Below are 57,671 nucleotides of genomic sequence, written 5' to 3' on the forward strand. Positions count from 1 at the left end.
GAAGGATATCCGCGACCGCGAAGCCCAGTGGAAGAAACGCGGCGCGCCGGTCGAGGTTCTCTCGGCCGAGCGGGCGGCCGCGCTCTCGGGCGCCGAAGGTTTCTCCGGCGCGCTTCTCGATCGCCGTGCCGGCACGATCCAGCCGCTTGCCTATGCGCGCGGCCTTGCTCGTGCGGCCCTTGCCGCCGGTGCCGAGATCTATACGGACACTGCGCTCGTCGGCGCCGAACGCAAGGGCGAGACCTGGGTGCTCAGGGCTGGTGAGAATACCGTCAGAGCCAAGCAGGTGATCCTCGCCACCAATGCCTATGGCGGCATGTTCGCGCAGACGCCATGGCAGGAGCATACGCGGGAACTGACGATCCTTCCCTACTTCCAGTTCGCCACCAATCCGCTGCCGGAGACGGTCGCGAGCCGCATCCTGCCGGAGCGCCAGGGCACGTGGGATACCGGCCTCGTCATGACCTCCTTCCGCATGGACCAGCAGAACCGCCTGATCTTCGGCTCGATCGGCCGGCTGGACGCGGTGGCCGAGGGCACCCACCGTGCCTTTGCCGCCCGCTCCGTGCGCAAGCTCTTCCCCTATATCGGCGATTTCCGCTTCGAATACTGGTGGGACGGCCGCATCGGCATGACCACCAACAACCTGCCGGCCATGCATACGCTGGCGCCGAACGTCGTCTCGGTCAGCGGCTACAACGGCCGCGGCATCGCCCCCGGCACCGTCTTCGGCAAGGCGCTCGCCAACCACGTCACCGGCCAGGCCTCGGCGATCCCGCTCACCGAAACGCCCGTTACCCCCGACACCTGGCGCAACGTCAAATCGGCCTTCTACCATGTCGGAGCGCAGGCCAAGCACCTGGTCGACCGCCGCTTCTGAGCGGTTTCGTCGCCGTGCGGCGCGGCCGGAACGTTGACGGTCTTGAACGCCATCGCTCAATGCAGACGCGCGTTGAGCCGCAGATTGCGCCCCACTCTCACCGTCATCCTCGGGCTTGACCCGAGGATCCAGGGTCCGCAACGCGAAATGATCATCTGTCATCGTACAGGTGAAGCGCTGGATCCTCGGGTCAAGCCCGAGGATGACGAGTGGAGTGGTCATGCTCGAGGGGACGAGCCGAGCGGTGCCCCCCTACGGCGGGCAGAGAGGTCAAGCCTGATGGTGGCGACCGCGGACGTCGAGGCGCACCACGAATTTCACCGCCGATCCAGATGCGCTCGTGAGACCTGGCAACAAAAAAGCAACGCCCCGGACCGTGATGATCCGGGGCGCTGTCGGTCATGCTGCGATACGTGGGCTCAGGCCGCGCGGCGGTAGCCCGACGCCGTACCAACGTGAACCTGGGTGGACGTCTGGAACGCCTTCAGCTTCAGCGCGATCTGCTCCGATTCAACCGTCAGCGCCTGGCTGGCGGCATTGGCCTCTTCGACCATGGCGGCGTTCTGCTGGGTGATCTGGTCCATCTGGCCGATCGCCGTGTTGACCGCCTGGAGGCCGGTTGCCTGCTCGGCTGTGCTGGCGCGGATGGAACCGAAGACCGAGCTGACTTCGACCACCTGCGAGACGATCTGCTGCAGCGACTGGGCAACCTGGTTGACCGAGTTGACACCGTCATCCACCTGGCCGCGCGACTTGGCGATCAGCCCCTGGATGTCCTTGGCCGCATCGGCGCAGCGCTGGGCGAGCGCCCGCACTTCCGAGGCGACGACGGCAAAGCCCCTGCCCGCCTCGCCGGCACGCGCCGCCTCGATGCCGGCGTTGAGCGCCAGCAGATTGGTCTGGAAGGCGATCTCGTCGATAACGTCGACGATGCGGGCGATGCTGGCCGACGACGTCTGGATTTCCTGCATCACCTCGATTGCGTGGGTGACGATCTCGCCGCTCTGCTCGGCATTGGCACGGGCGGCAATCACCGTCGAATTCGCCTGGTCGGCGCCTTCAGCGGTCTGCTTGACCGTGCGCGTCACCTGTTCGACGGCTGCCGCCGTCTCTTCGAGGTTTGCCGCCTGGCGCTCGGTGCGCTTGGCGAGATCGTCGGCTGCTGCCGCAATCTCCTTGGCGCTCATGTGGATCTGGCTGGCACCGGCCTCGATGCCACCGATCGCGCGGGCAAGCTCGCTGATCGCATGGTTGAAGTTTTCGCCGAGTTCCTCGTAAGCCACAGGCAGATCGGCGGCGATACGCGCCGTCAGGTCGCCATCGGAGATCTTCTTGAGCGCGACGCCGAAGGTCTGGCTGACGAGCTTGCGCTCGGTTGCCAACACCTCTTCCTGAACGGCGCGCTGCTTCGTCACGTCGGAGGCGTCCATATAGACCGAGATCGACAGGTCCATGTCGAGGAACATGCCTTTGACGAGGCTCGAAAGCATCGCGCTCATCTCTTCCGCCGAGGTCGTCTGGCGCGAGAACAGGCCGCCCTTCGGCCAATGCGCCCTGACGATTTCGGTGATGAGGTGCTCGGCGATCAGCGCGTAGCCGCCGATATACCAGCGCGGCTCGAGGCCGATGCGGGCGTGCACCTGGCCGATGGTGCGCACCTTCGCGCCATATTCGTCGTTGAAATTGGCGTCGGCGATATTCGCCCAATGACCGACCTGCGCACCCTTGGCGCGGTTGATGTGCGCATCCGACGAGAAGAAGCGGTTCGTCTCCGGCGTCTTCTTGACCCTGGCGTAGAACGTGTCGAGCGCCGGCGCCAGTTCCTTCTCCAGGATCGGCTTCAGGGCCTTCAGGCTCGTCTTGGCTGCATCATCAAGCGCCATGAAATTGAGACGACCGGCAATGTCTTCCTTGCCGGCTGCGACGTGTTCCGTTTTCATGCGCGACTTCCCTGCATGCTCTTGCTGGATCATGGAAACTGGACGGGAGACCAAGCGAAAAAGGTCGAATCCACAATCATTGCCGCAATCATGGCGGCTACCCACACCTCGGCAAACCGCCATGAGGTGCAATCACTTTCCACCAGCACTGGTATAAGCCCATGGTAAAGGAAGCCTTACGGGCGACAGCCTTTTCGGGAAGCGCGCAACGCGATTCAACCGGAACTGACGAACGTCAATTCCGGTTGCGAGAGGTTTTCAAACAGTGACGTCGGGCACAGACCTTTGATCAGGCCGCGCGCCGCGTCGCCCAGGACGGCGCACGCGAGGCCCAGGAGCGGCGTGCCCTTACCGGCGTCAGGGCCTGCACTTCCTTGGCAAGCGCAGCTGCATTTTCGCGGGCCTTGTCGAGGTTGCTGACGCGGGTCGCATCCATCGACTGCAGCGTTCCGCCGCAGTCGAAGATCTCGCGATAGGCAACGCGTTCGACGATCGGCGTGTTGAGCACGGAGACGCCACGCGAGGCAAGCAGGGTCTTGATGGTCTGCAGCGCCCGCGTCGTCACCAGCGAATTGACGCGGGTGAGGACGACGGAATGGTTGATGCGCACACGCGCCCTGTCCTCGATCTGGCGGATGAGCTCGAGGATCTGCACGGCACCGCGCGCATCCATGGCGCAGCCCTGCACCGGGATCAGCACCTGGTCGGAAAGGGCGAGCGCCAAGGCGACGATCTGATCCTTGGCGCCGGCGAGATCGATGATGATGTAATCGGCCTCGTCCTTCATTTCCCGGATATGACATTCCAGCGATGCCGGCGTGATATGCGAAATGACGGAGAGATTGGCGATCTGGCCGGAGTTTTCCGCCCAACTGGTGATCCAACGCTGCGGATCGGCATCGAGGACCACGACGCGGTGTCCCTGTCTCGCCAGTTCCGTCGACAGGATCAGCGCCGCCGTCGTCTTGCCCGCGCCGCCCTTTGCATTGGCGAATGTGATGACCGCCATCTTATTCCTCATTTTCTGCTCTGTTCCCGCGCCCTGCCCGACCGACGCGTCGAGCGAGCAGTGCCGCTTAATAGAACCTTTCAGAACATGGTTAACGAATCGGAAATTTTCGCTGGCGAAGATTAACACCGCCCTGCCCAATCTCTAGGCGGCAACACGAAAACGCCCGGAAAACCAGAGGTTTCCGGGCTCAAAGAAAATTAACGCTCAGAGGCTTTCGGGCGATGCACCGATGCTTAGATGCACTCCTTGAACAACTTCTTGGCCGCATCGAGCGTCAGCTCGACCGGGTTGCCGCCGGCCGTCGGGTCGACGATCGCCATTTCCGACATCTCGTCGATGCGGTCGGTGCCGACGCCGAGTGCGGAGAGTTTGTCGGGAACGCCGAGTTCTTCGCGCAGCTTCAGCACGTAGTCGTAAAAACCGTCGAACCCGCCGGAGATCCCGAGATAGGCGGCAGCCCGTACGATCTTGTCCTCGATCGCGGACCGGTTGAAGCGCAGCACCGGCGGCATGACCACGGCATTGGTCATGCCATGATGGGTGTTGTAGATCGCGCCGACCGGATGGGAGAGCGAGTGGATGGCGCCGAGCCCCTTCTGGAAGGCGACAGCGCCCATGGCGGCAGCACTCATCATGTTGGCGCGAGCCTCGATATCGGTCCCGTCCTTGTAGGCGCGCGGCAGGTATTCCTTGACCAGGCGCATGCCTTCAAGCGCGATGCCGGCCGACATTGGATGATAGAACGGCGAGGAATAGGCTTCCAGGCAATGGGCAAACGCATCCATGCCGGTGCCGGCGGTGATGACCTTCGGCATGCCGACCGTCAGTTCCGGGTCACAGATGGTAACGGCAGGCAGGAACCTCGGATGAAAGATCACCTTCTTGACGTGGCTCGCCGAGTTGGTGATGACGCTGGCGCGGCCGACTTCGGAGCCGGTGCCGGCGGTCGTTGGCACGGCGACGATCGGCGCGATGCCCTCGACGCTCGCACGGGTCCACCAGTCGCCGACATCCTCGAAGTCCCAGACCGGGCGGCTCTGGCCGGCCATGAAGGCCACGCACTTGCCGAGGTCGAGGCCCGAGCCGCCGCCGAAGGCGACGACGCCGTCATGGTCGCCGTCCTTGAACGCCTTCACGCCCGCGGCCAGATTGACATCGTTCGGGTTCGGGTCGACGTCGGCGAAGATCGCCCGGCCAAGGCCGTTGGCCTCGAGGATATCGAGCGCGTTCTGCGTGATCGCCATCGGCGCCAGGCCACGGTCGGTGATCAAGAGCGGCTTCTTCATGCCGGCGGCCTTGCAATGGTCGGCGAGCTCCTTGATCCGGCCGGCGCCGAACTTGATGGCGGTCGGATAGCTCCAGTTCGCGGTGATCGTCATGCGGTGACTTTCTTCAGATGGTAGGATTTCGGACGGGTAAGGTTCTGGAAGCCGATGACCGAAAGCGAGCCGCCGCGGCCGGTTTCCTTGACGCCGGTCCAGCACAATGCCGGATCGAGATAGTCGGCGCGGTTCATGAACACGGTGCCGGTTTCGAGATCGCGGCCGATGCGCGAGGCGCGGTCCGCATCCTGGGTCCACAGCGACACGGTGAGCCCGTATTGGCAATCGTTCATCAGCTCGATCGCCTGGCTGTCGCTCTTCACCTTCATGATGCCGACGGCCGGGCCGAAGGTTTCCTCGCGCATGAAGGCCATGGAGTGATCGACATCGACCAGCACCTGCGGCGCGAGATAGGCGCCGCCGTCGTCCTGCGGAAACAGTTTTGGGTCGACCAGCGCCTTGGCGCCCTTCGAGATCGCATCGCTGATCTGCTCGCGAACGGTTGCGGCGAAGCGCTTGTGCGCCATCGGTCCAAGCGTCGTTTCTGGATCGAGCGGATCGCCGAGCTTGTAGTTCGACACCCAGGCGACCGACTTCTCGACGAAGGCGTCATAGAGCGATTCATGCACATAGATGCGCTCGATGCCGCAGCAGCACTGGCCCGAATTGAAGGTAGCGCCATCCATCAGCGTGTCAACGGCCGCATCGAGATCGGCGTCTTCCATGACGTAGCCAGGATCCTTGCCGCCGAGTTCGAGGCCGAGACCGGTAAAGGTTCCGGCAGCCGCGCGTTCGATCGACCGGCCGCCCTCGACCGAACCGGTGAAGTTGATGAAGTCGAAGCTCTTGGCCGCGATCAAGGCTGCCGTCGTCTCATGGTCGAGGAAGACGTTCTGGAACACGTCGGCCGGAACGCCGGCTTCGACGAAGGCGCGCACCATGCGTTCACCCACCAGGATGGTCTGGCTGGCGTGCTTGATGATGACGGTGTTGCCGGCCATCAGCGCCGGCGCGACCGTGTTGATCGCGGTCATATAGGGGTAATTCCACGGCGCGATGACGAAGACCACGCCATGCGGCTCGCGCTCGATACGACGACCGAAGCGGTCGCTTTCCTCGACAAGGATCGGTTTCAGCGCATCGGCGGCAATCGAAGCGACATAGTTCGAGCGCTCGTTGAATCCCCTGAACTCGCCGCCGTAGCGCACCGGCCGGCCCATCTGCCAGGCCAGTTCCGGCACGACCTCGTCGACCATCTCATTGAGACGGGCGACACCGGCCAGCACCAGATTGACGCGCTCGTCCAGCGGGCGGCGCGCCCAGCTTTTCTGCGCCTGACGGGCGTGGGCGACCGCCCCTTTCGCCAGCTCCAGCGGCAAGGCCGGGCGCTCGGCATAAACCTCTCCGTTCACCGGAGAAATGCACTTGATCATGCTCATGATCGTCTTCCTGCTTCCATTTCGAATGACGGCGTGGCCGGCCTTGGCTATGGACCGGCCACTGAAACTTTGACTATCCGGCCTCGTCAGGCCCGCTCGAAACCGCGCGCCACTTCCCAGTCGGTGACGCGCCGGTCGTATTCTTCCTGTTCCCACTCGGCCGCGCGGACATAGTGGTCGATAACCTCGTCGCCAAAGGCGGCGCGCAACATCTCGGAGCCGGTCAGCGCCTCGGTGGCCGCACGCAGGGTGCGCGGGATTTCGCGCACGTTCTTGCCGCCATAGGCGTCGCCGACGAAGGGCGCCTCGAGTTCCATCTTGCCTTCGATACCGGAAATGCCGGCTGCGAGCAAAGCTGCGAAAGCGAGATAGGGGTTTAGGTCGGAGCCGCCGACGCGGCACTCGATGCGGATCGCCTTGGTGTCTTCGCCGCACAGGCGATAGCCGGCCGTGCGGTTGTCCTTGCTCCACACCGCCTTGGTCGGCGCGAAGGTGCCGGCCATGAAACGCTTGTAGGAATTGATGTAGGGCGCGAGGAAATAGGTGATCTCGCTGGCGTGGCTGAGCAGGCCGGCGACATACTGGCGCATCTGCTCCGACATGCCGTATTTACCGTCCATGTCGAAGAATTTGGGCGTCTTGCCGTCGGCGCTCCACAGCGACTGGTGGATATGCGAGGACGAGCCGGCCGCCGAATAGTTCCACTTGGCAAGGAAGGTGATCGCCTTGCCGCGCGACCAGGCGATTTCCTTGCAGCCATTCTTGATGATCGCGTGCCGGTCGGCCATCGTCAGCGCGTCGGCATAGCGCACATTGATCTCTTCCTGGCCGGCGGAGGCTTCACCCTTGGAGTTCTCGACCGGGATGTCGGCGCCCTGCAGGCCGTTGCGGATCGCCCGCATCACATCCTCTTCCTTGGTGGTCTGGAAGATGTGGTAGTCCTCGTTGTAGCCGCTGACGAGCTGCAGATTGCGATAGCCGGACCGGCGCGCATCGTCATAGGTCTGATCGAAGAGGAAGAACTCGAGCTCGCTTGCCATGAAGGCCTTGAGGCCCATCGCCTCCAGCCGCGCGATCTGCTTCTTCAATATGGCGCGCGGCGAATGCGGCACTTCGGCGTGGGTGTGATGGTCGAGCATGTCGCACAGCACCAGCGCGGTGCCTTCGAGCCACGGGATGCGCCGCAGCGTCGAGAGGTCCGGCTTCATCGTATAGTCGCCGTAGCCCTTCTCCCAGCTCGTCGCCTTGTAGCCGGAGACGGTCTCCATCTCCAGGTCGGTTGCCAGCAGGTAGTTGCAGCTATGCGATTCCTGCCAGGCGCCGTCGACGAAATATTGTGCGTGGAAGCGCTTGCCCATCAGCCGGCCCTGCATGTCGACCTGGCAGGCGAGAACCGTATCGATGCGGCCGGCGGCGACATCCTCTTTCAATTGCTCGAACGAATAGCTCATCAAATTTCATCCCATGTTTCGGCAAGCGGCCGTTCCCGTGGCCGCAAAAAGAAAGCGGGAGCAGCCCATGCGCTCCCGCCCATTTTATTATTGGTTAGACTTGGCCGACCGCCTTTTCGGCAGCGGCGATTTCCGCCTGGCGGCGTGCCACTTCATCACCGATCGGCGGGCCGCGGAAGCGGCGGTTTTCCAGACCGAACCAGATGATCGCGGTCAACACCAGGAAGCCGACGGTGATGTAGAGCGCCCAGTCGTTCGGCGGCTGGATGCCGAGAACGAAGATCAGCACCATGGCGATGATCGACAGCACGGCGAAAAGCTTGAACATGCCTTCGCCCAGGCTCCATGGACCCATCTTGTCCCATTTCGACGTACCCCAGGCGAACAGACCGAGTGTGATCGGGATCGCGAAGGAGAAGAACAGGAAGATGACAGTGCACGACACGACGATCGTGTAGACCGGCGTTGCACCGATCGAGACGAGCGACGAACCCCAGACGAAAAGCACGGAGAGGATCGAGCCGGTCCAGATCGCGGAAACCGGCGTACGGTAAGTCGGGCTGACCTTCGACAGCGCTTTCGACGCGGGCAGGCCGCCGTCGCGCGAGAAGGCGAAGATCATGCGGGAAGCCGACGTCACGGTCGCCAGCCCGCACAGCCACTGGCTGACGAGGATGGCGAGATAGAGGATGTCCTTGATGACCGGGTTGACTTGGCTGTCCATCGCCCAGAAGAACACGTTCCAGCCCTGCTTGGCGGCTTCGTCCATGTTCGGGATCATCAGCACGAAGGCGCACAGCATGATGTAGCCGAACAGCGCCGACCAGAGCACCGAGGAGATCATGCCGCGCGGCACGGAATGGGCGGCCTTGACCGTTTCCTCCGACGTGTGCGCCGAGGCGTCATAGCCGGTGATCGTGTAGATCGGCAGCAGCAGGCCGAGCAGGAAGACCCAGGTGCCGGATGTTTGCGGCCAGACGTTTCCGCCAGCTTCGCCCGAGTAGTTCGAGAAGGTGAAGAGCCGGGCAATGTCGTAGCTGTCGGCGGCCGCAAGGCAAACGAGGGCAAGCAGGATCGCGGTCGCGAAGATCAGGTAGCCGGAGAAATCGGTGAGTTTCGCCGTCAGCCCGATACCCATATGGTTCACCAGCGCCTGCGCGCCCGTGATGATCGCCAGGAAGACGATGCGGGTGGTCGTCGAGTCTTCGAGACCGAGATACGGCGTCCCGAACGAGCCCATGAAGAAATAGTAGGTGCCGACGTTGATCGCGCCGAGAACCGTGACGAGGCCGAGCAGGTTGAACCAGGCCGTCACCCAGCCGGTGAAGCGGTTGCCGAGGATCGAACCCCAGTGGTAGAGGCCGCCGGCGGTCGGATAGGCGGAGCTGATCTGCGCCATCGCAACGGCGAAGACGAGCGAGATAAAGCATCCGAGCGGCCAGCCGATGCCGATCGCCGCCCCGCCCGCACCGGCCGTCGCCTGCGCCAGCGAGTTGATGCCGCCTGACAGAATGCAGATGATGGAGAATGAGACCGCGAAGTTCGAGAACTGGCTCATCCGCCGCTCGAGCTCCTGGGCATAGCCCATCGAGTGCAGGACCTGCATGTCCTGCTTTTTGTCGAGATCAGTGTAGTCTGACATTTTTCTTCCCCTGATTACTTCAGATCCGACCGCCCCATTGCGGCAGGGTCCCATCACCACCTGCCCCGGCAAGCCGGAACAGGACCGCGGCCAGGCCGCTCCCCAGGGTCTTTTATTGTTTTGAAAGTGCTGCCACGCCTTGGGCGAGCAGCCCTTCCAGATAATCGGCCATGACCCTCTGGCCGATCTCGTTTCGAATGAGATCATTGCGGATCTCGATCATCACATTCGGCAGTCCATTTTGGACGCCGTATTCGATCAGGCTGTGCGTAACGCCATCGGCCGGCCCATAGGGCTCGTTGCGGCGGATGTCGTAGGCAACCTTGCCCCTGGTTGCGAAGATCAGCATCTGGTCGGCGAGCCGGCTGTCGCTATCGTGCAGGATGCCGACTTCGACTGCGCGCGGCTTGCCGAAATAGACCGGCGTGAACGAGTGCATGGTAACAACCACCGGCGGCCGGCCTCTGGCCTTGCGCTCGGAGACGAACCGGGTGACGGCGTCGCGAAACGGCAGGTAGATCTCGTCTACCCGTGCCTGCCGTTCCTCGCCCGGCATGTTGCGATTGCCCGGAACCTCGTAGACTTCGCTGACGGCCGGCATTGCGCCCGCGGCTTCCGGTGGACGGTTGCAATCATAGGCGAGGCGCGAGAAGCGCTGATAGATCAGGGCTGCGTCGAGCTTGCGCGACAGAAGCTCGGCGACAGCGAGCGCACCCGGGTCCCACGCAATGTGACTTTCGAGTGCCTGCTGGGAAAGGCCGAGCGAACCGAGACGCTCCGGCACCCGGCGTGACGCATGTTCGCAAACGAGGACGAGATCGCCTCTCCCGGCCGCGTTCTCGATCGCAACCGGATCACCGTCTGTTTCGGTCAAAAGTCGCGTCAACACCGGCATCCCCTCTTGCCCCGTTAGACGTTCGTTAATGAAAAGATTTGTTCAGAGATAAGCGAGTGTCAATCGAAATCTGAAACGATCTCTTCAAAATTGCGATTGACTTCAATTGTGACAGCGATGTTTAATCTGTCACAAACTGGCGTTAGACCAGTTCAGGGGAACGAATTTGACCAGCAAGGCGACATCCACGACGGTGTCGGATGTGATCAATGCCCACTTCGCCGCGCTGACCCGCGCGGAAAGACAGTTGGCCGAGACACTTCTCGACAATTATCCGGTATCGGGGCTCGGTTCGATCACCACGGTCGCCGAGAATGCCGGCGTATCGACGCCGACCGTCGCCCGCATGGTGCAAAAGCTTGGTTTCAAAGGCTTTCCTGATTTCCAGTCACGGCTGCATCAGGAGCTGGAAGCCACCATTTCCAACCCGATCAGCAAGCATGACCGCTGGGCCGCGAGCGCGCCCGGCACCCACACGCTCAATCGCTTTGCCGATGCCGCCATGAACAACATGCGCGAGACGCTGGCGCAGATCGAGCCACAGGAATTCGACGAGGCGGTCGCGCTTGTCGCCGACCGCAGGCGCAACGTCTATCTGCTCGGCGGCCGCATCACCCGCGCCGTTGCCGATTATCTCTTCACGCATCTGCAGGTGATCCGCCCGGGCGTGACCGAGATCGCGTCGAATGCCAGCGCCTGGCCGCATTACGTGCTCGACATGCGCCACGGCGACGTGCTGATTCTCTTCGACATCCGCCGCTACGAGCAGGAAATGGAGACGCTGGCGAAATCGGCGCGCGAACGCGGCGTCGAGATCGTGCTCTTCACCGATCGCTGGAGTTCGCCGGTGGCAAAATCCGCCGCCAAGGTCTTCCGCTCGCAGATCGAGGTGCCCTCGGCCTGGGACAGTTCGGTGGTGATCCTGTTTCTGGTCGAGGCCCTGATCGAAGCCGTTCAGAGCACCAACTGGGACGCCACCCGCGACCGGATGAAGACGCTTGAGGGGCTGTTCGATTCGACCCGCATCTTTCGCAAGCCGGTTTAGGAGGGGCAGCCGGCACGTTCACGGAATTTTATGCACGTGTGTTTCAGTGAAGGCGTCGTGTCGGAAAAAGAATTGCTCTTCCAACGACATGCGCGGCGCGAACACACACATCGCTGTCACACAAGTTTCATCGCATCTCATTAACAGCATCGCCGAAATTGACTGAAAACCCATAAGGAGAACGCCAGTGATTTCAAAGACTCAACGCCTGCTCTCGCTTTCCACCGCCATTCTTCTGGCAACGACGGCGATTGCCGCTGCCGAGCCGAGCGCAGAGCTCATCGAAGCCGCCAAGAAGGAAGGCATGCTGACCACCGTCGCTCTGCCCCATGACTGGTGCGGCTACGGCGACGTCATCGCCTCCTTCAAGGCCAAGTACCCGGAAATTCAGGTCAACGAACTGAACCCCGACGCCGGCTCTGCCGACGAAGTCGAGGCGGTCAAGGCCAACAAGGACAACAAGGGCCCGCAGGCGCCTGACGTTGTCGACGTCGGCCTCGCCTTCGGTCCGCAGATGAAGGCCGAAGGCCTGCTGCAGCCTTACAAAGTGTCCACCTGGGACGAAATTCCCGATAGCGTCAAGGATGCCGAAGGCTACTGGTACGGCGACTATTACGGCGTGATGTCGTTCCTCGTGAACAAGGACCTCGTCGCCAATTCGCCGAAGGACTGGACCGATCTGCTGAAGCCGGAATATGCCGGTCAGGTAGCACTCGCCGGCGACCCGCGCGCCTCGAACCAGGCGATCCTCGGCGTTCTCGCCGCCGGCCTCGCCAAGGGCGCTAAGTCGGGCAAGGAAGCCGGCGAAGCCGGTCTCGGCTATTTCGCCGAGTTGAACAAGGCCGGCAACTTCGTTCCGGTCATCGGCAAATCGGGCACGCTGGCCCAGGGCTCGACCCCGATCATCGTCGCCTGGGACTACAACGCGCTTGGCTGGGGCAAGACACTGGCCGGCAATCCGCCGACCGAAGTCGTCGTTCCGGCCAGCGGCGTTCTCGCCGGCGTCTACGTTCAGGGTATCTCGGCCTATGCGCCGCACCCGAACGCAGCGAAGCTGTGGATGGAGCACCTCTACTCGGACGAAGGTCAGCTCGGCTGGCTCAAGGGCTTCTGCCACCCGGCCCGCTTCAACGCCATGGTCAAGGCCGGCAAGGTTCCGCAGGAACTGATCGACGCCCTGCCGCCGGCAGCGGCTTACGAAAAGGCCTACTTCCCGACGCTCGAAGAAGTCGACGCCAACAAGGCTGCCGTCACCGGCGGTTGGGATTCCGTCGTCGGCGCGAACGTCCAGTAAGCCTTTCCACAACCATGCCGTCCCGGCCGGTCTTCCGGCCGGGACGGCTACGTTATTCCTGCATGTTTCCTTAAATCCCAGCCGATTTAAGGAAACATGCAGCAATTCAAAGTGCTACAGCGACCTTCGCACGTCTGATAAGACGCGCGGCGCTGTAGAAAATTCAATGAACGACCGCGTCCGCAACGCGGCTTTTCGGGGCGAACGGAATGTCACCTGCTAAACCCGACGCCAGTCCGCCTGCGCGTCGCCTACCGCTTCACTGGCTGGGCATCCTGCCCTTTGCCGCGTTCGTGACGCTGTTTCTCATTCTGCCGACGATGAAGATCGTGGTCGGCGCGTTTCAGACACCGGACGGCAGCTTCACCTTCGACAATATCCGGGGCCTGTTCACGCCCTCGATCCTTGCGGCCTATTGGATCTCCATCAAGATCAGCATCGCCTCGGCGCTCCTCGGCTGCCTGATCGGCTTTGCCATGTCCGCGGCAATCGTCTTCGGCGGATTGCCGAAGGGGATCCGCGGGCCGCTTCTGACCTTTTCCGGCGTTGCCTCCAACTTTGCCGGCGTGCCGCTCGCCTTCGCCTTTCTCGCGACGCTGGGGCCGGTCGGCATTCTCACCGCCTTCCTGCGCTCGAATTTCGGTTTCGACCTCAGAATGCTCGGCTTCAACCTCCTGTCCTTCTGGGGACTGACGATTACCTATCTCTTCTTCCAGATCCCGCTGATGATCCTCATCATCACGCCGGCGCTCGACGGGCTGAAGCGCGAGTGGCGCGAGGCGGCCGAGATCCTCGGCGCCACCGGCCTGCAATACTGGCGCATGGTCGCCTTCCCGATCCTGCTACCTTCGCTTCTCGGCACCTTGGCGCTGCTCTTCGCCAACGCCTTCGGCGCCGTTGCGACAGCGATTGCACTCACCGGTTCGTCACTGTCGATCGTGCCCATCCTGCTCTTTGCCCAGATCCGTGGCGACGTGCTCGGCAATCCGCACCTCGGCTACGCGCTCGCCTTCGGCATGATCGTCGTCACCGGCATCGCCAACGCGATCTACATCTGGCTTCGCGCCCGCAGCGAGAGGTGGCTGAAATGAAGAAGATCTGGGCCTGGGGCGCCCTCCTTTTCGGCCTCCTCTATTTCACTCTGCCGCTCATCGGCATGACCAATTTCTCGCTCAAGATGCGTCGCGGCGAATATTCCTTCGATGCTTACGGGAAGGTTTTCAGCGATCCGCGGTTCCAGGAGACCTTCACCTATTCGGTGATGCAGGCGCTGTTCACCATCGTCTTCGGCGTGCTGCTCGTCGTGCCGACGGCCTACTGGGTTCGGCTCAAGCTGCCGCGGCTGCGCCCCTATATCGAGTTCATCACGCTGCTGCCGCTCGTCATCCCGGCGATCGTCATAGTCTTCGGCTATATCCGGCTCTACAACACCTCGAGCTGGCTGCCGCTGACCGGCTCACTCACCGGCACCAACATGCTGCTGATGTTCGGCTATGCCACGCTTGCACTCCCCTATATGTACCGGGCGGTGGACACGGGGCTGAGGACAATCGACATCGCCACACTGACCGAAGCCGCACAAAGCCTCGGGGCGGGATGGGCCACCATTCTCGGACGGATCATCCTGCCGAATGTTCTTGTCGCGGTGCTCTCGGGCGCCTTCCTGACCTTCGCCATCGTTATTGGCGAGTTCACCATGGCGGCGCTTTTGAACCGGCCGGCATTCGGTCCGTATATGCAGCTTCTCGGCGCCAACCGCGCCTATGAGCCCGCCGCGCTCGCCGTGATCGCGTTCGGCATCACCTGGGGCTGCCTCGGCCTCATCCAGCTCGTCTCGCGCTTCCAAAAAAGCGCGCCTCCCAAGGCCTGAGGATCGTTCCGCATGAGTTTCCTGACACTGACCAACATCCAGAAATCCTTCGGCCCCGTGCAGGTCGTGCATGGCTTCGACATGTCGATCGAAAAGGGCGAGTTCGTGTCCTTCCTCGGCCCGTCGGGCTGCGGCAAGACGACCGTCCTGCGCATGATCGCCGGCTTCGAGACACCCTCCAGCGGATCCATCGTCATTAATGGCAAGGACCAGGGAACGCTGAAGCCAAACCAGCGCAATATCGGCATGGTGTTCCAGGCCTATGCGCTGTTTCCCAACATGAACGTGCAGGACAACGTCGCCTTCGGCCTCAAGGTCGCCGGCGCGCAGAAGGCGGAGATCGACACACGCGTCAAGCAGATGCTGAGCCTGATCAAGCTCGAGCACCTGGCCGATCGCTTCCCCTACCAGCTTTCCGGCGGCCAGCAACAGCGCGTCGCGCTCGCCCGCGCGCTCGCCGTCAAGCCGCAGGTGCTGCTGCTCGACGAGCCGCTGTCGGCACTCGACGCCAAGATCCGCGTGTCGCTGCGCGAAGAAATCCGCCAGATCCAGCAGCAGCTCGGCATCACCACCGTGTTCGTTACCCATGACCAGGAAGAGGCCCTGTCGATCTCCGATCGCATCGTCGTCATGAATGCCGGCCGCGCCGACCAGATCGGCACGCCGTTCGAGATCTACAACACGCCTTCCACCCGCTTCGTCGCCTCCTTCGTCGGCACGCTCAACATCATCGAAGCCAAGGTCGCCGACCCGGCCGCAGGCGCCGTCACTATCGGCAACCAGCAGGTTTCCCTGAGGGATGCGATCGCCGGCATGAAGGGCGGCGACAACATTTCGCTGGCGCTGCGCCCGGAGGCAGGCTCGATTGCCGACAGCGCCAAGGGCGACACCGCGCTTGCCGGCCAGGTGGTATCGACCAGCTTCCTCGGCTCAGTCATCCGCACCAGGTTGCGCGTCGGCGGCGACGTCATCTCCTTCGACATGTTCAACGATCCGGGCGTGACGCCGCCGGTCTCTGGCGACAACGTGACGCTGCGTTTCGCCGCCAAGGACCTGCTGGTCATCCGCGAATAGGTTTGGGTCGAAAGCTACCGCGCTGCCGGAATTATTTCACCCCGGCGACGGCAGACCTTGGAAAAATCTGTCGTGATTTCTAGGATTTTCGTCGCGACACGCGTTTGACCGCGCGTGGCCGATCTATATAGTCGCTCCTGTTCTCAGGGCGGGGTGAAACTCCCCACCGGCGGTAGCGATCGAAAGATCGAAGCCCGCGAGCGCCTTGGAGCTCAAGCTCCGGGGGTCAGCAGATCCGGTCAGATTCCGGAGCCGACGGTCACAGTCCGGATGGAAGAGAGCAAGCAGCAACGTGGACCCCGCGCCGGGGTTTCGCGCGCATGCATGTTCGCCCGACGGGAAAATTGGAAACGCCAAACCCTGGAAGGCTTGAGACCATGACTATTCTTTCCCACCCCACCGCCAAGATTGCGATCGTCCGTGCCCGCTGGCACGCCGACATCGTCGACCGCTGCGTCGATGCCTTCGTCGCCCAATGGACGAAGCTTGGCGGCACGGCGGCCGACGTCGAGATCTTCGACGTACCGGGCGCGCTGGAAATTCCGCTGCACGCGCAGAAGCTTGCCAGGACCGGCCGTTATGCCGCGATCCTCGGCACCGCCTTCGTCGTCGACGGCGGCATCTACCGCCATGACTTCGTCGCCGGCACCGTGCTCGACGGCATGATGCGCGTCCAGCTCGATACCGACGTGCCGGTGCTTTCGGCCGTGCTGACGCCGCACAATTTCCAGGAAAGCGCGCCGCTGATCGCCTTCTTCCGCGAGCACTTCGTCGCCAAGGGCGAAGAAGCCGCCAATGCCTGCGTCCAGATCCTCGACGCCCGCGCCAAGCTGGCGCTGATCAACGCCTGATCTGCCAGCAGGCCATAGCATCGGACCTGAAACCGGCTGCCCCCTCATCCGGCCTGCCGGCCACCTTCTCCCCGCACGCGGGGAGAAGGAAACGCGGGGCGCGCGCTGCGAACCATGATCTCGGCAGACCTACCGGAAAGCGTGCGACCGCCGTCACACTGCATCATGCCTCTGCAGCGCCTGCGCGGGAGGATACGCCCACGGCACGCTCGGCCGTCCCATCTCACCGCCCGCGGGGAGAGGGCTATTTTCCACACATCTTCGCCGTCCACAGCCTTTGAATCAATCTCTGAGACGCGTGATTCAAATCCGCAACGGACGGTCACAAGCCGCTGTTTCGACTCGCGAAATCAATGCGCCGCTTCGCTCTTGCGCAAACTGCGCTCCAGCGCGGCCATCCGGTGACGGTGGCCGGCCGCCTCGTAGCCGACGATGGTCACGACCGGCGCAAACATCAGGATGATCAGGCACTTCGCCATGCCGACCCCGGCCAGGGCCGCGACCACAGAGGCAGCCAGCACGAGCGCCGTGCCCATGAGCAGCCAGAGATGCAGGCGGTCCGCCTGCTGCATCAGATAGGTGTACATCGCATAGAGGAGCCCGATGTAGAACGCGACGGGCACCGCGACCGTCAGCACCGTCGCGACCGAGCCGATATGGGCCTTGTGCTCGATATAGTAAGCGGCCACGTGCAGGCCCGCGCCGGTCGCAACGATCGAGGCGAAGATCGGCATGTGGCCGTAGCCCCAGACGAAGGCCCGCTTGAGCCGGTAGTGATGCAGCACCTCGGCGCTCGGCAGCAGGAAGTAGATCCACCACATGCCGAAGGTGAGCCCGGTGCCCGCGAGGCAGACGAGCGCGACATCGAGATTCCAGCCCTGCCCCTCGACCACGGCCGAGATCGACGCAACTGTGCCGACAACCCCTTCCCCGAGTGCGATAATGGCGAGAAGCCCGTAGCGCTCGGCGATGTGGTGGGCGTGCCAGGGCGTACCTCCATGCCGCGTCTCGGCCAGATAGGGTCCGAGCATTTCGATCGCCGTCAGCGCGACGACCATGGCGAAGGTCACGACAAGCGAAAAGTCGATGAAGATCAGCACGACCCAACCGAACTGGGCGACGCTGATCGCCTTCACATAGGTGAGGCACGCGCCGCGCCGTGCCGGGTCCTGCCGGCTCGCGCGCAGCCATTGGAAAAGCATCGCCACGCGCATGACGACATAGCCGAGAACCATCACGCCGTTGTCGAGGTGCTCGCCCTTGTCGATCGACTCGAACATTGGCGGCAGACCGATCGCCAGGATCAGAACGCCGACCATCTGCACCATGGTCACGCTGCGAAAAATCCAGTCATCCGTGTCATAGGCGGACGCGAACCAGCTGAAATTGATCCAGGCCCAGCAGATCGAGAAGGTCGCGAGCGCAAAGCCGAACAGCCCGGCAAAATAGTGCCCTTCCGCGAGAAAATGGGCGAGTTGCGAAGCCGCCAGGCTGAACGCGATGACGAAGGTCAAGTCGAACAGAAGTTCGAGCGTCGTCGCCGTCCTATGATGTTCGTGCGTGTCGCGGCCGCTCATCCGCGCCACATGGTGATGGGCGCTCGGATGCGGCTCTGTCGAGGTTCCTTCACTCATGAGATGACGCCCCTGCATTTGACAATCCGCAAGCATATTCAAATATTTGCAGAAGCTTCGTCAAGGCGCGGCGCGAGCCCGAAAAAGAAAACGCCCGGCATCTCTGCCGGGCGTCTCGCCGCAATGCGCGAGGGAGGATCAACGTGCATCGCGGTAATGGTGGTCGGATGCTTACTTCGCCGTATCGAGGCGATCGATCGCCTCGACATTGCCGGCCGACGGGCCGTTAGGGTCAAACTCGGAGGCAAGCCAGGCATCGACAATCGACTTTGCAAGTTCCGGCCCGATGACGCGCGCGCCCATGGTGATGATCTGGGCGTTGTTCGACTTGGCCGCCCGCTCGGCGGAATAAGTGTCGTGGGTCAGCGCGGCGCGGATGCCCGGCACCTTGTTGGCCGAGATGCAGACACCGATGCCGGTGCCGCAGAACAGGATGCCGCGCTCGTTCTCGCCATCGACGATGGTCTGTGCCAGCTTCTGCGACAGGTCGGCATAGAAGCCGGACTGGCTGAGGTCGTTGACTTCGAGATCGGCCTTACCCTTGAGGTGGGCGGCGATGACGTCGAGCAAGGGCTTGCCGGCGCTGTCTGCTCCGATTGCGATCTTCATGATTTTCCTTTCCGTCCGTGTTGATCTGCGGCGTGCGGGGGGCTCAGATCGCCTTCGAGACGCGCTGCAGAATGTCGAGATAGCCGTTGACGTCCCAGGCGGAGCGGCCGATGAACAGGCCGTCGATATGCCCCTGGGTGATCAGTTCTTCGCAATTGCCCGGGTTGACGCTGCCGCCATAGAGAACGGGAACGCGAACACCGAGGGCGCCTTGCGCGACATCGGCGATCCGCTTGTGACGGGCATCGGCATAGTCGGCCGTCGCCGGAATGCCGTTGACGCCGATTGCCCAGACGGGCTCATAGGCAAGCAGGACCGTGGCCTTGCGGGCGTCGCCTTCCAGCAGTTCCAGCGCGCCTTCCACCTGCCGCTTCAGGACGGTATCCGCCTCGCCCGCCTCGCGCTCCGCGAGCGTCTCGCCGATGCAGATCAGCGGCACCAGGCCATGGCGCACGGCCGCTGCCGTCTTCAGGCCCACAGTCCGGTCAGTCTCGCCGAAGTGCTCGCGCCGTTCGCTGTGGCCGAGCTCGACGACGTCGAGGTTGCAATCCCGAAGCATCACCGGCGAAACCTCGCCGGTCCAGGCGCCGGCGTCGTCCCAGTGCATGTTCTGCGCGCCGACCTTGACGCTCGTTGCCGCGAGCCGATCCTTGACCTGCCGCACAGCGGTGAAGGGCGGAATGACAAAACGCTGGATGCGCTCGTCGCGGGCGCCATCCGCTGCCGCCAGTCCGTCGGCAAAGACCATGGCTTCCGCCAGCGTCTTGTTCATCTTCCAGCTTGTGCCCACCCAGAGCTGAGGCTTGTTCATGCTTTCTCCGATGCTTTTCGATTGTCGACCTTGACCAGGCGGATGCCGGCCTCGCCGAGCGCCGCGGCGTGCTCGTCCGCCACCTCGGCGCCGGTCAGCACCGCATCGAAGGCATCGAGCCCGGTCAGGAAATGCAGGGCAGACCGCCCGAACTTGTCGTGATCCACCATGAGATATTTGCGCGCCGCCGACTTCGCCATCAGCCGCTTGGCCTGCACGACCTCCTGGTCCTGGTGGAAGGCTGCCGTTCCCTCGACCGCGGAACTGGAGAGAAAGGCGATATCGACGCGCAGCGAGCGCAGCGCCTCTTCCGTGATGATGCCGAAGAAACCGTTGAACTTCTTGCTGTACTGGCCACCAAGCGCGATGACGTTGATGCCAGGCGCTCCGGACAGGCTGGCAATCACACCGAGATTGTTGGTGATGACGGTCAGCGGCCTGATATCCCTGACGTAGGCGGCGATCGCACCGGCCGTCGAACTGTCGTCGATGAGAATGCTCTGCCCCGGCTCGATCAGACTCGCCGCATATTCGGCAATGCGGTTCTTTTCGGCGGCGGCAATTTTCTCGCGGTAGCGGAAATCGCTTTCGAACTGCGGGCTCGACTGGATCGAGGCGCCGCCATGCACCTTGCGCAGCAGGCCGGCCTGTTCGAGGTCGTCGAGATCGCGATGCACCGTCATCTTGCTGACGCCAAAACGAAGCGACAGGTCTTCGACGGAAGCCGTGCCGGCCTCCATCAAAACATCCATGATCGCCTGTCGCCTGTCTTCGGGCTTCATCGTCATCCGCCTTGATCCGATGCCGCGAGAGCGCGGCATCACTCCTGGGAAGATAACACCTGAATGTTATATTTCAATGTTCAATGTGAGATTTTGTGATATTTTAGTGTGATTTTGATGGCCTGTTGAAGCCGGTATCGATGTAGGGCTCCCAGAATTCCACCGACTCTCGGATCATCTCGACGACGTTATGGTCGGTCGGCTCCCGCTCGCGGAAGGAAAGCTCCAGGCAGATCTCGTTGTCGGTGCCGCCGCCGGCCTTGACCGCACCGATCAGCTTCTCCGGCGTGATGCGGCCGTCCCGGTTGTAGGTGGCGGTAAACGGCCAGTGCCCACCCTTGTTCATTGATGACTGCTTGATGTGGATGATCGGCGAGCGCTCAGGAAACGCCCCTGCCCAGGCATAGGGGTCGATGTCGGCGGGATTATCGGACGTGACGTCCCCATGATCGATATCGACCATCATCTTCATCGGGATCGGCAGCTCCGCTTCGGCGAGCCGCCGGTCGAGCGAGCGGCACTCGGCGATCGTGTGGCCGAATTCGCGCCCGACCGACATCGGCTCCCAGAACACATAGGAAAGACCGGCAGCCTTGCCGTGTTCCGCCACTTCGCGCCAGCAGTCGATGGCGATCTTCATCAAGTCCTCGCGCCGGGCCGGATCGTCATAATCCCTCAGCGTGAAGATCGCGAACTGCGTGCCCATGCCGGATGCGCCGAGCTCGGCCGAGATATCGGCGAAGGTCTTGAACCAGTCGACATAGTAGCGCCGCACATCCGGGTCCGGATGGCCGAAATGATTGAGCCTGCCATAGGGGCCTGTCATCCCCGAGGTGATCTTGACGCCGGTGCGGCCGAGCGCTGCCCTGAATTGACGGATGGTCTTGGAGATCGTTGCCGCCGGCCAGCCCGGATTGACGAACTCGTGCGTCAGTTGCACGTAGCCGATGCGGATCTCTTCGCCGATCGTCTCGATCAGATCGTCAGGCTCGGCAAAACGATTGACCAGCGGATTGGTGTTGAGCGACAGCGTGAAAGCCAAGGCGGTACTCCTGACTACCAGAGAAATTTCGGGAGGATGAAATCGGGTGTGGCGCCATGCTCGGCAAAGAGCTTTCGGCGCTCCTCGTCGGAGGCGTGCTCCAGAATGCCCGTGGTCACCAGCACCGAAGCGAGGCCGGCGCTCGCCGCCCCGGCGATATCGTGCTCGACGCTGTCGCCGATCGCGCAGACGCGAGAGGGGTCGGGATGACCGAGGAAGTCGAGGGCAAAATCGTAGATGTCGGCAAAGGGCTTGCCGATCCAGCGCACCGTCCCGCCGAGTTCCTCGTAAAGTTCAGCGATCCGTGCGGCTCCAAACGCCGTTCCGGTCTTCGTCAGCATCACCTTGTCAGGATTGGTGCAAAGGCACGGCACGCCGCGCCGCGCCGCCGGTGCCAGCAACGCCTCGTAGTGCGACAGCGGCAGCACATCGCCTTCGCTCGCCGCCAGGAGCACGAAGTCCGCATCCGCACCGTTTTCGGTGCGCTCGAGGCCGAGCCCGGTGAGCGGCGATAGATCGCCGTCGCGGCTGATCAGCAGGCATTTGCTCAGGCGTCCGCTTGCCTGCGCGCCTTCCGTCTTCAGGATCTGCCAGGCAACTTCGCCCGAGGTCAGGAACCAGTCCCAGCTGCCGGCGACGAAGCCGAGATCGACGAGGCGGCGGTCGTTTTCCGCCGAGCGCTTGCCGGAATTCGAAAGAATGATGACGCGCTTGCCCTGATCCTTCAGCCGCACCAGCGTTTCGGCGGCACCGGGATAGGGTCCGCGACCGTCGCGCAGCACGCCGAACTGGTCGATCAGGAAGGCATCATAGCGATCGGCGATATCGGCAAGGCCGGAGATGACGGTACTCATAGCACACCTGCCTGTCTTGCGCCGGCAAGCGCCAGTCGCGCCGTTCCGGCTGCTGCCTCTTCGGAACGTACCGTCAGGAACGGCACGCCGAGCTTGCGCGCGCGGATTGCCGACCACGCCGCATTTCTGGCGCCGCCACCGACGGTGCGGATGGAGCCGAGCTTGGGGCCGCCCAGCGACGTCAGCCTGTGATAGGCGAGGCTTTCGACGCCGGCGATGCCTTCGAATATCGCCTTGAGAAACACCGCATCATCCTGTGGTCGCGGCGTCAGGCGCGGCTGGAAATTCGGATCGGCGATGGGAAAACGCTCGCCCTGCTTCGTTAGCGGGTAATAGTCGAGCCCGGTAGCAACAGCCGGATCGATGCCGGCGGAAAGCGCGTCGATGCGCTCGGCGGAAAAATACTCGGCCAGAACCACGCCGCCCGTATTCGACGCGCCGCCGGCCAGCCACATGTCGCCGATGCGATGGCTGTAAAGGCCGTATTCCGGCGCAAACAGCGGCCGGTCGGAAAGCAATTTTACAGTGAGCGTGGTGCCGAGTGCGCTGACGCCGTCACCCGGGCGGGCGGCACCTGTCGCCAGAAATGAGGCGCAGCCATCGGTCGTGCCGGCAACGACGACCACGTCGCGCGCAAGGCCGAAGGCTTCGGCAGCCACCGGCGAGATCGTCGCGACCGGCACGCCGGCCGGCAGCACGTCCGGCAACAGGTCGACGCGCGCGCCGGTCTTTTCGATCCACTCCGGCCAGCACCGCGCCACCGGGTCGTAGCCGGTCTTCAGAGCATTGTTCTCGTCGGAAACGTCGTAGAGGCCGGTAAAGTGCCCGGCGAGCCAATCGGCCTGATGGATGACACGGAAGATACCCGGCACGGATTGGAACGCCAGCACCTTGGCAAGGCCGGAGGTCGCGCCATGGGCGGCACTTTCCGTCGGCGCATGGGCGGCAATCGCCTCCAGGATCGCGCCATCGGAAACCGGATCGTTGTACATCATCGGCGTGGCAAGCGGCGCGCCGTCGACTGCCACGGGCAACATCGTGCCGGAGGTGCCGTCGATGCTGATGGCTCGTATCCGCCGGCGATCAATCGCCTTGAGCACGCCGCCAAGCGCCACCTGCACCGCCTTCCACCAACCGACAGGATCACGGTGATCATCGGAAAAAGCTGCGAGTTTGGTCGCTTCCGACGCGATGATCGCGCCATCGGGCGCCATGGCGACGGCACGCGCACCCGAGGTGCCGATGTCGATGCCGATGACCAGGGCGTGCTGATTTCCGCTCATTGCAGCGCCTGCCCTGCCCGGTTGAGCTGCTGGCGATATTTCTCCGCGTCCCAGCCGAGCAGTTCCGCGTTCTCGGCGTCGCTCAGATAGCGGAGCCTGGCCGTCTCCGGGATGCGGGCCGTGACGTCGGCAAGGCAGCGCGCCATGGCGAGCGCGCCTGCGGAAATTGTCTTCTCGATGAGCACACCCTTGCCGGGAAAGAGCAGCAGCGGCGGCAGGCTCTCGCCGCGTTCCGTCCTGCCCGTCTCGATCGAAAGGGCGGTCTCGCCCGGTGCGGCGATGACGGAACCCTTGCCGAGGAAGATGACATGGTCGGGATAGAGGCTGCCGCCGGCGGCAATCCGGCAGCTTTCAAGATCGGTTGCAACGGCATGCAGCCGCACATCGTCGGGCAGGCAATAGGCACTGTCGACCGCAAGGCGCGACAGTGCCGCCAGATCGGTGGCGGGTGCCTGGCGCCGCGGCGCCGTCAACCGGCGCGAGACATCGGTCAGGAGCATCGCCGCATCGGCGACGGTCTCGGCCGCCACCGCAAGACCGTGATTGCCGAGGATCAGCACCGAGGTATTCTCCTGCAACCGCTCGGCAATCGCCTTGGCAAGCGGCAGGCCCGGCCGCGCATACGGCACGAACACGTGCGGGATGCCGGCCAGGCGTTCGGCGGCGATGGCAGCGCCGTTCGTCTGCACCACGGTCGCGATGGTTTCGACGCAATGGACATGGATCACCACCTTCTGCGGCATCAACGCATGCACCGTCGTCTCGATCGACGGGCGCAGGCCGGAAGGGTTCATCTCGGAAATGACGAAATGCTGGGCTTTCTCGGTCGCGGGATCATTGCGCTCCAGCGCTTCGAGCAACGGGTCGAGCGCCACCGGCACCATGACATCGCGTTGCCGGGCGTGGGCGAGCCAGAGGCCGGAGGCCTTGATCCAGAGCGTGCCGACCTCCTTGATCGACGTGTTTCCGCCCGCCCCTTGCACCAGTAAGGGATCGGCGCCGACACGCGCCGAGATATCGAGCAAGGCCTCGAATTCCAGACTGCGCATTCCTGCTCTCCTTCAGGCCGCCACTTGCTGGCGTTCGAGCCAGCCGGTGAAAGCCAGCCTTTCGGCCGGCGTCATGTGCAGGCCGTGTTTCGTCCGCCGCTCCAAGAGGTCGTCTGCCGTCGCAGCCCACTCGTTGTCGATCAGGAAACGCGCCTCGCGCTCGCGAAACAGCGGACTGAATGCAGTGCCAAGATCATCCAGCGACTTGGCATTGCCGATCAGGTCATGCGTGCGCGTGCCGTAGAGCCGCGCGTAATGCTTGGCGAGATCTGCCGTCAGCCAGCGATAGCGTGCCCTGAGATCGCCGAGAAACTGCTCGAAATCGCCATTGGCCATGTCGCCTCCCGGCAGATGCGCCGTGGCGGTCCAGGCCGCACCCATCGCCGGGAAGAACGGCTTCAGCCGTTCCAGCGCATGCTCCGACAGCTTGCGGAAGGTGGTGATCTTGCCGCCGAAGACGGAGAGCAGCGGCGCCTGGCCGTTGGCAGCGGCGACCTCGAAGATATAGTCGCGCGTCACCGCCGACGGGTTCTCGGCATTGTCGTCGTAGAGTGGGCGCACGCCGGAAAAGGAATGGACGATATCGTCTTCGGTGAGTTGCTGCTTGAAGTAGCGGTTCACCGATTTCAGCAGATAGGCGACCTCGTTGCCATCGGCCGATACGTCCTCGGGACGTCCCTCGTAGGGGATATCCGTCGTGCCGATCAGCGCCAGATCGTTCTGATAGGGGTTGATGAAGATCACCCGCTTGTCCGGGTTCTGCACGAGATAGGCCTGCCGCCCCTCCCAGAATTTCGGCACGACGATATGGCTGCCCTTGACCAGCCGCACGCTGCGGCTGGAATTGAGCCCGGCGACCCGGCCGATGACGTCGTTGACCCATGGCCCGGCGGTATTGACCACCGCGCGCGCCTTGACCTCCGACTTCACGCCGCTGCGCAGATCGGTCATCTCCACCTGCCAGAGGCCGTCGATGCGGCGCATCGCGCTGCAGGCGGTGCGCGTCAACACCCGCGCGCCCTTCTTCCGGGCATCGAGTGCATTGAGCACGACAAGCCGGGCGTCATCCACCCAACAGTCGGAATATTCGAAGGCCTTGCGATAGTCCCGCTTGATCGGCGCGCCCTCGGGCGCGGTTCTCAGATCGAGACTGCGCGTGCCCGGCAGACGCTTGCGGCCGCCGAGGTGGTCGTAAAGGAAGAGCCCGAGCCGGACGAGCCAGGCGGGTCTGTCGGCCGGATTGTGCGGCAAAACGAAGCGCATCGGCCAGATGATGTGCGGGGCGGATGAGAGCAGCACCTCGCGCTCGATCAGCGCCTCGCGCACCAGCCGGAACTCGTAATATTCGAGATAGCGCAACCCGCCATGCACCAGCTTGCCCGAGCGCGAGCTCGTGCCCTGCGCCAGATCGTCCTTCTCGCACAAGAGGACCGAGAGCCCGCGCCCGGCGGCATCGCGCGCGATGCCCGCGCCGTTGACGCCGCCGCCGACGACGAAAAGATCATATACTCCGGTCTCGGAACCCACGTTCTTGCCTCCTGTCATCAGCACGGATTGACCGGCGGCAGGCCGGCGATGTAGCGGCGCACCTCTTCGGCGGCCATCTCGGCGGCGTAGGTGACGGTGCGCACCGAAGCGCCGGCGATATGCGGCGTCAGCGTGACGTTCGCAAGCTGCAGCAGCGGCCATTCCTCCGGCACTGGTTCTACAGAGAAGGTCTCGAGCATGGCCGCCGAGAGGTGGCCGCTCACCAGGTTTTCGTAGAGCGCGTCGTAGTCGCAGAGCGGCCCGCGCGCTGTGTTGACGAAGATAGCGCCGGGCTTCATCTTCGCGAAGGTCTCGGCATTCATCATGTTCCTGGTTTCCTCGGTGACGCGCGGATGCAGCGTCACGAGGTCGGAGCGCGACAGGAGATCGTCGAGCGACACATGCTCGACGCCGGCATTCAGATCATCGGCGGAGAGCTGCACATAGGGGTCGTGCACCAGAACCTTGGTGCCGAAGGCCCTAAGCAGCCGGACCACCTTGGTGCCGATATTGCCGTAGCCGATGACGCCGACGGTCATTTCCGACAGCTCGCGGCCGGTGCGGTCGGCGCGGTAAAGGTCGCCGCGCCACTCGCCCTTGCGCAACGCCTCATGGCCGGTGCGGATCAGCCGCGTTTCGGCGAGGATCGCGCCCAGCGTGAATTCGGCAACGGCGCTGGCATTGCGACCGGGCGTATTGACGACGCTGATGCCGGCGTCGCGCGCTGCCGTCATGTCGATATTGACCGGCCCGCCGCGCGATACGGCCACGAGCTTCAGCCCGGGCAGCGACGTCAGCATGCCGCGCGACAGGGGCGCAAGCTGCGTCACCAGGATTTCCGCGTCGCCGATGAAGTCGACGATATCGTCCGCCTTGCCCAGATATTCCTTCAGGCCATCCATGCCTTCGACCGCGTAACCGTGCTCCATCGGCACGTCGGGCCACGGCAGTTCGAGCGTGCGAATCTCATGGCTGTCGCCGCTTGCTTCGACGATCTTGTCGCGAAACACGTCCGGCAGCATGAACCGGTCGCCGATGATGGCTATCTTCTTCATTTCAGTCTTTCCTGTTGTGGTCCCGAAGCCGCATCTTGGGAGAGTGCGTGCCACACGGGTCGAAGCGCGATGCGCGACTGCTGGTAGGAGGGGAAGAGGCCGTCGTAGCGGCGCGCAAGCGCCTCGTCGGCAGGTTCGGCGGCGCGCTGATATGGCAACACCCAGTCGCTGACGCATGCGGCCATCGACGGGTAGATGCCGAGCGACACGGCGGCGATCATGGCAGTGCCCGCCGCGCCCGCCTCCTCCCGCTCGCTGGTCTGGACGCTGGCGCCGAGCGCGCCCCCGAGAATGCGCCGAAGCGAGGCGCTGCGCGCCGCACCGCCGGTCAGCCGGATGCGGCCCGGAAGCGGCCCCATCTCGGCGTAGCAATCGCGTGCCGCCATGGCGAGCCCGTCGAAGACCGCCTTCACCATGTCGCCGAAGCCGTGGGTAATCGACAGCCCGACGAAGGAGGCGCGCGCCGAAGCGTCGACGAAAGGCCCGCGCTCGCCCGCATCCGAGATATAGGGCTGGAACAGCAACGAAGTATCCTTGGCCTCGGCCAGCCAGCCGTCGATATGGGACAGAAGTTCGCTTTTGGTCTTTGCGACGCCCATGCCCTTCAGGAGACCGCCGGCGACCGACAGTATCCAGTCGATGTTCAGCGTTGCCGCCATGTTCGACTGCATCTGCGCATAGGTGCCGGCGATCGGCATGCACATGGTGTAGCCGGTGAGATCGCGGTTGAGCCGCACGTCGTCGGCGCTCTCCGCAAGCCGCATGTGCATGCCGGTCGAGCCGATGATCGAGCAGCCGGTGTCGGTGCCCGGATCGTAGAGCCCGGCGCCAAGTGCGGTGCAGACGACGTCGACATAACCGAGCACCACCGGCGTCCCCTGGGGAAGGCCGGTGACGGCCGCCGCATCCGCTGAAAGCAGGTGGTGCGATGTCGCTCCGTCGACGATCTCCGGCAGGAAATGCTTGAGCTTCTCAAGGCCGAGAAAGCGGATGACGTCGTCGTTGTAGCTGCGGGTGCGGAAGTTGCCGAAGGTGAAGTTGGCTTCGGACGGATCGGTCGCGCGCATCTGCGTCAGCTTGAAATAGAGCCAATCCTTGCAGTGAAACGTGGTTGCGACGCCGGACAGCATTTCCGGCGCGTTGTCGCTCATCCAGCGCAATTGCGCGCCCTGCTGGCAGGCGGCAAGCCCGGAGCCGGTGCTGGCGAACCGTTCGACATCACCGCTGTCGCCCCGCAGGCGCTCGACCGTATCGCCGGCGCGCGCGTCGAGCCAGAGCCAGCCTTTACCGATAGGTTCGCCCGCCTTGTCGATCATCCAGGTGCCATCGCCCTGACCGGTCACCGCGATCGCGGCCACGCGCTGAGCGAGATTCTCGATCCTGCCCGAAAGCTCGGTCAGGGTGGTGACGGTATCGGCCCAGGTGCGGTTGAGGTCCTGCACGCTGCCGGTCCTGCCGACAGCCTCATAGGCGTTCGGCACCGCGGCGATCGCGATCTGCCGCCCGCCAAGGTCGAAGGCCACCGACTTGATGACCGACGTTCCCGCATCGATACCGATGAGGATATCCCGCATCAGGCAAGCTCCTCGCCGTGGCTGATCGCCTTGCCGCTGTCGCCGTCGAACACATGCAGGCTCGACGGATCGAGGTGAATGCCGATCGGCTGGCCGACGGCAAGCTCTGTGCGGTCATGCTCGACCAGCACCATGGTGCCGCCGGCGAAATCCGCGGCGATATGCGTCTGGTCGCCGAGCCACTGATTGACCGCCACCCGGCCGGCAACGCCGTCGGCGCTGCGGCGGACCGAGTAGGGTCGGATGCCGAGCACCACCTTCTGCCGCTTCATCAGCGCATGGCGCACCGCGTGGGAAAAGTCCGATGCCGGATATTCGAGCCGCACGCCGTCGTTGAGGCCGAAGGCGACCTTGGTCTCCGAACCGGTGACGCTCGCCTCGAACACGTTCATCGGCGGCTCGCCGACGAAGGTGCCGGTGAAGAGGTTTGCCGGACGCTCCTTGATCTTCTGCGGCGTATCGAACTGCTGCAGCACCCCGCCTTCCATGACGGCGATGCGGTCGGCGAGCGCATTCGCCTCGGTCTGGTCGTGGGTGACGAGGATCGCCGTCAGCCCGCGTTCCTTGATGTAGTGCTTGATGCGGCCGCGCAGCACGGCGCGCAACTGCGGCTCGAGCTGGCCCATCGGCTCGTCGAGCAGGTGCAGGTTGGCGTCGCGGATCAGCGCCCGCCCGAGCGAGGCGCGCTGCTGCTGGCCGCCGGAGATCGAGCTCGGATAACGGCCGAGAATGTCCTCGATCTCGAGCAGCTTGGCAATACCAGCTACCTTCTCGTCGACGACGCCTTGCGACAGCTTGGAAGCCTTGAGCGCAAAGGCGATGTTTTCGCGCACCGTCAGCGGCGGATAGAGCGAATAGCCCTCGAACGCCATGGCGACGTTGCGGCGCACCGGAGCGAAGGTCTGGACCTCGCGCCCACTGAGCGAGATCGTGCCGCGCGACACCGCCTCGAAGCCGGCGACCATGCGCAGCGTCGAGGTCTTGCCGCAGCCGGACGAGCCCAGAAGCGCGATGATCTCGCCCTTCCTGACATCCATGTTGAGCTTCTTGACGGCGTGCACGCCGTGGTCGATTGGACCGTAGAACTTGTCGACGTCCTTGATCAAAAGAGCGGTGTCGTTCATGCCGCTTCTCCATTGCGCTTGGATGCGATGTCGGCGCGGGGCAGAAGCCGGCCGCTCGCCTTGTCGAAGAGGAAGGCTAGCGCGCCGTTGACGGCGATATGGGCGGGCCCTGCCGCAGGCCCTGGCGTTCCGGCCGGCCGCGACACCAGGATTTCGCGACCGCGCGCCGTCATCGCCAGCGTCACGGTCTTCTCGTTGAGCGGCGTCTCCGCCTCGACCGTCACCGGGATGGCGCCCGGCGCCGACGCATCGACAAAGACGATGGTTTCCGGGCGAAGACCGAGAACGCAGGATTTGCCCGAAGCGTCGCCGTCATAATCGGCAAGCCGCACCCTGACGTTGGAGAGCTCGACGAAGACGCCGTCGCCGCTCCTCTGCGGCACCACATCCAGGAGGTTGATGGTCGGATCGCCAAAGAGCCGGGCGATCTCGATATCGGCAGGCGCGTTGTAGATCTCCTGCGGCGTGCCGATCTGGCGGATGCGGCCCTGCGACATCACGGCGATCCGGTCGCCGAGCGCCATCGCTTCCTTGTAGTCCTGGGTGACGTAGACGACGGTCGCACCCTCAGCTGCCAAAAGCCGCGGCAGCTCCAGCCGCATCTCAAAGCGCAGCTTGGCGTCGACATTACGCAAGGGATCGTCGAGCAAGAGCAGCGGCGGCGAGCCGACCAGCGCGCGGGCCAATGCCGTGCGCTGCTTCTGGCCGTTGGAAAGCGCCTTCGGGTGGTGGCTCAGCACATGGTCGATCTTCAGCAGCTTCGCCACCTTCTGCACGCCTGCCGTAATCGCATCCTTCGACGACCTCGTTGCCGTCAGCGGGCTGGCGATGTTGTCGAAGGCGCTCATGTGCGGAAAGAGCGCAAAATTCTGGAAGGCCATGCCGACGCCGCGGTGTTCGGCATCGACATCGGTCATGTCCTCGCCGCCGATCAGCACCCTGCCCTCATCCGGCTCAATGACGCCGGCGACCAGGCGCAGCAGCACCGTCTTGCCGGCACCGGACGGGCCGAAGAGCACCAGGCGTTCGCCATTGGCGACATCGAGCGACAGGTCGTCGAGAACCGTCTGGCTCTTGTAGCGCTTGACGATGTTTTTTAAGTGAAGCGTGGTCATGTCTTACCCTTTCACCGCGCCAAGCGACAGGCCTTCGACGAGGTAGCGCTGGGCGTAGAGTGCGAGCGCGAGCGTCGGCGTGACCGAGAGAACGATGGCCGAGGCGATCTGCCCGTATTGGATGCCTGAGGAGGTGACGAAGGCAAGCGCCCCCACCGTCACCGGCTGTTTGTCGGCGGACGCCAGCACCAGCGCGAAGACGAAATTGTTCCAGGCGAAGATGAAGGCAAGCAGGCCAGCGGCGGCAATGCCCGGACCGGCAAGCGGCAGGGCGATCTTGCGGAAGGTGGCAAACCAGGAATGGCCGGCAATGCGGTAGGCATATTCGACGTCGGCCGAGATATCCTCGAAATAGCCGCGCACGATCCACAGGATCAGCGGCAGGCAGATGAGCTGGTAGACCCAGATCAGGCCGAAATAGGTATTGGAAAGGCCGAGCCACTGGAAATACTGGGTCAGCGGCAGCAGCACCAGCAGCGGCGGCGCAAAACGGAAGGAGAGCAGCGTGAACGCGATGTCTTCCGAGCCCTTGAATTTATGCCGGGCAAAGGCATAGGCGGCGGGAACCCCGAGCACCAGCGCCACCGCAACGGAAGCGACCGACAGGAAGATCGAGTTGCCGAGGTTGCGCATGAAGGCGATATCGAGCGCGCCGGCCGCCGTCTGCAGCTTACCGGTGATCAGCGCCGCATAGTTCGACAGCGTCGGTGAAAACACGATCGACGGCGGAATGGTCAGGATCGTCTCGTTCGTCTGGAACGACATCAGGAAGATCCAGAAGATCGGGAACATGAAGAAGACAACGACGAGCGTCAGGGCGAGAGCGCGCAGGACCCGTTCGATGGGAGACGTGGTTTCCATTTGAACCCCCTTACGCTTCGCCGCGGGCGCGTTCGCGCAGGCGCAGCCAGTTCTTGATGAAGACGTTGGAGAGCGTGTAGGTGATCGCCCACAGGATGATCAGCAGCGCTGCCGAACGGCCGACATTGGTCGACTGGAAGAAGTTGAGATAGGCCTCGACCTGGAAGACGGTCAGCGTGTTGCCGGGGCCGCCTTGGGTCATCGCATAGATGATGTCGAACTGCTGGATCGAGTCGAGCAGCCGGAACAGCGTGGCCGTCAGAATGTAGGGCGTCAGCATCGGCAGGGTGATGCGGAAGAACACGAAGCTTCTCGGCACGCCATCGAGTGCCGCCGCCTCGAAGGGCTGGGTCGGCAGCGACCGGAGGCCGGCCAGAAGCAGGATCATGATGAAGGGCGTATAGACCCAGATATCGACGAGAATGACGGTCAGAAGCGCCGTGTCCGGCGACGACGCCCAGCGGAAATCGTTGAGGCCGATCAGGCTCGCGAGGTAGCTCAGAATGCCGAAGCTCGGGTTGGTCATCAGCTTCCACATCAAGGCGGCGAGCGCCGGAGCGATCATCAGCGGCAGAAGCAGCATGATCGAGATGAAGTTGTTGATGGTGGAGCGGCGCTGCAACAGCAGCGCGATGCCGAGGCCGAGCAGCAGTTCCAGCGTCACGGTGATGCCGGCATAAAGCAGCGACACCTTCAGGGTGTTCCAGAAGGCCGGGTCGGTGACGAAGTTCAGGTAGTTTTCGCCCCAGTTGAACTGACGCGCCCAGGGCTGGCTCAGCCGGTAGCGCTGGAACGAATAGATCACCGCCGTGAAGAAGGGGATGAGAATGCCGATGCAGACGAGCAGCGCCGGCAGGCTCAGCACATAGGGAAGCATCTTCCTGCTGATCCTGAAACCTGACGCCGGTTTGCGGAGGGTTGCTGTTGAAGCCATGTCGAGCTCCGTTCTCTAAAGTCTTGAAGAAAGCACGCGGCACGCGAGGTCGAGCCCCGCGCCAGTCCATCGGCATCTCAGGTTGGTATTGGCGGCTTTGAGCCGATCTCGCGGGATGCCCGGCGCTAGAGCGTCCTTTGTGCGTCCATTTGAACGCACGGCGCTCTAGTTGCGCCGGGCATCGCTTGGGAGGCGTATCAGCCGAGACCAGCTTCCTTCAGCTGGCGATCGATGCTTTCGACGAGCTGGTCGAGACCTTCATCGACCGGCACCTGCTTGGCGACCATCTTCTGCAGTGTCGCCGCCCACTCGGTGGTGACGTCGAAGAACAGCGGCTGGGCGGTGAAATGGATCTTCGCGCCCGGGGCGGAAACGTCGTGCATCTCCACATAGCCCGGATAGCTCTTGTTCAGTCGCTCGCGGAATATTTCGTCCTTCCAGACCGAGGCGCGGACAGGGTTGACGAAGTCCATCTTCGTTGCGCCGAAGATCGCATGTTCGAGACCCGTGGCCCACTGCAGGAAGTACCAGGTCGCGTCCTTGTCCTTGGCGAAATTGGACATGGCAAGCGACCAGATCCAGATGTTCGGCGTCGGCGCAGACGCCGCAGGATTGGCGGTGAACGGCGCGTATGCCAGCTTGCCGGCCATCTTGTTGTCGCCACCGTTCATGAAATAGCCGAGAATGTCGGCGTCGTAGATCATGGCGGAAGCGCCGGCACCGAGGTCGGTGCCGACCTGGTACCAAGTATAGGTCGACCAGTCCTTCGGACCGCTTTCCTGGATCATCTGCACCCATTTGGTGTGGAAGGCCTTGGATTCGGCCGTATTCATCGCCGCGGAAAGCTTGCCATCAGCCGAAACATTCAGGTCCTTCTGGCCAAAATTGGCATAACCCGAAAGGAAGCCCGGATGGATCGTCGCCCAGGAGCGCGAACCACGCACCCCGACGCCGTAGACACCGCCGCCGACATCCTTGGTTAGCTTCGCCGCGGTGGTCGCGAGTTCGTCGAGGTTTTTCGGGACACTGACGCCCACTTTGTCGAGCATTTCCTGGTTGAACGAGAGATTGTTCTGTTCATAGCCCCACGGAATGCACCATTGCTTGGCGTCCTCCGAACCGAGCGCCCCGCCCGGCTGGCCGTTCCAGGCGCAGGAGTTCTTCACGCCGGCGAGGAAATCGTCCCAGTTGTAGTTCGGGTTGGTCTTGGTCGGATCCTTGATCCATTCGTTGAGATCGGCGATCCAGCCGGCCGGACCATAGGTCCAGGTCATGTAGGCGCCGGTCATGAAGGCATCGTATTCGGTTGAGCCCGAGGAAAGCGCTGCTGTCACCTTGTCGAAATAGACGTCTTCCGGAAACACGTCATAGGTGACTTCGATACCGGTCAGATCCTTGAAGGCCTGAAGGTTGGCAATCATCGCGTCGGCATAGGGATGCTTGTTCAACAAGAGCTTCAGCGACTTGCCGGAATGCGCCTTCCAGTCGAAGTCGGCGGCCAGCGCCTGGGTCGACATCATGTTGAAGAGCGTGCCGGCGGTCCCGGCGGCAATCCCGGCCGCGCCGAGACCCTTAAGCATGCCGCGACGATCTACCTCTCCGCGCAGAAACGCGCCGATGAGGTCTTTCTCCTTCTCGTACATAAGTCTTCTCCTCCGTTGCGGGTATGATTGCGTCATGCGATCACCGGCTACCCGACCGGTATTCCTCCCCTTGAGGCCTTAGAGCGCCGTGCATCCATTCGGACGCGCAAAGGACGCTCTAACTCCTTGAGCCGGCGCATCGAGCTTTCCAAAATCGATTCCGATTTTGGGCCGATGCGCTGATGGCGAAACCTCCTCGCCGCCCTGCTCCCCGGGCCTCATTCGATTCCGCCAGACACTCCTCATTTGCCGTCCGCGGCGAGCGCCCGGGCCGTCTTCTCGTCGGTGATGAGACCGCTCAACAGTCCGCTTGCAAGCACGGCGCGGATGGCGGGCGTCTTGATCTTGCCGCCGGCGACCGCAACGGTGCGCCGATCCTTCAGGTCGTCGCGGCTGAGCGTGAAAGTGCGGTTCGACAGCGTCGTCTCGATCGGGCGGCCGTCCTCATCGAAGAAGTGGCCGAGCAATTCGCCCTTGCCCCCGCCCTTCTGGATTTCCTCGATCTCGCTCATCTCGATCATCCCCGTCGAGACCAGCGACGCCTCGCGCTCTGCCGTACCGATGCCGACCATCAGGAGGTCGGCGGTCTTGGCGAGATCGAACACTTCGCGCACGCCACGCTGGCTGAAGAGCACGTCGCGGTCCTCGACGGTGTTGGCGAAGAACGGCACGGGCATGACATAGGCCTCCGCGCCGGTGCGCTCGGCAAGCCGGTGGATCACGTCATGCGGGTTTGCCGAGAACTTGCGGGTAAGCCCGCCGAGCAACGAGACGAAACGGGTCTTGTTGCTGGTGGTGCGCGGCAGATATTCGACGCAGGCGGCGAGCGTGCGGCCGTGTCCGACGCCGACGAGCGCGGTTTCGTCGCGCTCGATCTCGCGCTTCAGGAACTGCGCGCCTGATATGCCGAGCGCCTTCAGCGGCAGGTCGTCGGCATCGAAATCGGGAACAACCTCGCAATAATCGAGGCCGTAACGTGCCGAGAGCTTCTGCTCCAGCTCGACGCATTCCGAGACTTCGCCATCGATATAGACCTTCACCAGGCCTTCCTGGTTGGCCTTCATGATCAGGCGGTGAGCCTTGAGCGATGTCAGACCCAGCCGCTTGGCAACCTCCGCCTGGGTCAGGCCGCCGGCATAGTGCAGCCACGCGGCGCGCGTCGCCATGCTGGTTTCGTCGTCGCGAAGATTTGCACCACCGATGATCGCCATCGTCTCCACCCGGATCCGTTATGTTGCAATGCATGATAAATTTTGCATCGCATGATATTTTTATCTCGATATTGAAAGAAATTTCATGTCGTGAAAAAAATGTCAAGGGAGAACATGCGAAGACCGATCACGGTTTGTGGATCGTTGCGAATGACGAGGAGAAACCTGACAGACGTCAGCTCGCTGGATCCCGGCTCAGGGCCGGAATGAGGAAAAAGGGCATGCTTTCGACCTCGAGCGGCATTCCCAGGAGATTGCCAGCACGGTGACCCGCCGAAAAGGCCGGCTTGCCGCCGTGACCTTACTGGCCGAGGTTGCGCAGATAGAGCGAAAGAAGCTGCGTCTGCGAGGAGATGCCGAGCTTGCGGTAGACGTTGCGGCGGTGAACCTTGACCGTGCCGGTAGAGATTCCAAGCTTCAGGCCGATCGATTCCGACGAATGCCCCTGCAGCACCAGTTCGATGATCGAGGCTTCGCGCTCGGTCAGATTGAGGTGCTGCCAGACGCCGTCTGCCGGCGGATGCGCAGATTTCCTGCGACTGCGCCCGGTCTTCGCCAATGCCGCGTCGAACCTGCGCCCAAGATCCGCCCAATGGTGGCGTACCAGTGCCGAGACCAGCGGCTCGACCTTCTTCAACAGGGCGAATTCGGCGGCACTGAAGGACCCCGTCGCCTCCCGCCGCATCAGCGACAGGACGACGGTGATCTCGCCGCTGATCGGCACGAAGAAGCCGACCTCCTCCGCCAGGCCGGTCTGCACGTAATAGGTCCGGTAGTATTCGCTGGAGAAAAACCGGTCCGGCGCCCGTTCGCGCATGCGCCAGACGCCCGGCTTGCCCTCGCAGGCCGCGTGGTAGAACGGATCGAGCAGATAGGGGCCGGCCTGGTAGAGGCTGACGAACAGAACGTGGTCCTTGGCGTTGAAGGTGCTGTAGAGGTCGATCGGCCGTTCCTTGCCGCGATAGGCGAAAACCACAACATAATCAAAGGTCATCAGCGTCGACATCAATTGCCGATAGGCTGTGCCGACCGCCTCGTCGTCCATGGCCGCGCCGTCGACCATGGGCGCCAAGACCTGAAATAGTCCCTCGAGATCGATGCCCAAACCGCTCTCCCGCCGATCCGGCCCTGTTTCGGGGTATACTCCTCCCACAAGCCAATTTGCGTTGAAATACCTCTCTCGGGGTATATACCGGCACCGGGCGCTTTGACTAGGCTGCCTGTCAATGACGGTGGGACGTCAGGGCATCAGAGCCTTGACGGTATCCGACAACAACCGCAGGGAACAGACGTGACATCCGCTTCGACGAACGACATCGAGTTCCGTTCGGTGGTCAAACGCTATGGCAGCGTGACCGCCGTTTCGGACATCAATTTCGCGGTGCCCCGGGGCGCCTTCATGGCGCTGCTCGGGCCCTCCGGCTGCGGCAAGACCACCTGCCTGCGCATGATCGGCGGCTTCGAGCAGCCGAGCGAAGGCACGGTCTACATCAACGGCGAGGCGATGAACGGCGTTGCCGCCTATCGGCGCCCGGTCAACATGGTGTTCCAGCACTATGCGCTGTTTCCGCATCTCGACGTCGAGCAGAACGTCTCCTACGGACTGAGACAGATGCGGCCGCGCATCGCCAGCGCCGAGATTTCGCGCCGCGCCCAGGAGGCGCTGGAAATGGTCCGCCTCGGCGGCCTCGCCAAGCGCCGGATCCATGAAATGTCCGGTGGCCAGCAACAGCGCGTCGCGCTCGCCCGCGCCATCGTCAACAAGCCGAAGGTGCTTCTGCTCGACGAGCCGTTGGCAGCCCTCGACAAGAAGCTGCGCACTGCCATGCAGATCGAACTGCAGACGTTGCAACGCGAACTCGGCATCACCTTCGTGCTCGTCACCCACGACCAGGAAGAAGCACTGTCGATGAGCGACTTCGTCTGCGTCATGAATGCCGGTCGCATCGTCCAGGTCGGGCCGCCGCAGGAAATCTACGATCGCCCGGCGAGCCTGTTCGTCGCCGATTTCGTCGGCAAGACCAACCGGATCACGGCAACCGTCGACAGCGGCGGCGCCTCGATCCTTTTTGCCAACGGTGCGCGGTTTGCAGCGCCTGCCGCCACGACACCGAGCACAGGTGCGGCCATGGTCGCGCTGCGCCCGGAGGCGATCAGCCTGAAACGCAACGGCACGGCCGGCACCACCGCTCTCTCCGGCACCGTCACGCACCGCATTTTCCTCGGCTCGTCAGTCGAATATTCCGTCGATGTCGACGGCCTTGGCGACTTTCTCGTCACCGCCGACCGACGGGCGCTCGGCGACAGCGATCTCGTCGAGCCCGGCGACAAGGTCGGCCTCGCCTTCGATCCCAATGCGCTCCATGTCTTTCCGGCCTGAAATGTGTTTCCGGCCTGATCCGGCCGGCCCCTGCTGCCTTGCATGAACGTCAACGATAAAGGGAACAGCGTCATGACCAAATGGTACAGAGAAAATGCCCCGATCACCGCCGAGCAACTGGCCGACGAGCTGATGCGCCTGAAGCGCGGCTCGGTCACCCGCCGCCACTTCCTCGGCGTCACCGGCCTCGGACTTGCGACGGCGGTGCTGGCGCGCCAGCCTGGCCTGTTCAATTCGACGGCCTTTGCCGGTGATCTCGGCACGCAGATGTCGATTGCCACCTGGCCGAACTACCATGATCCCGCCACCTTCGAGGCGTTCCAGGCCGCAACCGGCGTTGCCGTCGAGGTCAACGTCTTCGGCTCGAACGAGGAAATGCTCGCCAAACTCCAGGCCGGCGGCACCGGCTGGGACCTGTTTGTGCCGACCAATTACACGATCTCCACCTATGTGAAGCTCGGCCTCATCGACGAACTCGATCTCTCCAAGCTGCCGAACTACGACGCCTCGACCGAGACCGCGCGCTTCACCAACGAGGGCGTCGTCGACGGCAAGACCTATGCCGTGCCGAAGAACTGGGGCACCACCGGCATCGCGCTCAACTCGAACAAGATCAAGACCCCGGTCACCAGCTGGAAGGACTTCTTCGAGGTCGCCATGACCGAGGCCGACGGCCGCGCCATGGTCCACGACTACCAGCTGACCACCATCGGCAACGCACTGGTCTCGCTCGGCTACTCCTTCAATTCGACCAAGCCGGACGAGCTCGCCAAGGCGGAGGAACTGCTGATCAAGGTGAAGCCGCATCTCTACGCCATCAACAGCGACTACCAGCCGTCGATGCGCGCGACGGACGCCTGGATGACCATGTGCTGGACCAATGACGGCGCGCAGCTCAACCGCGACATGCCGGAAATCCAGTTCGTGCTCGGCAAGGACGGCGGCGAAATCTGGTCGGACTTCTACGCGATCCCGAAGAGCGCGGCCAACAAGGCGGCCGGCTACGCGCTGCTCAACTACCTGATGGCCCCGGAAAACGCCGTCAAGGAGCATATCGCCAACGGCGCGCCGACCACCGACAGCCGCGTCCTGAAGCTGCTGCCGGCCGACGTCACGGGCAACAAGATCGTCTATCCCGACGATGCTTCGCTGACGCCGCTCGAATTCGGCGCCGCGGTAACCTTGACCGACCCGGGCCGCGCCGAACTGATGGCACGGTTCAAGTCGGCCTGATCGAAACTGTTACGTGATTGCCCCTCATCCCGCTGCCGCGACCTTCTCCCCGTTCTGACGGGGAGAAGGGACAAGCGGCAAGCTCCCCACTCCTCTCCCCGCCAGCCGGTTGAGGGGAAACAGAGCATGCGCCGCGAGTCCCTTCGCCCCGCAAAGCGGGGAGAAGGTGGCCGGCAGGCCGGATGAGGGGCCGCAATTTTGATAAACTCTGACGGACCAAATCTCATGCCCGCGGCAACGAACACGAAGAGAAACCTGGTGACGGCAGCGCTGGTGGCGCCGGCGGCGGCATGGCTGATGATCTTTCTCGTCCTGCCGTTCATCGCCATGCTGGTCTTCGCCTTCGGCGAGCGCGCGCCGGAAGGCGGCTATCAGGCGGCCTTCACCTTCGCCCAGTTCGCGAGGCTCCCGACGCGCGCGGCTGCCTTCTGGAACACGCTGGTGCTGGCGCCGGTCGGCGCGCTGCTCTGCCTGCTGGTCGCCTACCCCGTCGCCTATTACCTCGCCGTCAAGGCGGACCCACGCTACCGCCTGATCCTCGTGTCGCTGGTCGTGGTGCCCTTCTGGACGAGCCTGCTCGTTCGCACCTATGCCTGGATGTATATCCTCGGCTCGCGCGGCATCCCCAACCTCCTCTCGATGATCGGCATCGAGGATGTGCGGATGCTGAACACGCCGGGCGCCGTGCTGCTCGGCATCGTCTATGGCTACCTGCCGCTGATGATCATGCCGATCTATGTCAGCCTCGAAAAGCTCGATCGGCGTCTGCTCGAAGCTTCCGCCGATCTCGGCGCCAGGCCGGTCTCGACCTTCTTCGGTGTCACACTGCCGCTGTCGCTCCCGGGCGTCATGACCGGCGTCGCGCTCGTCACCATCCTGCTGCTCGGCGAATATCTGATCCCGCAGCTTCTTGGCGGCGGCAAGGTGTTCTTCATCGGCAACGCGCTGGTCGATCTCTTCCTGCAATCGAGAAACTGGCCCTTCGGCTCGGCGATCGCCGTGACGCTGGTGGCCGTCGTCGTGGTGATCCTGATGGTAGCGATGCGCATCGCCTTCAAGGTCGCCGGCACAAGACAAGTGGATCTCGTCTGATGCGCGCCTTCATCTCCTCGGTCTATCTCTTCCTCTACGCACCGATCGCGCTGGTCGTCTTGTTCTCGTTCAACGCCGGACGCAGCGCCAGCGAGTTCACCGGCTTTTCGACCGCCTGGTACGGCAAGGCGCTGAGCAATACCTTCCTGGTCTCGGCCCTGCAGAACAGCCTGATGATCGCGTTTACCAGCGCCACCCTCGCCGCGATCTTCGGCACCATGGCCGCGCTCGGCATGGAGCGGCTTGCCCCGCGCAACCGGGCGATCTTCGACGCGCTGTTTGCCGCGGCCATCGTCGTGCCCGGCGTCGTCATCGGCATCGCCACGCTCGTCGCCCTTGTTGCCGTCTTCTCCTTCGTCAATCCGGCGCTGACGGCGATCTGGCCGGGCGACCAGCCGCCACAGCTCGGGCTCGGCTATGGCTCGATCATCGCCGCCCACGGCCTGTTCTCGATGGCGCTCGTCACCATGATCGTCAAGGCGCGCATCGCCAGCCTCGGGCGTGATATCGTCGAGGCATCGAGCGACCTCTATGCGACGCCGCTCACCACCTTCCGGCTGATCGTGCTGCCGCAGATCCTGCCGTCGATCCTTGCGGGCTTCCTGCTGGCCTTCACCTTCTCCTTCGACGATTTCATCATCGCCTTCTTCGTCGCCGGCTCGAAGACGACGTTGCCGATCTACGTCTTCGCCTCGATCCGCCGCGGCGTGACGCCGGAGATCAACGCGATCGCGACGCTGGTGCTCGTCGCCTCGCTGCTTCTGATCCTGACTGCCCGCATCCTGATGCGGGAAAAGAAAACAAAATCCGGGGAGTGAACAGATGATCCTGAAAGACCGGGTCGCGATCGTGACCGGAGCGGGCTCCGGGATCGGTCAGGCGGGCGCCGCCATCATGGCGCGCGAGGGCGCCCATGTCGTCGTCGTCGACCGCAGCCCCGAGGCGGGCAGCCTGACCGCCGACACCATTCGCGCCATGGGCGGCAAGGCCGAAGCCGTCACCTTCGACGTCACCGACGACGCAGCACTCGCAGACGGCATCGCCGATATCCTCTACCGCCACGGCCGCATCGATATCCTGCACAACCACGCCGGCGCACAAGTTGCAGGCGATCTCGAAGAGGTCGAAGTCTCCGGCTTCGACCGTTCGTGGAACCTCAACGTGCGTGCCCATTTCATGGCCGCCCGCCTGGTCATGCCGTCGATGAAGGCCGCCCGCCGCGGCGTCATCGTCAATACCTCGTCATCCTCCGGCGTGCTCTACGACCGCGAGATGATCGCCTATACGACGACAAAACATGCGGTCATTGCCATGACCAAGCAGATGGCCGGCGACTACGCCCAGTATGGCATCCGCGTCAACGCGCTTTGCCCCGGCTGGGTCGATACGCCCTTCAACGAGCCCTTCATCGCCCAGATGGGCGGCCGCGGCGCGATCGAGGCCTATATCCGCGAAAAGGTGCCGCTCGGCCGCTGGGCTAGCGTCGACGAAATCGCCGAGTCGATCCTGTTCCTGGTGTCCGACCGCTCCTCCTACATGACCGGCCAGATCCTGGTCGTGGATGGCGGCGAGACGGTGGTGTAGGGGCGCTATTCGTAGTTCCGAGCCGTCTGGCTAATGGAACGACGCCGCGGCAGGCCCAGGCCTTTGCCGCGAAGGACCTGGGACCATCGGGCCAACCGGCGTCACAGGCCACCTCACAGCGCCCTCCGCCTTAGCCCGCAGTACGGGAATTGCGCGGTGACATATTTGCCGAGCAGCCTACGCTGATCAAATCCCCGCCATCCGTTGCAGTCTTTTTCGCAGAGATCCCGGTTCTTTCCCGTAGAAGGTTCTGCCTGTCATAAAAGAAAACAACTCGTCAGAAAGAAGCATAAAAGACGTATAAAAAACCATGATTGCTGGAGAGAATATAAGAATCATCACGATCTTCGCACCAAACAATGCAAATCCGTATTCATCGTATAATAAATGCGCGAATTTCATACATACTACGTATGATGCCATAGACAACAGGGGCCAAACTACCAAAGATAATCTGCCATATTTTTTCTCAACAAGAAGCATTAGCTTCAAACCAGAAAGAAAATATTTCCTCATAGAATCGAATTGCCCCTCGCTCGAATAGTATACGAGCCCTAAGTTGCGCATTTATGCAATATGCCCGATGCCTTTGGCGGCAATCTCCTCGAAACTCTCGTCATAGCCGGCGTCCGCATAGCGGATGACGCCAAGCGCGGTGTCGTTGGTGAGCGCATGGTCGAGCCGCTCATCGGCAGCTTGCGTGCCGTCGGCAACGACCGTCACGCCGCAGCTGGTCATGTAGCCGGCATAGCCGCCGCCGCCGGAATGTACGACGACGAGGTCGGCCATCGACGAGCAGAGCAGCATGGCGTCGAGCAGCGGCCAGTCGGCGATCGCGTCCGATCCGTCCTTCATCCGCTCGGTCATGATGTTGGGATGCGCCATGGCTCCGGCGTCGAGGTGGTCGCGCGAAAAGGCGACCGGGCCCTTCAGTTCACCGGATGCGACCAGCACGTTGACGCGCCGCGCCAGCGCCGTGCGTTCGCCATGGCCGAGCCAGGCGATGCGCGCCGGCAGGCCCTCGAATGGAATGTGCTCGCGCGCAAGCCTGATCCAGTTGGTGACGATTTTGTTGTCCGGGAACATTTCGAGCAACAGGTCGTCGATGCGGGCGATGTCGCTCTCCTCGCCGGACAGCGCCATCCAGCGGAACGGCCCGATGGCGCGGGCAAACAGCGGTCGCAGATAGGCCTCGGTGAAGATCGGGATGTCGAAGGCGTTGGCAACGCCGCCCTCGCGCGCCTGGGTGCGGATGAGGTTGCCGTTGTCGAAGACTTCCGCGCCTTGTCTCTGGAAGTCGAGCATCGCCGTCACATGCTCGACGATCGAGGCGCGGCTTGCGGCCATCAACTGCCCCTGGCCGTCGTCGCGCAGCGATTTCACCTGATCGACCGTCATGCCCTTCGGCACATAGCCGTAGACGAGATCGTGGGCCGAGGTCTGGTCGGTCACCACGTCGGGCACGATGCCGCGCCGGGCGATTTCCGGGTAGATTTCCGCCGCATTGCCGACGAGGCCGACGGAGAGCGCGCGCTTGTCCTTCACCGCCGCATCGATCATCGCAAGCGCCGTATCCAGATCCGGCGCAATCTCCTGGAGATAGCCGACTTGCTGGCGCTTCTTCGCCCGCTCCGGGTCGATGTCGACGCAGAGGATAACAGCCCCGGCCATCCGTCCGGCAAGCGGCTGCGCCCCCCCCATGCCGCCGAGCCCGGCCGTCAGCACGAAGCGGCCGGAGAGATCACCGCCGAAGCGCCGCTCGGCGATGCGCATAAAGATTTCGTAGGTGCCCTGGATCACCCCTTGGCTGCCGATATATTGCCAGGCGCCGGCCGTGAGCCCGCCCCAGCAGATCAGCCCCTTGCGCTGCAGCTCGTAGAAGACCTCGGCCTTGGCCCATTGGCCGACGATGTTGCAATTGGCCATGATCACCAGCGGCGCTTTGGCATGGGTCTTCAAGAGCCCGACCGGCTTGCCCGACTGGATGATCAGCGTCTGGTCCTCGTCCATCTCGATCAGCGCCTTGACGATGGCGCGGTGGGCCGGCCAGTTGCGCGCCGCCTTGCCGAGTGCCGCATAGACGACGAGATTGTCCGGGTCCTCGCCGACGGAAAGTACGTTTTCCAACAGCCGCAGCAAGGCTTCCTGCCGCCAGCCCTTGGCACGCAGCTCCGGCCCGCCGGGGATCGGGAAGTCAGGATGACGGGGATTGGCCTTGGGCATCGTCTTGTTCCTCTTCGTTGTCCCAGCGAGAGGTGGCTGCCCCTCACCCTAACCCTCTCCCCGCAAGCGGGGAGAGGGGATGGCTTAGTGCTTGTGGCGAGCGCCGCATGCGATCTCCACCGCTCTGCTTTCTTCCATCCTCGGAGAGAGAATGGTGCACCGACTGCCGCACCGCTACATGCAAAGGCGGTCTCGTCCCCTCTCCCCGCCCGCGGGGAGAGGGTTAGGCTGAGGGGCAAGACATCGCTCGCCCGTTCTCTCATTCACTTCGGCGGCAACGTCTCGATGAAGGCGAGCGCCGCATCGATGAGCCGCTTGCGCAAGCCGTCGTCGCCATAGGCGTCTGCCCCCGCGCGCACCCACCCGTGCATCGCCCGCCCGTTCATCACCATCAGCTCGATATCGGGCAGTGCCAGCGCCCAGCCGTCATTGCCCTTGCCGAGCCGCACCAGCAGCGAGCCCTCGCGGGCACCACAGATCAGATTGCCGTTGAGCAGAAACGCCCAGCCGCCGAACATGGCCTTTTCCGACAGTCCGGATCGGTTGCCGAGCTCTTCCCGGATCAGCTCTTCCAGTCCTGCATCGCGTGCCATGACCTTTCTCCCATCATTGCCGCTCAGCGAGCGCGTAGCGGGCAAGCTCAATACCCATCGCCTTTTCCACCGAGGGGTAGACGCTCGGGTCGAGCACGCTGGAGGCAAGCGGGATCACCGTCTTCGGCACATGCAGCACGAAGATCTTCATGCCGACCTGCAGTTGGCCGACGCTCAAGGGTTCCCCCTCCGGCGAAAGCGTGGTGATGACGTCGGGGAAGGTGGCGAGCCTCTCACCTTCCGCAGAGTCAACCGCCATGTATTCGTTCATCACGCGCAATATCGTTGAGTCAGCGCCCTTCCCCAGCGTCACCGTGCCGATGTCGAAAGCTTCCTTGGTGTAGACGACCGACTTGTCGGTGATCACGCCTTCGGCGAGCAGCGCGCCATTGGTCGTCTTGACGATCGCGTCGATGATGGCGCTGCCACCCTTGGCTTCGGCGGCAATGATCGCCTCGCCCAGCTTGAGCGCCAGCGAGATGCCGCCGAGTGCCGCATTGTCCCTAACGTAGGAGGCGCGCACCGGATTGCGGCAGGAGGCGATGAAGCCGCCGGACATGTCGGAGGCCGTGCGCAGGATCGGCGAGACCTTGGCGGTCGCGCCGCGCACCACCAGCTCGATATAGCGGTTCTCCTCGCGGTTGCCCCCGACGGCCGTCTGGATCATCCGCTCGGGCGAGCCGGCAAGGCCGATCGAGCCCATGTCGCCGGTCGGATGCGCCCGGATGTCGCCGACGGCATCGACCACCTTGGTGCCGAGGATTGCCGATGGCAGCCAGCCGTTGAGCGTCGAGGACTTGCCGTTCTGGCCGATGATCAGGCCCGAGAGCTTCTCGCCGAGCGCCTCCTGCAGCAATTGCACCGCCTTGACGTAATCGACGCCGCGCATCTCCCAGGGTGTGGTCGAGGCCGGTGCGCCGATGGCCGCCGCCGTCGCCACCCAGTCGTTGGCGTCGAGTTCGTCGACCGACACCAGCTCCGGCTTGCCGATCGAGACCGCGGCATAGCCGAGCATGCGGCCGTGATCGGCCCAGCCGCCGCCGCCGGCTGCATAGACGGAACCGCCCTTGACCGCAGCCTCGACATCCTTTTCCGTCAATATCCGGCCCATCTCAAACCTTCTCCTGCAATCGTTTATCGAGCCTCTTCACCGCATCGAAGAGAACGGCGGCGCCAAGCGCGATATCATCGTTTTCCGCCCATTCTTCCGGCGCATGCGAGCGTCCGCCGAGGCACGGAATGAAGATCATCGCCGAGCGGGTGATGCGCCCCATCCAGGCGGTATCGTGCCCGGCGCCGGAGGCCATGCGCCGATGTTTCGCGCCGATCTCCACGCAGCTTTCTTCGAGCGTCGAAAGCAAGAGCGCGTCGCCCGGCGTCGGATGGTTGTCGGAGAGAACATTGGCGGGCGCGATGGTTACGCCGGCTTCGCCGGCAACCCGCTCGGCAAGCGCACCCAGCTCGGCGATGAACCGCTCCATCTGCGGCCGCAGCTCGGCACGGGCATCGATCAGCAGCCGCGCCCGCGACGGCACGACATTGGCCGCGTTCGGTTCGATCGAGAATTCGCCGACCGTCGCGGTGAAATGCCCCTCGCCCTTGGAAAATTCCGTCGCCAGCGTCTCGATCGCCAGCACCAGCCGCGAGGCCGCGACCAGCGCATCGCGCCGATGGCCCATCGGCGTGGTGCCGGCATGGTCCGCCTGACCTTCGACGATGATCTCGATGCGGGTGATGCCGGAGATCGCTGTGACGACACCGATATCCAGGCGCCCGGTCTCCAGCACCGGCCCCTGCTCGATATGCAGTTCCAGAAACGCCTTGATGTCGGAGCGCTTGAGCGCCGACAGCCGCGACGGATCGCCGCCGACTTCGACGATGCCCTGCCGCAGGCTCAATTCGCCCTGCACGCGGTTCAGCCAGCCATCCGGCAGGATGCCCGCCATGCCGCGGCTGCCGACGCAGGAAACGCCGAAGATCGACACTTCCTCGGCGAGGAAGTCGACGATCTCCAGATCGTGATCGAGTTCGATGCCGGCGTCCGAAAGCGCGCGCGCCACTTCAAGCGCGGCGGCGACGCCGGCAATGCCGTCGAAGCGGCCGCCCTCCGGCACCGTGTCGGAATGCGAGCCGAGCATCAGCGTGCCAAGCGCCGACTTGCGCCCCTTGCGCCGACCGATGAGATTGCCGGCGGCATCGATCCGGGTTTCGAGTCCCGCCGCACGGAAGCGGCGGTCGAGGAACGCCCGACCTTCCAGGAACAGCGGCGTAAAAGCCCGGCGCGTATAGGGCCGGTCCGGCTCGGTGATGCCGGCGAGGCCGTTGACGATGCCGGCGATCCGGCTTGCGTCCACGGGCAGATTGGTCTTGACGCTCGTGCTCATCGGGCCTCCTGGACGGCCAAGGTCTGGAGCGGGCGAACGAAGGCACCGGTGCCGGGCTTCGCGACGACAGTGTGCCCGTCAAAGGCAAGCGCTCCGCGCAGATAGGTCGCCGACACCCGCCAGGGCAGTCTGATCCCGTTATAGGGCGACCATCCCACGACATTGTTACCGCTTTCGGCCGCGTCATAGGTGTAGGGCTCGGGCGTCATGACGATGATATCGGCGTCCTTTCCGGCCTCAAGCGCACCCTTTCGATGGTCGAGGCGGAAATGCCGTGCCGGGTTCAACGTCATCAGCTCGGCCGCCCGCGTCAACGGAATGCCGCGCTCAAGAGCGCCCTTGACGAACAGCGGCACCATCACCTCGAGGCCCGGCACGCCGGAGGCATTGGCGAGCATGTCAGGGTTGGTCTTGCGATCCTCCGACCAGCTGACATGGTCGGTGGAAACCATCGTCACCGTGCCGTCGGCCACATGCCGCCAGAGCTTTTCCACCTCGGCGCGCGGACGGATCGGCGGATTGATCTTCGCCTTGCCGCCGAGCCGACGGACGTCGTTCTCCTCGTCAAGCGTCAGGTAATGGATGCAGCATTCGATCGTCGCCGCGTGGCCCTGGGCCCGGTAAGCGGCGGCGATCTCATAGCCGCGTCCGAGCGAGCAATGCACGACATGCGCCGGGCACCCGGTCGAAGCACCCGTCTCGTAGATCTGGTTGGTCGCCAAAAGCTCGGTCAGCGGCGGCCGAGAAAGGCCGTGGGCACGATAGTCGGTAATGCCTGCGGCCCTGACCCTTTCGATCGCGCCGCGCACCGCCTCGTCATCCTCGTTATGCACCCCGGCGGTAAGCCCCGTCGGCGCAATCGCGCGAAAGCAATCCTCGAGCAGCGCTGCGGGAATGCGCGGAAAGCGTTTCGGGTCGGTGCCGAAGGTCGAGAACTTGAAGGCGGCGACACCGGCTTCGACCATTTCGACAATGCGGGCTGGCCCCTCCTCGGGGTCAACCGTGCCATAGAGGGCGAAATCGACGCGCGCCTGCGGGCTCGCATGCTCGACCTTGCGTGCGACTGCCTCGGCCGAGCAGACGAGATTGCCCTCGTCATAGGGCATGTCGACGATAACAGTCACGCCGCCGGCGGCGGCCGAACGGGTCGACCAGACGAAATCCTCCTGGTTCTTCTGCGACAGCGAATGCACCTGCGCATCGATGGCACCGGGCAGGATCATAGCGTTTCCAAGATCGTGGCGTTCACGGGCGGCAGGTGCCGCCCCCTGCCCGACATGCACGACCTTGCCGTCGCGCACGGCCACATGCCCGCCCTCGACGAGCCTGTGCGGGAGAACAACGGTGCCTTTCAGGACAAGATCGAAATCGGACATCGTGTTCTCCTCGTTGAATCACTTGCCCAGTGCAAAGAAGTCGTCGAATTCCGGCATCGGTGCCATGGAGACGAAGGCGCGCAGCAGGTCATGGCAGGTGAAGGCGTCCTGCAACGCTTCGATCTCCTTCGAAAGCGGCCGGTCCTTCAGGTAGATCGGGCTGATCGATCGCGTGCGATCATGCGCGAGCTTGACGATCCCCTGCGGGGCGTCGCCGACGAGGTCGATCGCCTGCGCCGACAGGATCGCCTCGATCGCCGCCAGCTGCCGGAGGTCCCGCACCTGCGTTTCCATGCGCTCGACGATCAAAGGCAGGAAGGTCGCCTCTTCCTCCAGTCCGCCGGCAACGACGATCGACTGGGCCGAAAGCGGCACCGCCATCGACTGCACGCGCATGTAGAGCTCGACCGCAAGCTTCATCAGCGGGCCGAGACCGGTGGCGACTTCGCCCGGCGCCACCAGATTGACCGGCAGATTGCGGCGGCCGCCGTTCGACAACAGGATGCAGCGGTTGAGCACGTTGCGCGCCACATGCGAAAAGGCGATCTGCGCCGTCTCGACATAGAGCGTCGTCGTCAAAGGCAGCGAAGCGCCCGAGGCATGCACATGGCCGCCGAGCACCACCGGATTGTCGTCGGAGAGATAGGTCGCCTCGACCAGCCGGCCGGCGGCAACCAGCAACGTATCGACGACGGCGCCGAACACCTGGGCGGTCATGCGCAGGCTCAAGGGATCGTGGATCGCCGTCGGTAAGGGCCAGTCGGCAACGCCGGACTGGCCGTAGAGCCAGGAGCCGACAAGCGCTTCGCCGCGCGTCGACAGCGTCGCCGCCACCCGCCACGGATCGGCGGAGGCGCCGAGCGCCAACGACGACGTCACCCCGGTAACCAAGAGCACGCGGATTGCTGCTGCCGCCTCGCGCAGCACATCGGCTGCCGCCGAATAGGCGATGGCGTTGACGCTGAGGGCGGCAAGCGCATCGCGCGGCCGCATCACCAGCGGCTTCAGTCCGGCATCGGCGAGCGCCGTTTCGGCCGGCACCAGCCGGCCGCGATGATAGGCTTCACCGACCCCGGTCAAGACAGCCGCGATCTGCCCCATCAGGCCGATATCGGCGCAGCCCATCGAGCCATGGCGGCGCACCGCCGGAATGATGTCGTGCTCGATGAGCGCCAGGAAGGCGGTGATCAGCTCGGGACTGCAGCCGGTGTGACCACGCATCGCGGTGTTGCAGCGGATGGCGATCGCCTTGCGCACGATCGGGACAGTGAAAAATTCGCCGGTGCCGAAATAATGGGCGCGCACCAGAGAAGTGTTGAACTCGGCCAGATCGTCCGCCGTCCAGAGCCGGTCCTTCATCGAGCCGACACCGGTGTTGGAACCGTAGACCGGCAGGCCGAGCGCGATGCGATCGGCAATCACCTTGTGGGCCGCCGCCACCCGCTCCATGCCGCCATCGTCCGCGACCGGCCGCGCCGCGCCCGAGCCGATTTCCTCGAGGGTCGCGAAGTCGAGCGGTTTCCCGCAGAGAACAATGGTTTTGACCTGTTGCAGCATGCCATATGAACCTTACCACGCGACCCGCCTCGACGCCGAAACGATGCGTGGATGAAAAGACTTGATGCGATCCCGCCGCCGTGGACGAGGGATCGCCTGCCCGCATGCTATGCGTTTTGCTCGCTGTCGTGATATATCCCAAATCCGGAACGGCCGATGCCAAAGCCGGAACACAACTGCAGCGGCGATACCGGTGGAGAATTTACGCAATGGATATCGCCACGATCCTGCTCGTCGAAGCCGTCATGCGCGAAGGCGGCATCAGGCGCGCCGCCACCCTGAGCGGTCGCGCGCCGTCGAGCGTCAGCGCCGCCGTTCGCCGCTTCGAGCAGGCCATTTCCATTCCCCTCTTCCGCCGCGACGGCAGCCTTATGGCTTTGACCTTGGAGGCTCGTGCGCGACAGGCCGATGTGACCGCGGCCAGCGCAACCATCCGGGCGCTGCTCGCCACTGCCAACGCGGAGCCGCCGAGCGCGATCCCACCCGTTGGCCTCGTCACACTCGATCGTTTCGTGCGGATCGCCCGGGCAGGCAGCATTCGGGCAGCTGCCCGCACGTTGGGCCTCGGCCAGCCGCAACTGACGCGGCAGATCGCCGACCTCGAACGTCATCTCCAGTGCCGATTGCTTGAGCGCTCCCATGGCGGCATCGTCTGCACGCCGGCCGCCCTCGACATCATCCCGCATGTCGAGCGCCTGCTCGACATCTGGACGCGGCTGACGCGCGCCTCGGCCGACCGGTTCCGTCGCGACGTCACCACCTGGCGCCTCGGCGCCGTCATGCCGCTTGGGCCGGAGAGCGAGATCGCCCGCATGCTGGCGGCGCTGACGGCCGCCTGGCATCGCTCCCGCCCGCGGCAATCGCTGTTCATTTCCAGCACCACCGCCGACGAGCTTCTGGCCGGCCTCAAGAGCCGACGCTTCGACGCCGCCCTGCTCGATGTTGCCGGCATTCCCAACGACTTCGACGGCCGGCTCGTGTCCGAAACGCCGCTGGTGCTAGCCGGCCCGGCGCCGGCCCTTTCCGAAATGGCCGGCGATCTCCCGCGGCTACTCGCCACCTGCCCGATCGCCGTGCCGAGCGCACGCAGCGGCCTGCGCCGGGAGGTGACCCGCTTCCTCGAAGACACGCTCGGCGAGGCGGAACGTCGCCGCGTGACGCTGGTCGAGGTCGATTCCATTCCCGTCATCATCAACCTGGTCAGCCATCACGGCTACCTCTCGGTGCTGCCGGAAACCTCGCTGTCACGCGTCCAGCGGCCGCCCGCCATGATCCGGCTGGGGCCGCTCTACCGCCAGTCGCTGACCCTCGTCTGGCCGCGCGGCGCCTTTTCCAGCGAGGTCGGCGACCTGATGATCGGCATGATGAAAGCGGGTCCGCAGGCGACGACGGCGTTGCCGACGTAACCATGATCGGGATCGCCGGAATCACTTCATTACGATCCACCGCTAAACAACTGAAACGACTCGGCAAAATCGCGCCGCTGAATCAACCCATGAGGTTGTTGGATCGGCGCTTCCAAACCCGCGTTTCCCTGCGAGCAAATTAGGGATGTCCTGACGCCTTGTCCTTGCCGGCCACGCCATCGAGCTGGCGGTTGCGATCCTCGGCACCATGGCCGAGCTTCAGCCGCCGCCGTGTCTCGCTCGGGCTTTCGCGGTAGTGCGCGCGGTAGCTGCGCGAGAACGACGACGACGAGTTGAAACCCGAGATCGCGGCGATGTCGGCGAACTCCATGCGCGTCTCGATCACCTTGCGCCGCGCCGCATTGAGGCGCAGCGCCAGGTAATGTTCGTGCGGCCCCACCCCCATCGTGTCGCGAAACAGGTCCTGCAGATGCCGGACGCTGACGCCGATGCGGCGGGCCAGGCGCTGAAGCGTCAACGGCGCCTCGACCGTTTCCTCCATCAGCTTGACCGCGGCGCCGACACGCGGGTCGAGGATGCGCATGTTGCCGATCGCCGGCATCTGCAGGAGGTCGCCGCGGGTGCGCTCCTGCTCGTAGATGAACAGCCGCGACACTTCGAGCGCCAGCGAATAGCCGTGCGCCCGGCGGATCAGCTCCAGCATCAGGTCGAGCGTCGGCAGGGAGCCACCGGTGGTGATGCGCTTGCCGTCGATGACGAACCGTTCGCGCACCATCGTGACCTGCGGATAGGTCGTGGTGAAATCCTCGAAATCCTCCCAGTGGGTGGTGGCCTTTGAATTGTCGAGCAGGCTCGTTTCGGCAAGCAGCCAGGAGCCGGATTCGATGCCCGCCATCATCTCGCGATGCCGCGCTGTCTGCGACAGCATCATCTTCAGCTGCGAGGTCGCACTCCTCTGCCAGTTGTAGCTCGACAGGATGAAAAGCGGCGCCGTTTCGCGCTGCGGCCGGAACGCACCCGAAACCGGAATGGGAATGCCGCTCTTGGTTTCGATCGGCTCGCCGTCCGGGCTGTAGAGCGTCCAGCTGTAGAGCGGCCGTCCGGCAATGCGGTTGGCGGCGCGCATCGGTTCGATCACCGAGGCAACGAGGATCAGATTGGTCTCCGGCAACACCAGGATATCGGCATGCTGCACCTGCGAAACGCTCTGATCCATTTGCAAACTTCTCCATCTCGTTGCCGATAATGTACAATCTAGTACTGATTATGAAAAGCAGCGCCGTCGTTCTTGGCTCGTAATGGCCGCAATAAAAGGGAGACAGCAATGCCGCTCAGCATGAACCGCGAGGTATTCATCACCTGTGCCGTCACCGGCGCCGGCGACACCGTTTCAAAGTCCAGCCACGTTCCGATCACGCCGAAGCAGATTGCCGACGCGGCGATCGAGGCCGCCAAGGCGGGTGCTGCCGTGGCCCACTGTCACGTCCGCGATCCGGAGACCGGCGCGCCTGCCCGCAGGCTCGACCTCTACCGCGAAGTGACCGATCGCATTCGCTCCGCCGATGTCGATGTCGTGCTCAATCTGACGGCCGGCATGGGCGGGGACCTGGTTTTCGGCAACGTCGAAAGCCCCTTCCCGGTCAACGAGAAAGGCACCGACATGGCCGGCGCCACCGAGCGCGTCGCCCATGTGGCAGACTGTCTGCCGGAGATCTGCACGCTCGACTGCGGCACCATGAACTTCTCGCTCGGCGACTATGTCATGACCAACACGCCGTCGATGCTGCGCGAAATGGCCCGCCAGATGACGGCGCTCGGCGTGCGCCCCGAGATCGAGGCCTTCGACACCGGCCACCTCTGGTTCGCCAAGCAGCTCGCCGAGGAAGGGCTGATCGAGGATCCGGTGCTGATCCAGCTCTGCATGGGCATTCCGTGGGGGGCGCCCGACGATCTCAACACCTTCATGGCCATGGTCAACAACGTGCCGGCCAACTGGACCTTCTCGGCCTTCTCCATCGGCCGCAACGCGCTTGCCTATCCGGCAGCGGCGATCCTTGCCGGCGGCAACGTGCGCGTCGGCCTCGAAGACAACCTCTATATCGGCAAGGGCCAGCTCGCCACCAACGGCCAGCTCGTCGAAAAGGCGGTCGGCGTCATCGAGGGCATGGGCGCCAAGATCATCGGGCCGGACGAGGTCCGCAAGAAACTGAAGCTGACGAAGCGCTGAGCGGGGATATCATGAGCCTTATTGAGAAAGCAGCCTGCGTCGGTGGCGGCGTCATCGGCGGCGCCTGGGTGGCCCGCTTCGCGCTTGCCGGCATCGACGTGAAAATTTTCGACCCGCATCCGGAAGCCGAGCGCATCATCGGCGAAGTCATGGCCAATGCCGAGCGCGCCTATGCTATGCTGACCATGGCGCCGCTGCCGCCGAAGGGAAAACTCACCTTCTGCAAAAGCATCGAGGAAACGGTCAAGGACGCTGATTGGATTCAGGAAAGCGTGCCGGAACGGCTGGAGCTGAAGCGCGGCGTCATCACCCAGATCGACGCGGCTGCAAGGCCCGACGCGCTGATCGGCTCGTCGACATCGGGCCTGCTGCCCTCCGACCTGCAGGCCGAGATGAAGCATCCCGAGCGCATGTTCGTGGCGCATCCCTATAACCCCGTCTACCTCCTGCCGCTGGTCGAACTCGTCGGCGGCAAGAAGACCTCGAAGGCGACGATCGAGCGCGCCATGCAGGGTGTCGAGCAGATCGGCATGAAGGGCGTCGTCATCGCCAAGGAGATCGAGGCCTTCGTCGGCGACCGCCTGCTGGAAGCGCTCTGGCGCGAGGCGCTGTGGCTGATCCAGGACGACATCTGCGATACCGAAACGCTCGACAACGTCATGCGTTACTCCTTCGGCATGCGCTGGGCGCAGATGGGCCTGTTCGAAACCTATCGCATCGCCGGCGGCGAAGCCGGCATGCGCCACTTCCTCGCCCAGTTCGGCCCTTGCCTCAAATGGCCCTGGACCAAATTCACCGACGTCGTCGACCTCGATGATGCGCTGGTGGAAAAGATCGGTGCGCAGTCGGACGCACAGGCCGCCGGCCGCTCGATCCGCGAGCTCGAACGCATCCGCGACGAAAACCTCGTCGGCATCATGCACGCGCTGAAATCGGGCAATGGCGGCGAAGGTTGGGGTGCGGGCAAGCTGCTCGCCGATTTCGAGGCAAAGCTTTGGGCCAACGCCCGGAAGCCTGAAGCCGATCTCGGTGACGTCAAGCCGTTGCGCATCCTCGACACCAAGGTCAGTGCCGCCTGGGTCGATTATAACGGCCACATGACCGAGCACCGCTATCTCCAGGTGTTCGGCGACACCTCGGACGGCCTGCTGCGCTTGATCGGCGTCGACCTCGACTATGTCCGCGACGGCCACAGCTACTACACGGTCGAGACCCATATCCGCAACCTCGGCGAGGCCAAGCTCGGCGACGCGCTCTACTCGACCTGCCAGCTCCTGTCCTCGGACGAGAAGCGGCTGCACATCTTCTCGACCATCTACAATGCCGAGACCAACGAGGCAGTCGCGACCGCCGAGCAGATGATGCTGCATGTCGACAGCAAGGCCGGCAAATCCGTCGCTACCCCGGCGAGGATCCTGGACAAACTGAAGGCGATCACCGAGGCCCATGCCGGCCTGCCGACTCCAGAAGGTGCCGGCCGGTTCGTCGGCCAGAAGCGCTGAGATTAGCCTTCCGTCTTCGGAGGGTGTGCCGGCGGGCAATGTCGGGCGACGACCGCCCCTCAGCCCGCTGCCGCGACCTTCTCCCCGTGAACGGGGAGAAGGGGAGTGCCGCAGCCGCTCGTTCCTCTCGCCATCGGGAGTGCGAGCGGCAAAAGCGTCCCCTCTCCCCGCCTGCGGGGAGAGGGCTAGGGTGAGGGGCAGACAAGCATGCCGGCGGCCGATGGGGAGATCGGCCACAGGGCGGGCAGGAAAAATCGCGAGGGAGAACAAATGAATTTCGCACTGACCGAAGAACAGCAGATGATCGTCGACACGGTCAGGAGCTTCGTCGAGACCGAAATCTATCCGCATGAGGACGAGGTCGAGCGCACCGGCATCGTGCCGCGCGAACTCGGCCAGGATATCGCCCGCAAGTGCAAGGAAATCGGCTTCTTCGGCTGCAATTTCCCCGAAGAGGTGGGCGGCGCCGGGCTCGACCATACCTCCTTCACGTTGGTCGAGCGCGAACTCGGTCGCGGCTCGATGGGCCTGACCGTCTTCTTCGGCCGCCCGTCGGGCATCCTGATGGCCTGCAACGACGAGCAGCGCGAAAGATACCTGCTACCGGCGGTCAGGGGCGACAAATTCGATGCGCTGGCCATGACCGAGCCGGATGCGGGCTCCGACGTGCGCGGCATGAAGTGTTTTGCCCGCAAGGACGGCGACGACTGGATCGTCAACGGCACCAAGCATTTCATCAGCCATGCCGACATCGCCGATTTCGTCATCGTCTTCATCGCCACCGGCGAGGAAGACACGCCGCACGGACCGAAGAAGAAGATCACCTGCTTCCTCGTCGACCGCGGCACCCCCGGCTTCGAGATCCGCAAGGGATACAGCTCCGTCTCCCACCGCGGCTACAACAATTGCATCCTGACGTTCGACGATTGCCGCCTGCCCTCCGCCCAGATCCTCGGCGAAGTGCACAAGGGCTTCGACGTCGCCAACGACTGGCTGTTCGCCACGCGGCTGACGGTGGCGGCGACCTCGGTCGGCCGGGCGCGCCGCGCCTTCGATTATGCGCTGAACTATGCCGCCGAGCGCAAGCAGTTCGGCAAGCCGATCGGCGCCAACCAGGGCGTCTCGTTCAAGCTCGCCGACATGATCACCGAGATCGACGCCGCCGACCTTTTGACGCTTTCGGCCGCCTGGCGCCTCGACCAGGGCCTGCCCTCCAATCGCGAGATCGCCTCTGCCAAGGTCTTTGCCACCGAGATGCTCGCACGCGTCACCGACGAGGCGATCCAGATCTTCGGCGGCATGGGGCTGATGGACGACCTGCCGCTCGCCCGCTTCTGGCGCGACGCCCGCGTCGAGCGCATCTGGGACGGCACCTCCGAGATCCAGCGCCACATCATCAGCCGCGACCTGCTACGGCCGCTGGGAGCGTGATCGGCCGATGACACGCTCCCTCGACCGCCTGATCCGACCGAAATCCATCGCCGTCTTTGGCGGCAAGGAGGCACGACGGGTCATCGAACAATGCGACAAGATGGGCTTTGCCGGCGATATCTGGCCGGTGCATCCGAGGGAAGATGAGATCCTCGGCCGCAGGTGCTACCGCTCGGTCGCCGACCTTCCCGCAGCACCGGACGCCTCCTTCGTCGGCGTCAACCGGCAGCTCACCATCGACATCATAGCAGCCCTTTCGGCACGCGGTGCCGGCGGCGCTGTCTGCTACGCCTCCGGTTTTCGCGAGGCGGCAAGCGAACTCGACGACGGCAACGACATGCAGGAGGCGCTGGTCGCGGCCGCCGGCGACATGCCGATCGTCGGCCCCAATTGCTACGGCTTCATCAACATGCTCGACGGCGCCCTGCTCTGGCCCGACCAGCATGGCATGCAGCGCGTCGAAAAGGGCGTCGCCGTCCTGACGCAATCCTCCAACATTGCCTGCAACGTCTCGATGCAGACACGCGGCCTGCCGCTCGCCTATCTCATGACCGCCGGCAACCAGGCGCAGACCGGTCTTTCCGACATTGCCTGCGCCGTGCTCGAAGATCCGCGCGTCACCGCCGTCGGCCTGCATATCGAAGGGTTCGACAGCGTTGCCGCGCTCGAACGGCTGGCAACCCGCGCCCGTGAACTCGGCAAGCCGGTGGTGACTTTGAAGGTCGGCAAGTCGGAAGCGGCCCAGCTCGCCACCGTCTCGCACACGGCCTCGCTTGCCGGCAACGACCGGGTCTCCTCGGCGCTGCTCGCCCGCCTCGGCATTGGCCGCGTCGATACACTGCCGGCGCTGCTCGAAACGTTGAAGCTGCTGCATGTCGCCGGCCCGCTCGAAAGCAACG

General features: G+C 63.8%; 48 protein-coding genes, 1 pseudogene and 1 riboswitch (2 of these 50 cut by a window edge). Of the genes and pseudogenes, 17 read left to right on the top strand and 32 right to left on the bottom strand.

The genetic code is table 11. The features are described from left to right. Positions 1-880: the 3' portion of an FAD-binding oxidoreductase gene (locus BC363_RS01355; protein ID WP_065787019.1), read on the top strand. It extends 410 nt beyond the left edge of the window; the window shows 880 of its 1,290 coding nt (coding positions 411-1,290); the start codon falls outside the window, past its left edge; its stop codon occupies positions 878-880. Positions 881-1,299: 419 nt separating this feature from the next. Here BC363_RS01355 and BC363_RS01360 read toward each other — a convergent pair whose 3' ends face one another. The 7 genes from BC363_RS01360 to BC363_RS01390 all read right to left on the bottom strand — a co-directional run bounded on the left by BC363_RS01360 (position 1,300) and on the right by BC363_RS01390 (position 10,572). Next, positions 1,300-2,820, bottom strand: coding sequence for a globin-coupled sensor protein (locus tag BC363_RS01360; RefSeq protein ID WP_065786751.1), 1,521 nt, complete (start codon positions 2,818-2,820; stop codon positions 1,300-1,302). Between the two features lie 289 nt (positions 2,821-3,109). Beyond that, positions 3,110-3,829, bottom strand: coding sequence for a ParA family protein (locus BC363_RS01365; protein ID WP_065786750.1), 720 nt, complete (start codon positions 3,827-3,829; stop codon positions 3,110-3,112). A 236-nt stretch (positions 3,830-4,065) separates the two neighbouring features. Then, complete coding sequence (locus tag BC363_RS01370; RefSeq protein ID WP_065786749.1) at positions 4,066-5,211, bottom strand: iron-containing alcohol dehydrogenase; 1,146 nt, start codon at positions 5,209-5,211, stop codon at positions 4,066-4,068. Beyond that, positions 5,208-6,593, bottom strand: a complete 1,386-nt coding sequence (locus BC363_RS01375) for an aldehyde dehydrogenase family protein (RefSeq protein ID WP_065786747.1) — start codon at positions 6,591-6,593, stop codon at positions 5,208-5,210. The genes BC363_RS01370 and BC363_RS01375 overlap by 4 nt, the downstream gene beginning before the upstream one ends. Before the next feature lie 86 nt (positions 6,594-6,679). Next, positions 6,680-8,044, bottom strand: a complete 1,365-nt coding sequence (locus BC363_RS01380) for a glutamine synthetase family protein (RefSeq protein ID WP_065786745.1) — start codon at positions 8,042-8,044, stop codon at positions 6,680-6,682. 94 nt (positions 8,045-8,138) lie between these two features. Then, positions 8,139-9,686 carry an amino acid permease gene (locus BC363_RS01385; RefSeq protein ID WP_065786743.1) on the bottom strand — a complete coding sequence of 516 codons (1,548 nt, stop codon included), beginning with the start codon at positions 9,684-9,686 and terminating at the stop codon, positions 8,139-8,141. A 112-nt stretch (positions 9,687-9,798) separates the two neighbouring features. After that, on the bottom strand, positions 9,799-10,572 hold the full coding sequence (locus BC363_RS01390) for an N-formylglutamate amidohydrolase (RefSeq protein ID WP_083223753.1): 774 nt from the start codon (positions 10,570-10,572) through the stop codon (positions 9,799-9,801). A 175-nt stretch (positions 10,573-10,747) separates the two neighbouring features. Between BC363_RS01390 and BC363_RS01395 the strand changes: the two genes are divergently transcribed. From BC363_RS01395 to BC363_RS01420, 6 genes are all read left to right on the top strand, one after another. Continuing rightward, a complete protein-coding gene (locus BC363_RS01395; RefSeq protein WP_065786739.1) occupies positions 10,748-11,626 on the top strand; it encodes a MurR/RpiR family transcriptional regulator in 879 nt (292 codons plus the stop codon). Between the two features lie 187 nt (positions 11,627-11,813). Further along, complete coding sequence (locus tag BC363_RS01400) at positions 11,814-12,920, top strand: ABC transporter substrate-binding protein (RefSeq protein WP_065786737.1); 1,107 nt, start codon at positions 11,814-11,816, stop codon at positions 12,918-12,920. Between the two features lie 209 nt (positions 12,921-13,129). Further along, complete coding sequence (locus tag BC363_RS01405; protein ID WP_065786735.1) at positions 13,130-14,011, top strand: ABC transporter permease subunit; 882 nt, start codon at positions 13,130-13,132, stop codon at positions 14,009-14,011. Beyond that, positions 14,008-14,790, top strand: a complete 783-nt coding sequence (locus BC363_RS01410) for an ABC transporter permease (protein WP_065786733.1) — start codon at positions 14,008-14,010, stop codon at positions 14,788-14,790. Before BC363_RS01405 ends, BC363_RS01410 begins: the two co-directional genes overlap by 4 nt. 12 nt (positions 14,791-14,802) lie before the next feature. Further along, a complete protein-coding gene (locus tag BC363_RS01415) occupies positions 14,803-15,864 on the top strand; it encodes an ABC transporter ATP-binding protein (RefSeq protein WP_065786731.1) in 1,062 nt (353 codons plus the stop codon). Between the two features lie 135 nt (positions 15,865-15,999). Further along, positions 16,000-16,150: riboswitch (FMN riboswitch) on the top strand. A 91-nt stretch (positions 16,151-16,241) separates the two neighbouring features. Beyond that, a complete protein-coding gene (locus BC363_RS01420) occupies positions 16,242-16,715 on the top strand; it encodes a 6,7-dimethyl-8-ribityllumazine synthase (RefSeq protein ID WP_065786729.1) in 474 nt (157 codons plus the stop codon). Positions 16,716-17,065: 350 nt separating this feature from the next. Here the strand turns inward: BC363_RS01420 and BC363_RS01425 are convergent, their stop codons facing one another. The 18 genes from BC363_RS01425 to BC363_RS01510 all read right to left on the bottom strand — a co-directional run bounded on the left by BC363_RS01425 (position 17,066) and on the right by BC363_RS01510 (position 36,928). After that, complete coding sequence (locus BC363_RS01425) at positions 17,066-18,349, bottom strand: low temperature requirement protein A (RefSeq protein WP_202618515.1); 1,284 nt, start codon at positions 18,347-18,349, stop codon at positions 17,066-17,068. 171 nt (positions 18,350-18,520) lie between these two features. Further along, positions 18,521-18,958, bottom strand: coding sequence for an RpiB/LacA/LacB family sugar-phosphate isomerase (locus BC363_RS01430; RefSeq protein ID WP_065786725.1), 438 nt, complete (start codon positions 18,956-18,958; stop codon positions 18,521-18,523). Between the two features lie 43 nt (positions 18,959-19,001). Beyond that, entirely contained in the window at positions 19,002-19,769 is a 768-nt protein-coding gene (locus tag BC363_RS01435) for a triose-phosphate isomerase (protein WP_065786723.1), read from the bottom strand. Beyond that, positions 19,766-20,551, bottom strand: a complete 786-nt coding sequence (locus tag BC363_RS01440; RefSeq protein WP_065787018.1) for a DeoR/GlpR family DNA-binding transcription regulator — start codon at positions 20,549-20,551, stop codon at positions 19,766-19,768. The genes BC363_RS01435 and BC363_RS01440 overlap by 4 nt, the downstream gene beginning before the upstream one ends. Before the next feature lie 103 nt (positions 20,552-20,654). Further along, positions 20,655-21,593 (bottom strand): TIM barrel protein, encoded by a 939-nt coding sequence (locus BC363_RS01445; RefSeq protein WP_065786721.1) that lies wholly within the window; start codon positions 21,591-21,593, stop codon positions 20,655-20,657. A 14-nt stretch (positions 21,594-21,607) separates the two neighbouring features. Further along, positions 21,608-22,447 (bottom strand): TIGR01459 family HAD-type hydrolase, encoded by an 840-nt coding sequence (locus BC363_RS01450; protein ID WP_065786719.1) that lies wholly within the window; start codon positions 22,445-22,447, stop codon positions 21,608-21,610. Next, positions 22,444-23,730 (bottom strand): FGGY-family carbohydrate kinase, encoded by a 1,287-nt coding sequence (locus tag BC363_RS01455; protein ID WP_065786717.1) that lies wholly within the window; start codon positions 23,728-23,730, stop codon positions 22,444-22,446. The genes BC363_RS01450 and BC363_RS01455 overlap by 4 nt, the downstream gene beginning before the upstream one ends. Further along, the gene (locus tag BC363_RS01460) at positions 23,727-24,779 is read right to left on the bottom strand and encodes a class II aldolase/adducin family protein (protein WP_065786715.1); all 1,053 of its coding nucleotides are present in this window, start codon (positions 24,777-24,779) and stop codon (positions 23,727-23,729) included. The genes BC363_RS01455 and BC363_RS01460 overlap by 4 nt, the downstream gene beginning before the upstream one ends. Positions 24,780-24,791: 12 nt before the next feature. Beyond that, on the bottom strand, positions 24,792-26,324 hold the full coding sequence (locus BC363_RS01465; RefSeq protein ID WP_065786714.1) for a glycerol-3-phosphate dehydrogenase: 1,533 nt from the start codon (positions 26,322-26,324) through the stop codon (positions 24,792-24,794). Beyond that, positions 26,324-27,361, bottom strand: coding sequence for a 2-hydroxyacid dehydrogenase (locus BC363_RS01470; protein ID WP_065786712.1), 1,038 nt, complete (start codon positions 27,359-27,361; stop codon positions 26,324-26,326). Before BC363_RS01470 ends, BC363_RS01465 begins: the two co-directional genes overlap by 1 nt. Next, positions 27,358-28,935, bottom strand: coding sequence for an FGGY-family carbohydrate kinase (locus BC363_RS01475; protein WP_065786710.1), 1,578 nt, complete (start codon positions 28,933-28,935; stop codon positions 27,358-27,360). The genes BC363_RS01470 and BC363_RS01475 overlap by 4 nt, the downstream gene beginning before the upstream one ends. Further along, a complete protein-coding gene (locus BC363_RS01480; RefSeq protein ID WP_065786708.1) occupies positions 28,935-30,059 on the bottom strand; it encodes an ABC transporter ATP-binding protein in 1,125 nt (374 codons plus the stop codon). Before BC363_RS01480 ends, BC363_RS01475 begins: the two co-directional genes overlap by 1 nt. Beyond that, on the bottom strand, positions 30,056-31,174 hold the full coding sequence (locus BC363_RS01485) for an ABC transporter ATP-binding protein (RefSeq protein WP_065786706.1): 1,119 nt from the start codon (positions 31,172-31,174) through the stop codon (positions 30,056-30,058). Before BC363_RS01485 ends, BC363_RS01480 begins: the two co-directional genes overlap by 4 nt. 3 nt (positions 31,175-31,177) lie before the next feature. Next, the gene (locus BC363_RS01490; protein WP_065786704.1) at positions 31,178-32,035 is read right to left on the bottom strand and encodes a carbohydrate ABC transporter permease; all 858 of its coding nucleotides are present in this window, start codon (positions 32,033-32,035) and stop codon (positions 31,178-31,180) included. A 10-nt stretch (positions 32,036-32,045) separates the two neighbouring features. Continuing rightward, complete coding sequence (locus tag BC363_RS01495; protein ID WP_065786702.1) at positions 32,046-32,969, bottom strand: sugar ABC transporter permease; 924 nt, start codon at positions 32,967-32,969, stop codon at positions 32,046-32,048. 197 nt (positions 32,970-33,166) lie between these two features. Then, positions 33,167-34,612, bottom strand: coding sequence for an extracellular solute-binding protein (locus BC363_RS01500; protein WP_065786700.1), 1,446 nt, complete (start codon positions 34,610-34,612; stop codon positions 33,167-33,169). Between the two features lie 242 nt (positions 34,613-34,854). Continuing rightward, positions 34,855-35,823, bottom strand: coding sequence for a sugar-binding transcriptional regulator (locus tag BC363_RS01505; protein WP_065786698.1), 969 nt, complete (start codon positions 35,821-35,823; stop codon positions 34,855-34,857). Positions 35,824-36,124: 301 nt separating this feature from the next. After that, positions 36,125-36,928, bottom strand: coding sequence for a LuxR C-terminal-related transcriptional regulator (locus BC363_RS01510; RefSeq protein ID WP_083222391.1), 804 nt, complete (start codon positions 36,926-36,928; stop codon positions 36,125-36,127). A 186-nt stretch (positions 36,929-37,114) separates the two neighbouring features. On the opposite strand from BC363_RS01510, the gene BC363_RS01515 reads away from it, so the two are divergent. The 5 genes from BC363_RS01515 (at position 37,115) to BC363_RS01535 (ending at position 42,112) form a co-directional block, all read left to right on the top strand. After that, the gene (locus BC363_RS01515) at positions 37,115-38,203 is read left to right on the top strand and encodes an ABC transporter ATP-binding protein (RefSeq protein ID WP_065786696.1); all 1,089 of its coding nucleotides are present in this window, start codon (positions 37,115-37,117) and stop codon (positions 38,201-38,203) included. Between the two features lie 72 nt (positions 38,204-38,275). Continuing rightward, on the top strand, positions 38,276-39,436 hold the full coding sequence (locus tag BC363_RS01520) for a spermidine/putrescine ABC transporter substrate-binding protein (RefSeq protein WP_065786694.1): 1,161 nt from the start codon (positions 38,276-38,278) through the stop codon (positions 39,434-39,436). A 225-nt stretch (positions 39,437-39,661) separates the two neighbouring features. Next, on the top strand, positions 39,662-40,528 hold the full coding sequence (locus BC363_RS01525) for an ABC transporter permease (protein WP_065786691.1): 867 nt from the start codon (positions 39,662-39,664) through the stop codon (positions 40,526-40,528). After that, a complete protein-coding gene (locus BC363_RS01530) occupies positions 40,528-41,346 on the top strand; it encodes an ABC transporter permease (RefSeq protein ID WP_065786690.1) in 819 nt (272 codons plus the stop codon). The genes BC363_RS01525 and BC363_RS01530 overlap by 1 nt, the downstream gene beginning before the upstream one ends. A 4-nt stretch (positions 41,347-41,350) precedes the next feature. Continuing rightward, positions 41,351-42,112 (top strand): SDR family oxidoreductase, encoded by a 762-nt coding sequence (locus BC363_RS01535; protein WP_065786689.1) that lies wholly within the window; start codon positions 41,351-41,353, stop codon positions 42,110-42,112. Between the two features lie 567 nt (positions 42,113-42,679). Here the strand turns inward: BC363_RS01535 and BC363_RS01545 are convergent. From BC363_RS01545 to BC363_RS01570, 6 genes are all read right to left on the bottom strand, one after another. Further along, the gene (locus BC363_RS01545) at positions 42,680-44,335 is read right to left on the bottom strand and encodes a urocanate hydratase (RefSeq protein ID WP_065786685.1); all 1,656 of its coding nucleotides are present in this window, start codon (positions 44,333-44,335) and stop codon (positions 42,680-42,682) included. A gap of 263 nt (positions 44,336-44,598) precedes the next feature. After that, positions 44,599-44,928 carry a TfoX/Sxy family protein gene (locus BC363_RS01550; protein ID WP_065786683.1) on the bottom strand — a complete coding sequence of 110 codons (330 nt, stop codon included), beginning with the start codon at positions 44,926-44,928 and terminating at the stop codon, positions 44,599-44,601. A 13-nt stretch (positions 44,929-44,941) separates the two neighbouring features. After that, complete coding sequence (locus BC363_RS01555) at positions 44,942-46,039, bottom strand: DUF917 domain-containing protein (protein ID WP_065786681.1); 1,098 nt, start codon at positions 46,037-46,039, stop codon at positions 44,942-44,944. Position 46,040: 1 nt separating this feature from the next. Continuing rightward, complete coding sequence (locus tag BC363_RS01560; RefSeq protein WP_065786679.1) at positions 46,041-47,312, bottom strand: Zn-dependent hydrolase; 1,272 nt, start codon at positions 47,310-47,312, stop codon at positions 46,041-46,043. After that, the gene (locus tag BC363_RS01565; protein ID WP_065786677.1) at positions 47,309-48,688 is read right to left on the bottom strand and encodes an amidohydrolase family protein; all 1,380 of its coding nucleotides are present in this window, start codon (positions 48,686-48,688) and stop codon (positions 47,309-47,311) included. Before BC363_RS01565 ends, BC363_RS01560 begins: the two co-directional genes overlap by 4 nt. Before the next feature lie 18 nt (positions 48,689-48,706). After that, positions 48,707-50,245, bottom strand: a complete 1,539-nt coding sequence (locus tag BC363_RS01570; protein WP_065786676.1) for an aromatic amino acid lyase — start codon at positions 50,243-50,245, stop codon at positions 48,707-48,709. Positions 50,246-50,454: 209 nt separating this feature from the next. Between BC363_RS01570 and BC363_RS01575 the strand changes: the two genes are divergently transcribed. Then, positions 50,455-51,651 carry a LysR family transcriptional regulator gene (locus BC363_RS01575; protein WP_065786674.1) on the top strand — a complete coding sequence of 399 codons (1,197 nt, stop codon included), beginning with the start codon at positions 50,455-50,457 and terminating at the stop codon, positions 51,649-51,651. Positions 51,652-51,859: 208 nt separating this feature from the next. On the opposite strand, the pseudogene BC363_RS01580 reads toward BC363_RS01575, so the two are convergent. After that, positions 51,860-52,828 (bottom strand): annotated as a pseudogene (locus BC363_RS01580) (GlxA family transcriptional regulator); the annotation flags it as partial. Positions 52,829-52,936: 108 nt separating this feature from the next. Here BC363_RS01580 and BC363_RS01585 point away from each other — a divergent pair. The 4 genes from BC363_RS01585 to BC363_RS01600 all read left to right on the top strand — a co-directional run. Then, positions 52,937-53,839: a 3-keto-5-aminohexanoate cleavage protein gene (locus tag BC363_RS01585; RefSeq protein ID WP_065786672.1), complete on the top strand. Its 903-nt coding sequence runs from the start codon at positions 52,937-52,939 to the stop codon at positions 53,837-53,839. Positions 53,840-53,850: 11 nt separating this feature from the next. Continuing rightward, positions 53,851-55,341 carry a carnitine 3-dehydrogenase gene (locus BC363_RS01590; protein ID WP_065786670.1) on the top strand — a complete coding sequence of 497 codons (1,491 nt, stop codon included), beginning with the start codon at positions 53,851-53,853 and terminating at the stop codon, positions 55,339-55,341. 270 nt (positions 55,342-55,611) lie between these two features. Beyond that, complete coding sequence (locus BC363_RS01595) at positions 55,612-56,772, top strand: acyl-CoA dehydrogenase family protein (RefSeq protein ID WP_065786668.1); 1,161 nt, start codon at positions 55,612-55,614, stop codon at positions 56,770-56,772. A 7-nt stretch (positions 56,773-56,779) separates the two neighbouring features. Next, a protein-coding gene (locus tag BC363_RS01600) for an acetate--CoA ligase family protein (protein ID WP_065786666.1) crosses the window boundary here: on the top strand, positions 56,780-57,671 show its 5' portion. 1,166 nt of this gene lie beyond the right edge of the window; 892 of the gene's 2,058 nt are visible here — the first part of the coding sequence; it begins with the start codon at positions 56,780-56,782; its stop codon lies beyond the right edge, outside the window.

The sequence above is a fragment of the Ensifer sp. LC384 genome, from assembly GCF_001695865.1.
Classification (GTDB): domain Bacteria; phylum Pseudomonadota; class Alphaproteobacteria; order Rhizobiales; family Rhizobiaceae; genus Ensifer.

Excerpts from the sequence above, each read along its gene's own strand:
- BC363_RS01470 (WP_065786712.1), bottom strand. The coding sequence starts at position 27,361 with ATGAAGAAGATAGCCATCATCGGCGACCGGTTCATGCTGCCGGACGTG.
- BC363_RS01525 (WP_065786691.1), top strand. The coding sequence starts at position 39,662 with ATGCCCGCGGCAACGAACACGAAGAGAAACCTGGTGACGGCAGCGCTG.
- BC363_RS01455 (WP_065786717.1), bottom strand. The coding sequence starts at position 23,730 with ATGAGCGGAAATCAGCACGCCCTGGTCATCGGCATCGACATCGGCACC.
- BC363_RS01435 (WP_065786723.1), bottom strand. The coding sequence starts at position 19,769 with ATGAACAAGCCTCAGCTCTGGGTGGGCACAAGCTGGAAGATGAACAAG.
- BC363_RS01420 (WP_065786729.1), top strand. The coding sequence starts at position 16,242 with ATGACTATTCTTTCCCACCCCACCGCCAAGATTGCGATCGTCCGTGCC.
- BC363_RS01530 (WP_065786690.1), top strand. The coding sequence starts at position 40,528 with ATGCGCGCCTTCATCTCCTCGGTCTATCTCTTCCTCTACGCACCGATC.
- BC363_RS01380 (WP_065786745.1), bottom strand. The coding sequence starts at position 8,044 with ATGAGCTATTCGTTCGAGCAATTGAAAGAGGATGTCGCCGCCGGCCGC.
- BC363_RS01425 (WP_202618515.1), bottom strand. The coding sequence starts at position 18,349 with ATGAGTGAAGGAACCTCGACAGAGCCGCATCCGAGCGCCCATCACCAT.
- BC363_RS01405 (WP_065786735.1), top strand. The coding sequence starts at position 13,130 with ATGTCACCTGCTAAACCCGACGCCAGTCCGCCTGCGCGTCGCCTACCG.
- BC363_RS01460 (WP_065786715.1), bottom strand. The coding sequence starts at position 24,779 with ATGCGCAGTCTGGAATTCGAGGCCTTGCTCGATATCTCGGCGCGTGTC.
- BC363_RS01365 (WP_065786750.1), bottom strand. The coding sequence starts at position 3,829 with ATGGCGGTCATCACATTCGCCAATGCAAAGGGCGGCGCGGGCAAGACG.
- BC363_RS01505 (WP_065786698.1), bottom strand. The coding sequence starts at position 35,823 with ATGGCGATCATCGGTGGTGCAAATCTTCGCGACGACGAAACCAGCATG.
- BC363_RS01595 (WP_065786668.1), top strand. The coding sequence starts at position 55,612 with ATGAATTTCGCACTGACCGAAGAACAGCAGATGATCGTCGACACGGTC.
- BC363_RS01570 (WP_065786676.1), bottom strand. The coding sequence starts at position 50,245 with ATGCTGCAACAGGTCAAAACCATTGTTCTCTGCGGGAAACCGCTCGAC.
- BC363_RS01440 (WP_065787018.1), bottom strand. The coding sequence starts at position 20,551 with ATGAAGCCCGAAGACAGGCGACAGGCGATCATGGATGTTTTGATGGAG.
- BC363_RS01555 (WP_065786681.1), bottom strand. The coding sequence starts at position 46,039 with ATGGGCCGGATATTGACGGAAAAGGATGTCGAGGCTGCGGTCAAGGGC.
- BC363_RS01430 (WP_065786725.1), bottom strand. The coding sequence starts at position 18,958 with ATGAAGATCGCAATCGGAGCAGACAGCGCCGGCAAGCCCTTGCTCGAC.
- BC363_RS01375 (WP_065786747.1), bottom strand. The coding sequence starts at position 6,593 with ATGAGCATGATCAAGTGCATTTCTCCGGTGAACGGAGAGGTTTATGCC.
- BC363_RS01590 (WP_065786670.1), top strand. The coding sequence starts at position 53,851 with ATGAGCCTTATTGAGAAAGCAGCCTGCGTCGGTGGCGGCGTCATCGGC.
- BC363_RS01360 (WP_065786751.1), bottom strand. The coding sequence starts at position 2,820 with ATGAAAACGGAACACGTCGCAGCCGGCAAGGAAGACATTGCCGGTCGT.
- BC363_RS01585 (WP_065786672.1), top strand. The coding sequence starts at position 52,937 with ATGCCGCTCAGCATGAACCGCGAGGTATTCATCACCTGTGCCGTCACC.
- BC363_RS01535 (WP_065786689.1), top strand. The coding sequence starts at position 41,351 with ATGATCCTGAAAGACCGGGTCGCGATCGTGACCGGAGCGGGCTCCGGG.
- BC363_RS01565 (WP_065786677.1), bottom strand. The coding sequence starts at position 48,688 with ATGTCCGATTTCGATCTTGTCCTGAAAGGCACCGTTGTTCTCCCGCAC.
- BC363_RS01560 (WP_065786679.1), bottom strand. The coding sequence starts at position 47,312 with ATGAGCACGAGCGTCAAGACCAATCTGCCCGTGGACGCAAGCCGGATC.
- BC363_RS01545 (WP_065786685.1), bottom strand. The coding sequence starts at position 44,335 with ATGCCCAAGGCCAATCCCCGTCATCCTGACTTCCCGATCCCCGGCGGG.
- BC363_RS01575 (WP_065786674.1), top strand. The coding sequence starts at position 50,455 with ATGGATATCGCCACGATCCTGCTCGTCGAAGCCGTCATGCGCGAAGGC.
- BC363_RS01475 (WP_065786710.1), bottom strand. The coding sequence starts at position 28,935 with ATGCGGGATATCCTCATCGGTATCGATGCGGGAACGTCGGTCATCAAG.
- BC363_RS01450 (WP_065786719.1), bottom strand. The coding sequence starts at position 22,447 with ATGAGTACCGTCATCTCCGGCCTTGCCGATATCGCCGATCGCTATGAT.
- BC363_RS01415 (WP_065786731.1), top strand. The coding sequence starts at position 14,803 with ATGAGTTTCCTGACACTGACCAACATCCAGAAATCCTTCGGCCCCGTG.
- BC363_RS01465 (WP_065786714.1), bottom strand. The coding sequence starts at position 26,324 with ATGACAGGAGGCAAGAACGTGGGTTCCGAGACCGGAGTATATGATCTT.
- BC363_RS01520 (WP_065786694.1), top strand. The coding sequence starts at position 38,276 with ATGACCAAATGGTACAGAGAAAATGCCCCGATCACCGCCGAGCAACTG.
- BC363_RS01480 (WP_065786708.1), bottom strand. The coding sequence starts at position 30,059 with ATGAACGACACCGCTCTTTTGATCAAGGACGTCGACAAGTTCTACGGT.
- BC363_RS01410 (WP_065786733.1), top strand. The coding sequence starts at position 14,008 with ATGAAGAAGATCTGGGCCTGGGGCGCCCTCCTTTTCGGCCTCCTCTAT.
- BC363_RS01495 (WP_065786702.1), bottom strand. The coding sequence starts at position 32,969 with ATGGCTTCAACAGCAACCCTCCGCAAACCGGCGTCAGGTTTCAGGATC.
- BC363_RS01385 (WP_065786743.1), bottom strand. The coding sequence starts at position 9,686 with ATGTCAGACTACACTGATCTCGACAAAAAGCAGGACATGCAGGTCCTG.
- BC363_RS01500 (WP_065786700.1), bottom strand. The coding sequence starts at position 34,612 with ATGTACGAGAAGGAGAAAGACCTCATCGGCGCGTTTCTGCGCGGAGAG.
- BC363_RS01485 (WP_065786706.1), bottom strand. The coding sequence starts at position 31,174 with ATGACCACGCTTCACTTAAAAAACATCGTCAAGCGCTACAAGAGCCAG.
- BC363_RS01490 (WP_065786704.1), bottom strand. The coding sequence starts at position 32,035 with ATGGAAACCACGTCTCCCATCGAACGGGTCCTGCGCGCTCTCGCCCTG.
- BC363_RS01370 (WP_065786749.1), bottom strand. The coding sequence starts at position 5,211 with ATGACGATCACCGCGAACTGGAGCTATCCGACCGCCATCAAGTTCGGC.
- BC363_RS01550 (WP_065786683.1), bottom strand. The coding sequence starts at position 44,928 with ATGGCACGCGATGCAGGACTGGAAGAGCTGATCCGGGAAGAGCTCGGC.